This is a genomic window from Rhodococcus sp. WB9 (genome assembly GCF_007558985.1).
GTDB classification, from domain to species: Bacteria; Actinomycetota; Actinomycetes; order Mycobacteriales; family Mycobacteriaceae; genus Rhodococcus_F; species Rhodococcus_F opacus.
Genome location: NZ_CP041769.1, coordinates 5,781,424 through 5,839,094 on the forward strand (window position 1 = coordinate 5,781,424; position 57,671 = coordinate 5,839,094).

Annotated in this window: 46 protein-coding genes and 1 pseudogene (2 of these 47 only partly in view); 22 read left to right on the plus strand and 25 right to left on the minus strand. The window is 67.8% G+C overall.

Going from position 1 to position 57,671, the window contains the following annotated elements; all coding sequences use genetic code 11:
- Positions 1-2,354: the 3' portion of an arabinosyltransferase domain-containing protein gene (locus FND50_RS27010; protein WP_144289173.1), read on the plus strand. Its footprint begins 919 nt before the window's first position; the window shows 2,354 of its 3,273 coding nt (coding positions 920-3,273); its start codon lies off the left edge, out of view; its stop codon occupies positions 2,352-2,354.
- Positions 2,355-2,396: 42 nt separating this feature from the next.
- Here FND50_RS27010 and FND50_RS27015 read toward each other — a convergent pair whose 3' ends face one another.
- Both FND50_RS27015 and FND50_RS27020 read right to left on the minus strand, forming a co-directional pair.
- A complete protein-coding gene (locus tag FND50_RS27015) occupies positions 2,397-2,852 on the minus strand; it encodes a tellurite resistance TerB family protein (protein WP_005254018.1) in 456 nt (151 codons plus the stop codon).
- A gap of 111 nt (positions 2,853-2,963) precedes the next feature.
- Complete coding sequence (locus FND50_RS27020) at positions 2,964-3,707, minus strand: DUF429 domain-containing protein (protein WP_144287740.1); 744 nt, start codon at positions 3,705-3,707, stop codon at positions 2,964-2,966.
- Between the two features lie 146 nt (positions 3,708-3,853).
- On the opposite strand from FND50_RS27020, the gene FND50_RS27025 reads away from it, so the two are divergent.
- A complete protein-coding gene (locus tag FND50_RS27025) occupies positions 3,854-5,266 on the plus strand; it encodes a cytosine permease (protein WP_144287741.1) in 1,413 nt (470 codons plus the stop codon).
- Between the two features lie 165 nt (positions 5,267-5,431).
- The gene (locus tag FND50_RS27030; protein ID WP_144287742.1) at positions 5,432-5,839 is read left to right on the plus strand and encodes a VOC family protein; all 408 of its coding nucleotides are present in this window, start codon (positions 5,432-5,434) and stop codon (positions 5,837-5,839) included.
- On the opposite strand, the gene FND50_RS27035 is transcribed toward FND50_RS27030, so the two are convergent.
- The 5 genes from FND50_RS27035 to FND50_RS27055 are packed head-to-tail and all read right to left on the minus strand — an operon-like array spanning position 5,836 to position 10,142.
- On the minus strand, positions 5,836-6,990 hold the full coding sequence (locus FND50_RS27035) for a M20 family metallopeptidase (RefSeq protein ID WP_144287743.1): 1,155 nt from the start codon (positions 6,988-6,990) through the stop codon (positions 5,836-5,838). The genes FND50_RS27030 and FND50_RS27035 overlap by 4 nt on opposite strands.
- On the minus strand, positions 6,987-7,658 hold the full coding sequence (locus FND50_RS27040; RefSeq protein ID WP_144287744.1) for a DUF1028 domain-containing protein: 672 nt from the start codon (positions 7,656-7,658) through the stop codon (positions 6,987-6,989). Before FND50_RS27040 ends, FND50_RS27035 begins: the two co-directional genes overlap by 4 nt.
- A complete protein-coding gene (locus FND50_RS27045) occupies positions 7,655-8,068 on the minus strand; it encodes a RidA family protein (protein ID WP_144287745.1) in 414 nt (137 codons plus the stop codon). Before FND50_RS27045 ends, FND50_RS27040 begins: the two co-directional genes overlap by 4 nt.
- On the minus strand, positions 8,065-9,525 hold the full coding sequence (locus FND50_RS27050) for a 4-hydroxyphenylacetate 3-hydroxylase family protein (protein ID WP_144287746.1): 1,461 nt from the start codon (positions 9,523-9,525) through the stop codon (positions 8,065-8,067). The genes FND50_RS27045 and FND50_RS27050 overlap by 4 nt, the downstream gene beginning before the upstream one ends.
- Complete coding sequence (locus tag FND50_RS27055; RefSeq protein WP_144287747.1) at positions 9,522-10,142, minus strand: flavin reductase family protein; 621 nt, start codon at positions 10,140-10,142, stop codon at positions 9,522-9,524. Before FND50_RS27055 ends, FND50_RS27050 begins: the two co-directional genes overlap by 4 nt.
- A gap of 193 nt (positions 10,143-10,335) precedes the next feature.
- Between FND50_RS27055 and FND50_RS27060 the strand changes: the two genes are divergently transcribed.
- Positions 10,336-11,241 carry a dienelactone hydrolase family protein gene (locus tag FND50_RS27060; protein ID WP_144287748.1) on the plus strand — a complete coding sequence of 302 codons (906 nt, stop codon included), beginning with the start codon at positions 10,336-10,338 and terminating at the stop codon, positions 11,239-11,241.
- Here the strand turns inward: FND50_RS27060 and FND50_RS27065 are convergent.
- Complete coding sequence (locus FND50_RS27065) at positions 11,199-11,876, minus strand: YrhK family protein (protein ID WP_144287749.1); 678 nt, start codon at positions 11,874-11,876, stop codon at positions 11,199-11,201. The genes FND50_RS27060 and FND50_RS27065 overlap by 43 nt on opposite strands.
- A 119-nt stretch (positions 11,877-11,995) precedes the next feature.
- Here FND50_RS27065 and FND50_RS27070 point away from each other — a divergent pair, with 119 nt between their 5' ends.
- The gene (locus FND50_RS27070; protein WP_144287750.1) at positions 11,996-13,204 is read left to right on the plus strand and encodes an enhanced intracellular survival protein Eis; all 1,209 of its coding nucleotides are present in this window, start codon (positions 11,996-11,998) and stop codon (positions 13,202-13,204) included.
- Here FND50_RS27070 and FND50_RS27075 read toward each other — a convergent pair.
- Positions 13,201-14,127, minus strand: a complete 927-nt coding sequence (locus tag FND50_RS27075; protein ID WP_037226791.1) for a LysR family transcriptional regulator — start codon at positions 14,125-14,127, stop codon at positions 13,201-13,203. The two genes, FND50_RS27070 and FND50_RS27075, sit on opposite strands and share 4 nt — an antisense overlap.
- Positions 14,128-14,195: 68 nt before the next feature.
- Positions 14,196-15,737: an APC family permease gene (locus FND50_RS27080; RefSeq protein ID WP_144287751.1), complete on the minus strand. Its 1,542-nt coding sequence runs from the start codon at positions 15,735-15,737 to the stop codon at positions 14,196-14,198.
- Positions 15,738-15,967: 230 nt separating this feature from the next.
- Between FND50_RS27080 and FND50_RS27085 the strand changes: the two genes are divergently transcribed.
- Genes FND50_RS27085 through FND50_RS27095 form a run of 3 tightly spaced genes read left to right on the plus strand, consistent with a single transcriptional unit; the run spans position 15,968 to position 19,991 of the window.
- Positions 15,968-18,085 (plus strand): FAD-dependent oxidoreductase, encoded by a 2,118-nt coding sequence (locus FND50_RS27085; RefSeq protein WP_144287752.1) that lies wholly within the window; start codon positions 15,968-15,970, stop codon positions 18,083-18,085.
- Between the two features lie 8 nt (positions 18,086-18,093).
- A complete protein-coding gene (locus tag FND50_RS27090; RefSeq protein WP_144287753.1) occupies positions 18,094-18,459 on the plus strand; it encodes a cupin domain-containing protein in 366 nt (121 codons plus the stop codon).
- 35 nt (positions 18,460-18,494) lie between these two features.
- The gene (locus tag FND50_RS27095) at positions 18,495-19,991 is read left to right on the plus strand and encodes an aldehyde dehydrogenase (RefSeq protein ID WP_186301160.1); all 1,497 of its coding nucleotides are present in this window, start codon (positions 18,495-18,497) and stop codon (positions 19,989-19,991) included.
- Between the two features lie 153 nt (positions 19,992-20,144).
- On the opposite strand, the gene FND50_RS27105 is transcribed toward FND50_RS27095, so the two are convergent.
- Complete coding sequence (locus FND50_RS27105; RefSeq protein WP_260850739.1) at positions 20,145-21,293, minus strand: IS630 family transposase; 1,149 nt, start codon at positions 21,291-21,293, stop codon at positions 20,145-20,147.
- A gap of 592 nt (positions 21,294-21,885) precedes the next feature.
- Between FND50_RS27105 and FND50_RS27115 the strand changes: the two genes are divergently transcribed.
- The 4 genes from FND50_RS27115 (at position 21,886) to FND50_RS27130 (ending at position 25,388) form a co-directional block, all read left to right on the plus strand.
- On the plus strand, positions 21,886-22,359 hold the full coding sequence (locus FND50_RS27115) for a GNAT family N-acetyltransferase (protein WP_144287755.1): 474 nt from the start codon (positions 21,886-21,888) through the stop codon (positions 22,357-22,359).
- A 31-nt stretch (positions 22,360-22,390) separates the two neighbouring features.
- Positions 22,391-23,377 (plus strand): isopenicillin N synthase family oxygenase, encoded by a 987-nt coding sequence (locus tag FND50_RS27120; protein WP_144287756.1) that lies wholly within the window; start codon positions 22,391-22,393, stop codon positions 23,375-23,377.
- Between the two features lie 191 nt (positions 23,378-23,568).
- The gene (locus FND50_RS27125; RefSeq protein ID WP_005253997.1) at positions 23,569-24,948 is read left to right on the plus strand and encodes a dicarboxylate/amino acid:cation symporter; all 1,380 of its coding nucleotides are present in this window, start codon (positions 23,569-23,571) and stop codon (positions 24,946-24,948) included.
- 44 nt (positions 24,949-24,992) lie between these two features.
- On the plus strand, positions 24,993-25,388 hold the full coding sequence (locus FND50_RS27130) for a nitroreductase/quinone reductase family protein (protein WP_144287757.1): 396 nt from the start codon (positions 24,993-24,995) through the stop codon (positions 25,386-25,388).
- A gap of 57 nt (positions 25,389-25,445) precedes the next feature.
- Here the strand turns inward: FND50_RS27130 and FND50_RS27135 are convergent, their stop codons facing one another.
- Together FND50_RS27135 and FND50_RS27140 are read right to left on the minus strand one after the other, a co-directional pair.
- Positions 25,446-26,489: an IS3 family transposase gene (locus tag FND50_RS27135; RefSeq protein WP_144284433.1), complete on the minus strand. Its 1,044-nt coding sequence runs from the start codon at positions 26,487-26,489 to the stop codon at positions 25,446-25,448.
- On the minus strand, positions 26,462-26,920 hold the full coding sequence (locus tag FND50_RS27140) for a hypothetical protein (RefSeq protein WP_186301137.1): 459 nt from the start codon (positions 26,918-26,920) through the stop codon (positions 26,462-26,464). Before FND50_RS27140 ends, FND50_RS27135 begins: the two co-directional genes overlap by 28 nt.
- 397 nt (positions 26,921-27,317) lie before the next feature.
- Here FND50_RS27140 and FND50_RS27145 point away from each other — a divergent pair, with 397 nt between their 5' ends.
- The 3 genes from FND50_RS27145 to FND50_RS27155 are packed head-to-tail and all read left to right on the plus strand — an operon-like array spanning position 27,318 to position 35,060.
- Positions 27,318-32,810, plus strand: a complete 5,493-nt coding sequence (locus FND50_RS27145; RefSeq protein ID WP_144287758.1) for a glutamate synthase-related protein — start codon at positions 27,318-27,320, stop codon at positions 32,808-32,810.
- Complete coding sequence (locus FND50_RS27150) at positions 32,807-34,576, plus strand: sulfite reductase subunit alpha (protein WP_144287759.1); 1,770 nt, start codon at positions 32,807-32,809, stop codon at positions 34,574-34,576. Before FND50_RS27145 ends, FND50_RS27150 begins: the two co-directional genes overlap by 4 nt.
- 34 nt (positions 34,577-34,610) lie before the next feature.
- The gene (locus FND50_RS27155; RefSeq protein WP_005253993.1) at positions 34,611-35,060 is read left to right on the plus strand and encodes a flavodoxin domain-containing protein; all 450 of its coding nucleotides are present in this window, start codon (positions 34,611-34,613) and stop codon (positions 35,058-35,060) included.
- A gap of 4 nt (positions 35,061-35,064) precedes the next feature.
- On the opposite strand, the gene FND50_RS27160 is transcribed toward FND50_RS27155, so the two are convergent.
- From FND50_RS27160 to FND50_RS27170, 3 genes are read right to left on the minus strand one after another with little or no spacing between them, the layout of a single operon-like run.
- Positions 35,065-35,928, minus strand: coding sequence for a PaaX family transcriptional regulator C-terminal domain-containing protein (locus FND50_RS27160; RefSeq protein WP_144287760.1), 864 nt, complete (start codon positions 35,926-35,928; stop codon positions 35,065-35,067).
- Positions 35,912-37,147 (minus strand): kynureninase, encoded by a 1,236-nt coding sequence (kynU, locus tag FND50_RS27165; protein ID WP_144287761.1) that lies wholly within the window; start codon positions 37,145-37,147, stop codon positions 35,912-35,914. Before kynU ends, FND50_RS27160 begins: the two co-directional genes overlap by 17 nt.
- On the minus strand, positions 37,144-37,998 hold the full coding sequence (locus FND50_RS27170) for a tryptophan 2,3-dioxygenase (RefSeq protein WP_005252409.1): 855 nt from the start codon (positions 37,996-37,998) through the stop codon (positions 37,144-37,146). Before FND50_RS27170 ends, kynU begins: the two co-directional genes overlap by 4 nt.
- A gap of 105 nt (positions 37,999-38,103) precedes the next feature.
- Here FND50_RS27170 and FND50_RS27175 point away from each other — a divergent pair, with 105 nt between their 5' ends.
- Positions 38,104-39,279: a S9 family peptidase gene (locus tag FND50_RS27175; protein ID WP_144287762.1), complete on the plus strand. Its 1,176-nt coding sequence runs from the start codon at positions 38,104-38,106 to the stop codon at positions 39,277-39,279.
- Here the strand turns inward: FND50_RS27175 and FND50_RS27180 are convergent.
- The 6 genes from FND50_RS27180 to FND50_RS27205 form a co-directional block, all read right to left on the minus strand.
- Positions 39,188-40,810: a GMC family oxidoreductase gene (locus tag FND50_RS27180; RefSeq protein WP_120660562.1), complete on the minus strand. Its 1,623-nt coding sequence runs from the start codon at positions 40,808-40,810 to the stop codon at positions 39,188-39,190. The two genes, FND50_RS27175 and FND50_RS27180, sit on opposite strands and share 92 nt — an antisense overlap.
- A complete protein-coding gene (locus FND50_RS27185; protein WP_144287763.1) occupies positions 40,807-42,375 on the minus strand; it encodes an APC family permease in 1,569 nt (522 codons plus the stop codon). The genes FND50_RS27180 and FND50_RS27185 overlap by 4 nt, the downstream gene beginning before the upstream one ends.
- A 55-nt stretch (positions 42,376-42,430) precedes the next feature.
- Positions 42,431-43,951: an aldehyde dehydrogenase family protein gene (locus tag FND50_RS27190; RefSeq protein WP_144287764.1), complete on the minus strand. Its 1,521-nt coding sequence runs from the start codon at positions 43,949-43,951 to the stop codon at positions 42,431-42,433.
- A complete protein-coding gene (locus FND50_RS27195) occupies positions 43,948-45,594 on the minus strand; it encodes a BCCT family transporter (RefSeq protein WP_144287765.1) in 1,647 nt (548 codons plus the stop codon). Before FND50_RS27195 ends, FND50_RS27190 begins: the two co-directional genes overlap by 4 nt.
- Entirely contained in the window at positions 45,591-46,763 is a 1,173-nt protein-coding gene (locus FND50_RS27200) for an aromatic ring-hydroxylating dioxygenase subunit alpha (protein WP_007300410.1), read from the minus strand. The genes FND50_RS27195 and FND50_RS27200 overlap by 4 nt, the downstream gene beginning before the upstream one ends.
- A 382-nt stretch (positions 46,764-47,145) precedes the next feature.
- Entirely contained in the window at positions 47,146-47,958 is an 813-nt protein-coding gene (locus tag FND50_RS27205; RefSeq protein WP_144287766.1) for an IclR family transcriptional regulator, read from the minus strand.
- 198 nt (positions 47,959-48,156) lie between these two features.
- On the opposite strand from FND50_RS27205, the gene FND50_RS27210 reads away from it, so the two are divergent.
- Positions 48,157-48,501 carry a bifunctional 3-phenylpropionate/cinnamic acid dioxygenase ferredoxin subunit gene (locus FND50_RS27210; protein ID WP_144289175.1) on the plus strand — a complete coding sequence of 115 codons (345 nt, stop codon included), beginning with the start codon at positions 48,157-48,159 and terminating at the stop codon, positions 48,499-48,501.
- Complete coding sequence (locus FND50_RS27215) at positions 48,498-49,676, plus strand: NAD(P)/FAD-dependent oxidoreductase (RefSeq protein ID WP_144287767.1); 1,179 nt, start codon at positions 48,498-48,500, stop codon at positions 49,674-49,676. Before FND50_RS27210 ends, FND50_RS27215 begins: the two co-directional genes overlap by 4 nt.
- Before the next feature lie 8 nt (positions 49,677-49,684).
- Here the strand turns inward: FND50_RS27215 and FND50_RS27220 are convergent, their stop codons facing one another.
- Positions 49,685-50,485 carry an IclR family transcriptional regulator gene (locus FND50_RS27220; RefSeq protein ID WP_037203089.1) on the minus strand — a complete coding sequence of 267 codons (801 nt, stop codon included), beginning with the start codon at positions 50,483-50,485 and terminating at the stop codon, positions 49,685-49,687.
- Between the two features lie 339 nt (positions 50,486-50,824).
- On the opposite strand from FND50_RS27220, the gene FND50_RS27225 reads away from it, so the two are divergent.
- From FND50_RS27225 to purU, 4 genes are all read left to right on the plus strand, one after another.
- Positions 50,825-53,287, plus strand: coding sequence for an FAD-dependent oxidoreductase (locus tag FND50_RS27225; RefSeq protein WP_144287768.1), 2,463 nt, complete (start codon positions 50,825-50,827; stop codon positions 53,285-53,287).
- Positions 53,284-53,910, plus strand: coding sequence for a cyclodeaminase/cyclohydrolase family protein (locus tag FND50_RS27230; protein ID WP_144287769.1), 627 nt, complete (start codon positions 53,284-53,286; stop codon positions 53,908-53,910). The genes FND50_RS27225 and FND50_RS27230 overlap by 4 nt, the downstream gene beginning before the upstream one ends.
- The gene (locus FND50_RS27235) at positions 53,907-54,800 is read left to right on the plus strand and encodes a bifunctional 5,10-methylenetetrahydrofolate dehydrogenase/5,10-methenyltetrahydrofolate cyclohydrolase (protein WP_144287770.1); all 894 of its coding nucleotides are present in this window, start codon (positions 53,907-53,909) and stop codon (positions 54,798-54,800) included. The genes FND50_RS27230 and FND50_RS27235 overlap by 4 nt, the downstream gene beginning before the upstream one ends.
- A 128-nt stretch (positions 54,801-54,928) precedes the next feature.
- Entirely contained in the window at positions 54,929-55,777 is an 849-nt protein-coding gene (purU, locus tag FND50_RS27240) for a formyltetrahydrofolate deformylase (protein ID WP_005572856.1), read from the plus strand.
- A gap of 30 nt (positions 55,778-55,807) precedes the next feature.
- Here the strand turns inward: purU and FND50_RS27245 are convergent.
- Together FND50_RS27245 and FND50_RS27250 are read right to left on the minus strand one after the other, a co-directional pair.
- A pseudogene (locus tag FND50_RS27245) lies at positions 55,808-57,110 on the minus strand (ISL3 family transposase).
- Positions 57,111-57,270: 160 nt separating this feature from the next.
- Positions 57,271-57,671, minus strand: the 3' portion of a protein-coding gene (locus FND50_RS27250; RefSeq protein ID WP_144287771.1) for a GntR family transcriptional regulator. The gene runs 271 nt beyond the window's last position; the window shows 401 of its 672 coding nt (coding positions 272-672); the start codon falls outside the window, past its right edge — the gene reads right to left on this strand; its stop codon occupies positions 57,271-57,273.

Here is a 57,671-nt window from a genome sequence, read left to right on the forward strand (position 1 = left end):
TCCCGGAGGCGCCGTTCGGGTCTCCGTATTACGACGTCCTCGCGGTGCTGGCGAACATCACACCGGCGAGCCCGTTCGTGCGTCTGCCCGCGCTGCTCGCCGGCATCGTCGCCTGGCTGGTGATCAGCCGTGAAGTCGCACCGCGACTCGGCGCCGCGGTCCGGGGCAACCGGCTCGCGCTGTGGACCGGCGGACTGGTGTTCCTCGCGTTCTGGCTCCCGTACAACAACGGTCTGCGGCCCGAGCCGATCGTCGCGGTGGGCGTGCTGCTCACGTGGTGCTCGGTGGAACGTGCCGTCGCGACCCGGCGACTGCTGCCCGCCGCGGTGGCGATTCTGGTCGGTGCGGCCACGCTGACCGCGGGCCCGTCCGGGTTGATCTGTTTCGGCGCCCTGGTCGCGGGCGCCCGGCCGATCCTGCAGATCGTGATCGCGCGGGCCAAGACGGTCGGATACATCGCATTGCTGGCTCCGCTCGTCGCGTCGGGGACCGTGATCCTGGTGGCGGTGTTCGCCGACCAGACCCTCGCCGCCGTCATGGAGATGCAGCACGTTCACGCGATCGGCCCCAACGTCCCCTGGTTCGACGAATACCTCCGCTACCAGTACCTGCTGAACATCTCCGTCGACGGTTCACTGTCGCGCCGGTTCGGCGTGTTCGTGATGGTGCTGAGCCTGGCCGTGACGGTTTTCGTGATGCTCCGCAAGGGCGGCCGGATTCCCGGGACGGCGGCCGGACCGTCGCGGCGGCTCATCGGCATCACGCTCGCCGCGATGGGGTTGATGATGTTCACGCCCACCAAGTGGACGCATCACTTCGGCATCTACGCCGGCCTCGCGGGGTCGCTCGCCGTCCTGGCGTCCGTGGCGGTGAGCACCGCCGTGGTGCGCTCGCCGCGCAACCGCGCCCTGTTCGCGGCCGCCGTGCTGTTCCTGCTGGCGATGTGCTTCACCAGCACCAACGGGTGGTGGTACGTGTCCAGCTACAGCGTCCCATGGTGGGACAAGCCGGTGTCGATCGCCGGCCTCGGTGCCGGCACCATCCTGCTCGGCGCCACGCTGGTGATGCTGCTGATCGCGGCGTGGTGCTACTTCCGCGAGCCCTACACCCGGACCGAATCCGTGCGGCGACGCCGGTTGTGGGCGATTCCGCCGTTGACGGTGGCGGCCGCCGCGATGGTGCTGTTCGAGGTGCTGTCGATGGCGAAGGGCGCGGTCGCGCAGTACCCCGCGTTCTCCCTCGCCCGTTCCAACGTCGACGCCGTCACCGGCGCACCGTGCGGTCTCGCCAACGACGTCCTGCTCGAAACCGATCCGAACGCGTCGCTGCTGCAACCACTGTCCGGTGACGCCGCGACCGCCCTCGCGGGTACGGGCACCGTCGGCTTCACGCCGAACGGCGTCGCCGGCGACCTCAGTGCCGACGAGGAATCGTCGGATGCGGGCGTCGCCAACTCCGTCAAGACCGACAACACCGAGCAGACGGCGTCGAGCAACGCCGCGGGCACCGGCGGCGGCGCCGGCGCGGTGGGTGTCAACGGCAGCGCGGTGGCCCTGCCGTTCGGCCTCGACCCCGACCGCACGCCGGTCCTCGGCAGCGACGGCAGCGACGGCGACGCGTCACTGACCTCCGGCTGGTACCGGTTGCCGAACCCCGACACGGACGCCGGGGCGGGCGACATCGTCTCCATCGCCGCGGCGGGCCGCATCCACTCCGTCGACGCGGACGGCGTCGTCACCTACGGCCAGAACGTCGAGGTGGAGTACGGCACCACGCAACCGGACGGCACGGTCGGGGTGTCGGGACGCGTGACGCCGATCGACATCGGCCCGGCACCGTCGTGGCGCAATCTGCGCGTTCCGCTGGACTCCCTGCCTGACGATACGGATGTCATCCGTCTGGTGGCGTCGGATTCGGACAGCGACCCGCAGCAGTGGCTGGCGGTGACGCCGCCGCGTGTTCCGCGGACGCAGACACTGAACGATGTGATCGGATCCGATGCGCCCGTCATGATCGACTGGGCTGTGGGACTTGCCTTTCCGTGCCAGCGACCGTTCGACCACCGCGCGGGTGTCGCGGAGGCGCCCGAATACCGGATCCTCCCCGACCGTCCCGGCGCGATCATGACCAGCCTGTGGCAGGACCGGTACGGTGGAGGCCCGCTGGGCTGGATCGAGATGACCCGGGCCAGCCGCACCATACCGTCGTATCTGCGCGACGACTGGGACCGCGACTGGGGCGGGGTGGAGCAGTACTCGCCGCTCGACCCCGGCGCGAAGACCGCGGAGATCGACACCACCCGGATTCAGCGTTCGGGCTTGTGGCACCCGGCGCCGATCATCACGGCCTACTGAGCGTTGGTGACGCGCCCGCCGCCGGGCGCGTCACCGATCACGTCAGAGTTCGAATTCCGCCGGGGCGATGCCGACGGCGAAACACGCGTCGCGCACCACGTTTCGCTCGTGCTGGTCGAAGTTGCCGTCGGCGCCACCGATGACGATGCCGATCTGGATGACGGCACGTGCCTGATCCTGCTTGGACTTCAGCTTCGCGATGGTGGCGGTGGCCTCGATCTTGCCGAACTCGAAATCGGACTGCAGCTTGCTGCAGTACCAGTCGAACTTCTGGCTCAACTCGTCCGACGGGAACACACTCAGCGCCTCGTTGCTGGTGATCAGCGCCGCGGTCTTCTGACGCTCGGACGGGTCGATGGTCCCGTCCGCAGCGGCGATGAGGGCGCACATGGCCATGCTGGCGTTGGCGAACTCCTTGTTCTGGAACTGTGCCGTCTTGGTCTTGAGCTGGCCGTTCATCTCGAACGCCTTTGCCTTCAGCTGATCCCAGAAAGCCATTGGACTCCTTCTTCGTGTGCCCACGCACGGTGCGTGTGGTGTCCAATTTGCCAGGTTTCCCCGGGGGCGTCGCCGCGGTCGGTCTACCAGCGCAGTCGCAGGAATCCGCCGCTAGGGCCGCAACGCCTGCAGGCCTCCCGTCGGCACGTGGATCCATCCCTCCCGTTCGGCGATGGCGCGGTCGTCGCCCTCGGGTAGCGCTGTGCAGCCGACGGCCGCTGCCCGCGCGATGACGGCGGCCAGCACGGCGTCGAGGGCGTCGTCCGATTCGCGGCAGATCGTCTGGAATGCACCGAGATCCATCCAGTCCGCGGCCGCCAGGAGCGCGTCGACCAACTCCCCCAGCGTCACCCGGTTCTGTGCGCTCTTGTATCCGCGCGACACCAGCCCCCAGGTGCGCAGCGCGGCCGCCGGATACGCCTCCACCACGCGGCCGTCGACGCGACCGACGTCGACGCCGAGCCGGCCCAGGTCGGCGAGGATTCCGGCGCAACGCAACGCGACGTGCGCGATGAGATCCGCCGACACACTGAGCGGGGATATCCCCGTCGCCGCCTGCACCACGAGGTCGGTGCGCCGCTTGGTCAGCGGACGACGCCCCTCTCGGTTCGCGAGACCGCTGGTCGCGGACAGTCGGCCGACGTGGTGCTCGGACACCATGTGGACGAACGCGTCGGGCCAGCCGAACGGTGCATCGATACCGGTCCTGTCGCACGCCAGGACGGCCTCGGTGACGGCGTCGTTCCCGGCTCCCAGCCGGACGGACTCGACGCGGGCCGCACCGCCGGACCAGTCGATGACGGCCAAGGCGGTCTTCTTCGGTTCGGCCGCCAGGTCGACTCCCACGGTGCGCATCGACCCAGGCTAGCCCGACCTGCTGAATCAGAAGAAGTGATGCAACGCATCAGTTAGTTGTTCTGTACAGATTCACTGCCTCCGACCATTGTGGTCTGCACTACTCGACCTAGAAGTGGCGCACTTGCGCGCCGTTCGGAGGATTGATGCCCGACACCCACGTCGCCCCGATGCTGGAGAAGCACACGATCGGGTTCGTCCCGGAATCCGATCGCCACGGCAAGGTTCGTGATCTGTTCACGCTGTGGTTCGGCGGCAACCTCGCCCCGCTACCGATCGTGACCGGCGCCCTCGGCCCCAGCCTGTTCGGACTCTCGCTGTGGTGGAGCCTCGTCGCGTTCGTCGTCGGACATCTCGCCGGGGGCGCCCTGATGGCGTTGCATTCGGCGCAGGGACCGCAGATGGGGATCCCCCAGATGATCCAGCGCCGCGGACAGTTCGGCACGTTCGGGGCGCTCATCATCGTGGTGATCGCCGCCGTGATGTATCTCGGGTTCTTCTCGTCGAACATCGTCCTGGCCGGTCAGTCGATGCACGGGATCGTGAACGGCATACCCGTGGACGTGGGGATCGTGGCCGGGGCTCTCGGCTCCGCCGTCATCTGCGTCATCGGCTACCGGTTGATCCACATCCTCAACCGCATCGGAACCTGGGTTCTCGGAATCGGAATTCTGGTGGGCTTCTTCGCCATCCTCACCGGCGACCTGCCGTCGGACTTCCTCACCCGGGGCGATTTCAACTTCGCGGGCTGGCTGGCCACCGTGTCACTCGGCGCACTCTGGCAGATCGCGTTCGCGCCCTACGTCTCCGACTACTCGCGGTACCTCCCCAAGGACGTAGGTGTGCCGTCGACGTTCTGGGCGACCTACCTCGGCTGCACCCTCGGCTCGTTCCTCGCCTTCGCGTTCGGCGCTGTCGTCACGCTCGCCGCACCGGTCGGCATGGGCACCATGGACGGCGTCAAGGCGACGACGGGAAGCCTCGGCAGCATCATGTTGGTGCTGTTCCTGCTCAGCGTCATCAGCCACAACGCGCTGAACCTGTACGGCGCCGTCCTCGCCATCATTACGTCCGTCCAGACATTCCGCGCCCGCTGGATTCCGACCGCCCGCGCCCGGGTGATCCTCTCGACGATCATCCTCGTCGCGGCGTCCGTCGTCGCCATCGCGCTGTCGGCCGACTTCGTCTCGCACTTCGTCGATCTGGTGGTCGTGCTTCTCGTCGTGCTGGTGCCGTGGACGGCGATCAACCTCATCGACTTCTACATCATCCACAAGGGCGTCTACGACCGCGAGTCGATCTTCCGATTCGACGGCGGCATCTACGGCCGCTTCAACTGGACGGCCATGACCGCCTACCTGCTCGGCATCGTCGTCCAGATTCCGTTCATGGCCACGTCCCTCTACACGGGCCCGGTGTCCGCGTTCCTCGGCGGCGCCGACCTGTCCTGGGTGGCCGGACTGGTGGTGACCGGGCCCATCTACCTGCTCCTCGCGCGGCGCGGCTCGACCGGAGCGAAGACCGCCTCCGCCGCCACACCTGTGCCCGCCCGGCTGTAGTCCCCGAACACCGCACCGCCCGAGCCTGTTACAGGCTCGGGCGGCCTGCGTGGTGACCGCCCCCTGTCCGCTCGGGCAGGATTCACCGTTGTCCACCACCCGGCGGTGCCTGCTCGTTAGGGTCGAAAAAAGAGACCGTTCCGCCGGAGAAGAGAGTTGTCGCAGATGTCCAATTTCCCGGGCCTCACCCACGTCGCGATCACCGTGTCCGACCTACCGGCCAGCACCGCCTGGTACACCGCACTGTTCGGATCTGCCCCCGTCCTCGACGAGGACGAGGAATCGGGGACCTTCCACCACACGGTGTTCGCGCTCGACGGCGGCATGCTCTTCGGCCTGCACACACACCCCGACGGCGACGCTCCCGCACGATTCGACGAACGGCAGGTCGGACTCGACCACATCGCGTTCCAGTGTTCCCCCGACGCACTGCCCCGGTGGGTGGAGCGGCTCGATGCCCTCGGCATCGAGCACGGGGGCATCAAAACAGCGCACTACGGTTCGGGCATCTCGTTCCGTGACCCCGACAACATCGCGCTCGAATTCTTTGCCCCACCCGTGAGTACTTCTTAACGTCGGGCGGTTAACAAGTACTCACGGGCGGCGGAGCCGCAGGCGTCGAGCAGTGTCAGGGCGAGGGCCAGGGCGCCGTCGACGGCCGCCCGGTCTGCTGCGGGCGCGGCGCTGGCCGCGGCGAACTCGGCCTGATGGTTGACGGCGGGCGCCGAGTCGATTCCGATGTAGGGGTGGATCGCGGGAATCACCTGCGAGACGTTGCCCATGTCGGTGGAGGCCCGGTTCATCAGCGAGTCCGCGCCGGTGCGGAATACGCGGCCCAGCCCCGCGGCGTGCCGGACGTAGGACGCAAGCAGCACTTCGTCGGTGCGGAACTCCGAGTACGGTTCGCTTTCCGGGGCGATGGTCAGTTCACAGCCGGTTGCGACGGCGCCGGCCTCGAAGCAACGGGCCACCCGGGGCTCGATGCGGGCCAGCTCCTCCAGCGTCTCCGCGCGCACGTACCAGCGACCTTCGGTCCGCTGGGGAATGGCGTTGGGCGCCTCTCCCCCGCGCGTCATCATCCCGTGTACTCGCGTGCTCGACGGAAGCTGTTGGCGGAGCAGCCCGATGGCGACCTGCGCCACCGTGAACGCGTCGGCCGCGTTGACGCCCCGTTCCGGGTACGCGGCGGCGTGTGCCGCCTTGCCGTCGTACCGGATGTGGCTGTGAGACACCGCGTACGGTTCGGCCCGGGCGACGTCGACCGGGCCGGGGTGGGCCATGACGGCGGCGTGGACGCCCTCGAACGCACCGCGTTTGAGCATGTCGATCTTGCCGCCCCCGCCTTCCTCGGCGGGGGTGCCGAGCACCGACAGGGTGATGCCGAGGTCGTCGACCAGCGGGGCGAGGGCCAGCGCCGTCCCCACCGAGATGGCGGAGATGACATTGTGCCCGCATGCGTGTCCGAGCCCGGGGAGCGCGTCGTATTCCGCGCAGACCGCGAGGTGCAGCGGTCCGGAACCGACGTGCGCGCGGAACGCGGTAGGCAGACCGACGTACTGCTGCTCGACCGTGAAACCGGCGTCCGACAGCACCCCGGCCACCCGGGCGCACGAGCGTTCCTCCTCCCACGCGACCTCTGGGTGGGCGTGGAGGTCGTGCGACAGAGCCAGGATCCGGTCTTCCGCCCTCCTGGCTCCGTCACGAACCGCGGCGTCGGCGCTCACAGGTCCCCCGGCACGCCGTAGGACGGGGCGGCCGTCGGATCGACACCGCGCACCCGGTAGTCCCGCTTCTGCGGTTCCCACACCGTCCACAGCCGGCGCAGTTCGCCGACCGGATCATCGTGCCAGTCGACGCGCAGATCGGTGACGGGCCAGGGCACGTCCTCGACCACCTGGACTCCCGCCGAGTGCACGGGCCCCGCCTCCCCGCCCGCGGTGACGGCCGCGGTGAGTCCGTCGAGCAGTCTGCCCTCGAACGTCGGGGCGGTACTCGACACGTAGCCGAACAGCAGCGACCGGATGACGCCTTCGTCGCGGAGCATGTTGCCGGCGACGGCGGCGCCGTTGCCCTGCGCGCTGCTGTGGATGCCCAATGTCTGCGCGCCCGAGTGCACCGCGGTGCCGCCGTCCGAATCGACGATGACGACCTGGCGGTAGTCCGGGAATTTCTCCTGCGCGAGTGCGGTTTTCAGTGCGGTCTCCGCGTTCACACCCGAGGCGAGCGCGTCGAGGCCGAGCGGTCCCAGCTGCGGATTGGTCACGTTCTGGGAGGCGACGACACCGACCCCGGACCGCACGTGCAGGCAGCGTGCGGCCACCGCGGGGCTGGAGGAGCAGACGACCATCCCGAACGCGCCCCCGGAATCACGGGCGACGAGTGAGAACGTCATGAGCTGATCACTGCCGTCGCGTCGATCTCGACGAGCCATTCGGGCCGGGCGAGGGCGTCGACGACGATGCCGGTGGACACCGGGTGCACACCCTTCAGCCAGCGTCCGACCACTCGGTAGACGGTCTCGCGGTACCGGACGTCCACCAGGTAGATGGTGACCTTGACGACGTCCTCGAGGCGACTGCCCGATTCCTTCAGCAGCATCGCGATGTTCGCCATAGCCTTCTCGGCCTGGGCCTCGACGTCGCCGATTCCCACCGACTCCCGGGTGCCGAGGTCCTGCCCGATCTGCCCGCGGAGATACACGACTCCGCCGGCGACGACGGCCTGCGCGAGGTCGTTGTCGAGGTTCTGTTCCGGGTACGTGTCGCGGGTGTTGAACGGGCGGATGCGGGTGTGGGTGGTCATGCGGCACCTCCGTCGACGTGGTCCGACAGCCCCGCTGCAGCCTTGACCAGCCCGAGCGGACCGTCGAAGTCGAAGTTGCGGTACACGGCGGCGAGCTGCGCGAAGGGCGGCGACTGGGCGAAGAGCTGAAATGTCAGGCGATGTCCCGCGTAATCGCTGTTGAGCAGGTCGCGGGCGAACGCGAGGAGCTTGCGACGGTCGTCGGCCACCCAGTTGTCGTTGATGGAGTAGAACTTCTCCAGCCACGGTGCGACCTCGGGGTCGGCGAACGTGGCGGCGTCCGGGGTGATGCAGATCTGGCCGCCGCACAGCTCGCGGGCGATGTGCATCATCGCGGGCAGCTGGCTGAGCGCCATCACCCGGCCGGTGTAGAGCAGGGACTGGTTGGGCATGAGCAGGCCGCCGGGGCTGGGCTCGGCGAGCGAGATGGCCGCGGTGAGGTGGGCGTTGATCGTCTCCCGGTAGCAGGCGAGCTGGGCGAGCTTCTCCTGCACCGCCTGCTGCTTCTCGAGGCCGCTCTGCTTGACGTTCCACAGCGCGGATCCGATCATCAGATCGGCGAGGTGCAGGGTGCGTTGCACGAACGGGAACGCGCTGTAGCGGTGCAGGGTGGAGCGGATGAACGTGGCTGCCCGGGTGTGCCGGTAGAACAGGACGTCTTCCCAGGGAATCTCGACGTTGTCGAACACGACGAGGGACTCGACCTCGTCGACGCGGTTGGCGAGCGGGTAGTCGGCGGACGGCGCGCGGCCGGCGAACCCGTTGCGGGAAATGTACTTCAGCCCCGGCGCGCCCATGTCGAGCACGAATCCGACGGCGTAGTCGGACAGTTCGCTGTTGCCCCAGTTGGCGATGGTGGGTTTGGTGAACGCCTGGTTGGAGTAGGCGGCGGCGGTCTCGTATTTCGCGCCGCGCACGACGATGCCGTTGTCGGTCTCCTTCACGACGTGCAGGAGCATGTCGGGGTCCTGATCCTGCGGCGCCTTGGACCGGTCGCCCTTCGGGTCGGTGTTCGCCGACACGTGGAACGGGTCCTCCCGGACCGACCGGTCCAGGTGGCGGCGGATGTTCTCCGAGAAGCGCGGGTCCACCTCGTTGAGGACGTCCTGGCCGTCGAACAGCGACCACATCTCGCCGATGGTCTCGTCACCGACGCGGGTGACCACTCCGCGGGTGTCCTCGAGCACCAGGTCGACGGCGGCGCGCTTGTCGAGCCAGTCCTGCTGCGTGCGGGGAAGCTTGTTGGCGATGGCGTTGCGTTCGCCGGATTCGGGATCGACGTAGGTCATCGCGTCCTGCGTGGCCTCGTCGTGCGCGAGGTCGTAGATGCGGGCCCGCACGTCGACGATCGGCTTGAACATGGGATGGTTGGCCACGTCCTTGACGCGTTCCCCGTCGACCCAGACCTCACGGCCGTCCCTGATGGACTCCCTGTATTCGTCTCCGGTGCGGATCATTTCGTGCTCCTGGTCCTCGGCGCGGGGTGTGCGTCCGGGTAGTCGGGAAAGGTGGAAGGTTCGAATGCTGCAGGCTTGCTGTAGGTGTGGGAGGCGTACACGAGCGGTTCGCCGGGGTGCGCCTCCACGGCGGCGACGCGCCCGATGTAGACGCGGTGGGTGCCGGCCTCGATGACGTCGTGGACGGCGCAGTCGAACGACGCGATCGCGTCGTGGACGCGGGGTGAGCCGGATTCGGCCACGGTCCAGTGCCCGCAGGTGAAGTCCCACCGCTGCTTGCCGGGCCAGGGGCGGCCGGCGAAGGTGTCTGCGACGTGATCATGCTGGGTGGCAAGCACATTGACGCAGAAGACGCCGTTCTCGGAGATCGCGTCGTTGACCGGGCTTCGTCCGTGCAGGCAGACCAGCACCAGCGCCGGGTCGGCCGAGACGGAGCACATCGCGCTCACGGTCTGCGCGGCGCGCCCGCCGGGGCCGTCGGTCGCGACGACGGTGACTCCGGTGGCGACGGCGCCCATGGCCGCGACGAAGTTGACGGTCGAGCTGTCCGGCATCGGTGCGGCCACCGATGTTCGGGCCGTCGTTTCGACGGCTGCGTGACGGTCAGCGATCGGCATGACGGGCTCCTTTCTGTGTGCGGTGAGCGAGGAGTTCGTGCCGTTGTACCAATCTTGAGGTGCCCGGTGAAATCTGTACAACACAGATAAGTGGCACACTGCATAAGGAAAAGTGATGAAGTGGAAATCGATGCCGATCACGGCTTCCACCAGGGATAATCCCCTACATCAGCCGATGCGGACGGGGACGATCATGACGCCACTGCAACGCTATATCGCCGAAGAGATCGCGATCGACCATGCTGACGGGTTGCTGTCCCGCCGCGAGGCGTTGCGAAGACTCGGACTCATCGGTCTCGGCGTGGCGGCGGCGTCCTCGTTGCTCGCCGCGTGTTCCACCGACAGCGACGAGTCGCCGACCTCGGCGCCGGTGACACCCGGCGGAGCGACGCCCCCGCCACCGGGAGCGGCCGAGGCCGTCGGGACCGAAGCCGTGACGTTCCCCGGCCCGGACGGCCGGGTCCTGCAGGGTGCGTGGGCCGCCGCGGCCTCGCCCCGCGGATCGGTTCTCGTCATCCACGAGAACAAGGGCCTGACCGACCACATCCGTTCGGTGGCGGGCCGATTCGCGGGTGCCGGCTACTCCGCGCTCGCCCTCGACCTGCTCTCGGAAGAGGGCGGGACCGCGACGTTCACCGATCAGGCGCAGGCGACCGCCGCGCTGGCCACCGTGCCGCCTGCGCGCTTCGTCGCCGACATGAAGGCCGGTATCGACGAACTCGGGCGTCGGGTGCCGGACGAGAAGATCGCGGCGGTCGGGTTCTGTTTCGGCGGCGGGATGGTGTGGCAACTCCTCGCGTCCGGCGAGCCGCGGCTGGCGGCGGCGGTCCCCTTCTACGGTCCCCTCCCCGATGGCGCCGACTTCTCCGGGTCGAAGGCCGCGGTCCTCGCCATCTACGCGGAATTGGACGCCCGGGTGAACGCGTCCCGCGACGCCGCGGCCGCCGCACTCGCGAAGGCGCGGCTACCGCACGAGATCGTGACGGTTCCGGGTGCCGATCACGCGTTCTTCAACGACACCGGGCCCCGCTACAACGCGACCGCGGCAGCCGAGGCCTACGAACGTGTCCTCGCCTGGTTCGGCGAATACCTAGGGTGAGGCGGGCGCATCAGCAGTGCGGCCACGAGGAAGCAGACCGCGCCCACGAACGTGCCCAGATCGGCGATCGTTGCGTTCTTCAGCGCGTCGGTGCGAGGCACGATGTACGCGCCGACCGCGGACACCCCGAACGCCACCGACCCGATCATGTTCAGCCACGTACTGCGCCAGTTGCGGGCATGCGGATCCCACAGCTTGTCGGTTTCGGTGGTGGCCACCACCGCCAGACCGCTGGCGACGAGGAACGCCGTCGACCCGAAGAGGTCGGGACGCCACCCCCACACCCGGTCCTGTTCGACGGTAAGGCTCTGGATCAGCACGACCCCGGTACTCACGTTGAACAGCAGGGTGCCGACGAACTGGATCAGCGCCGCCCACCAGTCGTAGCGTTCGACCGTCGCGGATTCCTCCCCGGGCACCGGCCTCCCACTGAGCCGCAATTGGATGAATCCGGCGGTGGTGAAGAAGAGCGACCCGACGAAGTAGGTGATGTTGTCGATCTCGGGGCCCACCGCCTGCCCGTACACCCGCGTGGCCGCCAGCCCGAACAGGAAGGAGCCGATCACGAATCCCCAGGACTCGCGGCGCAGCCGGAGCGTTCGGCGCGGCGCGGACGAGGTGTGGTCGCTCGACACCGTGACGTCACCCCCTCACGGGTCGGCAAGGTTTCAGACTCTCCGAAAGCGCGCACCGGGTCAAGGTCGGACGCCGAAATTCGGCTGCGAGTCCACGTGGGGTGTGCCAGTGTCGGGGAATGACGACGACCACCGCCGGCATCACGATCAGAACGGCGACCGAACAGGACTGGCCGAAGATCACCCTGCTCAACGAGATCTGCTTCGTGACACCGCAGACCGAGGAGTTCACCGCCCACTGGAGGCAACTCGTCAGCGGCGCGCCGCCGATCATCGCGGTCGACGAGGACGCGGTGGTCGGCGCCACCATGGACATCCCCATGACCGTCACCGTTCCCGGTGGCGAGGGCGTTCCCGCGGCGGGCGTCACCGCGGTGACGGTCGCCCCCACCCATCGCCGCCGCGGCCTCCTGCGCGCGCTCTACACCGAACATCACGCCCGCATCCGGACGTCGGGTGTCCCGCTGTCGCTGCTCACGGCCAGTGAGGGCGGGATCTACGGGCGCTTCGGGTACGGACCCGCGACCGTCGAGACCACGTCGAGCATCGACCGCCGGTTCGCCGTGCCGCACCCTAGGGCACCGGACCCGGGCGGTGTGCGGATGGTCCATCCCGCGGAGGCCCGGGTCGCGTTCACCGACGTCTACGACCGCTGGCAGCGGGTGACCCCGGGGGCGCAGGTCCGGCCAGCGATCGTGTGGAATCGGATCTTCGCCGACCGCGAAAGCGAACGTTGCGGCGGCACAAGCCTGTTCGGGCTGGTGCACGACGACGGCTACGTGCTCTACCGTCGCGTGTCCGGCGACAACGGAACCGTCGCCCGGGTGGAGGAGATCCGCACGGTCACGCGCGACGCGCATGCCGCGCTGTGGCGGGCGCTGCTCGGCCTGGACCTCGTGCGCCGCATCGAAGCGCACCTCACCCCCGAGGACCCACTGCCGTATCTGCTGACCGACGGCCGGCTGGTGCGGACCACCTCGCGCCACGACGAGCTGTGGGTCCGGATCATGGACGTGCCCGCCGCACTCGAGGCCCGCAGGTACCGAACAGACCTCGACGTCGTGATCCAGGTCGACGACGGGTTCCTGGACGCAGGCGGGCGGTTCGCGCTGACCGTGCGGGACGGCACCGCGATGTGCATCCCGACCGACTCGACCCCTCAGGTGGTGCTCGACCTGGACGTGCTGGGCAGCCTGTACCTCGGCGCCCACCGGGCACGCACGTTCGCGGCCGCGAACCGGCTGCAGGCTGCGGACCCCGACGTCCTCGACCGTGTCGACCACGCCTTCGGCGCCGACCGCGACGCCCAGATGGGGTGGCCGTTCTAGCGGCCCGAACCCGCCTGTTTCGCGAACACGGCGCGCGCCCGTTCGGCGACGGCCCGGGCCCGCGCCGTGCTCCGCACACCCTTCAGCCGGGCGAGCACCACGGGCAGGCCGGGAACGTCGTCGGCGATGGGCAGCGTCGCGACCCGTCCGCCGTCATACGTCCGGCCCTCGGCGGGCCGCTGATTGAGGATCGAGAAGCCGTGGCCCCGGGCGACGAGTCCGCGCACCGTTTCGTAGCTCGCCGACCGGTACCGGACCACCGGCGTGACCCCCGCCGCCGACAGCATCGCCAGGAAGTAGTCGCGGCTGCTCGGCAGGTCCAGCAACACCATGGGTTCGCCTTCGAGGTCGGCGAGGGTGATCGCATCGTGGCCGGCCAGCCGGTGGTCCGGCGGGAGGATGACGTGCGGTCGGGCGACCCCGAGCGTCTCCGTCTCCATGTCTTCGCCCAGCGCGAGGTCGTAGGTGAGGGCCAGTTCCGCGGTGCCGTTCCGCAGCGCCGCCCGCACCGCCTCCGCCTGCGTCTCGACGACCTCGACCTCCAGATCGGGATGCTGGTCGCGCAGGTCCGAGATCAGCGTCGGGAGGATGAACGGGGTGAGGGTGACGAAGCAGGCCAGGCGCACCGTTCCCCGGACGTTGTCCTCGTGGCCGCGCGCCGCGTCGAGAACCTCACCGAGGTGGGCGAGGACGCTGCGGGTGTCGCGGAGCATCTCCTCCCCCGCCGCGGTGAGGACCAGCCCGCGGGATCGTTGCCGGATGAACAGCTGGGTGCCGATCTGGTGCTCGAGCTGGGAGATCGCGGACGAGACCGCCGACTGTGCGACCATCAGTTCGTCGGCGGCCTTCGTCATGCTGGAGAAGTTCGCGGCCTCGACGAAATACCTGAGCTGGGTGAACGTCACGTCGGGTCGTCGTTGCATGCGCTCTCCTCGGGATCTGAGGCCACCAGGATTGCAGGTCTCCGACCGGGGAGCCACCCGCGACACCGTCAGCGGATGTCTGCCTTCACGAGGTCGGGGTCATGCTCCGATCCGGGACCGTCCTCCCGGGCGGGGCGCGGGCCGCTCGCGGACCGCACGGACTTGCCGCGCACGTATCCGACGGCGCCGAGGAGCGCGAGCACGGCCAGCGTTCCGAGGGTGAACAGTTCGAACGTCCCCTGGCTCACTCCCCAGATCTCCTCGAAGTCGTAGTCCAGGCCGACCACCGATTCCAGGGTTCCGGGGAAGACGGCCACCCAGGAGCCGAGCAGCACCCATGCGAAGCAGAGGATGCCGAGCACGCGGAAGCCCGCGTTTGCGGTGGGAACCCGGAAGGGCCGCACGACGTCCGGGAATCGTGTGCGCAGGCGGACCGCCGAGGGGATGACGATCAGGTAGCTGAGCAGGAACGTCGAGATCGAGATGGTGAGCACGACCGCGAAGATGGAACCGCCGGAGCCGGTGATCTGCATGGCCGCGATCATGAAGACGGTGGCGACGAGTCCGGACAGGAAGTTGACTCGCATCGGCGTTCCGAGACGCGGGTGGAAGCGGCCGAAGAACCCGCCGAAGAACGCGCCGTCGGCCGCGGCCATGGCCTGCATGCGGTCGCTGATGATCATCCACGCCGCGCCCTGGGTCATGAGGATGACCGCGAAGATCACCCCGGTCACGGTGAGCATGGCGGGTGCGGCGGGACCGTAGACGCTGTACACGGTCGCGACCGCCTCGAGAAGTCCTCCGACACCGGTGATGTCGTCTGCGGGGACGACGAGCAGGATGGCGAAGATCGGCAGCAGGTAGGACGCGGCGGCGATGGCGCAGGCGCGGGCGATCGAGATCGGGACGTCGCGGGCGGGGTTCTTCATCTCCCCGGCGGCGCTGTTTCCGGATTCGAACCCGAGGTAGGAGAACAGCAGCAGCGGCGTCACGCCGAGGAGCCCGGTCAGGGTGGGGCTGAAGTCGCCCGCCGAGATGCCGGCGAAACCGTTCTTCGCGGCGTAGATGCCGGTGGTGACGAGGAAGAACAGCAGGAAGACGATCTTGAGGAACGCGCCGACCGTCGGAATCCATTTGCCGCGAGCCAGACTCACGACCGCCGCGAGCACCGTCAGCCAGACGAAGACCAGTTTGAACAGGTAGTCCGTCGCCGACCCTTCCTCGAATGCAGAGACGTAGTGATTCCAGGTCTCCGCGGCGATGAACGCCATGGACCCACCGACCCACACGGGCTGCGTCACCCACGTCAGCAGCGACGCGAGGGCGGCGAGGGGCCGGCCGAACGCTCTCCGGACCCACACGTACACACCGCCCTCGCCGGTGAACGTGCTGCCGATCTCGGCGAAGATCAGGCCGTACGGCAGCAGGAAGAACACCGCGAGAACCAGTGCCCAGGTGAACGTCTCCGCGCCGAAGGTGGAGACCTGACCGAGAACCTCGACCGACACCACCGCCGCGACGATGAGGAAGACGATGTCGAAACGGCCGAGTGACTTCTTCAGATGTTGCGTCTGTTCGTCCGCCAGGGCGGTGGGGGTGTTGTCGCTCATCGATCATGCCTCTCACGTCGCAGTGATGCCGGTCACTACTCTCGTCCGCACCCAGTAAATCTGTACAGCACAAAGATCCGGGGTACTGCATCAGTTCTCCAGATGCCGACGCCGCCACGGTGACATCTGAAAAACTGATGCAGTGGCACGAAAAGATCCTGTTGACTGTTGTGGTCGCGCGGACCGACGATTCTGGCACTGCACGAACCGAACAGCGTGAGGAACCCACCGTGCGTGATCCGCGATACGACATCCTTCTCGAACCGGTCGAGATCGGACCGGTCACCGCCCGCAACAGATTCTTCCAAGTCCCGCACTGCAACGGCATGGGCTACCGCGACCCCTCCGGGGAGGCGTACATGCGGCGTGTCAAGGCCGAGGGCGGCTGGGCCGTCGTCTGCACCGAGCAGGTCGAGATCCACCCCACCTCGGACATCGGCCCGTTCATCGAACTGCGCCTGTGGGACGACCAGGACCTGCCCGCCCTGACCCGGATCTCCGAGAAGATTCACGAGGGCGGCTCCCTCGCAGGCATCGAGCTCGCCCACAACGGCCTGAACAGTCCCAACCTGATCAGCCGCGAGACTCCGCTCGGCCCGCAGAATCTGCCCGTCGTCTCCTGGAACTACGACCCCGTCCAGGCCAGGGCGATGACCAAGTCGGACATCGCCGACCTCCGGCACTGGCACAAGGAGGCGGTGCGCCGGTCGCTGAAGGCCGAATACGACATCGTCTACGTGTACGCCGGGCACGCGATCGGCGGCCTGCACCACTTCCTGTCCCGCCGGTACAACAACCGGACGGACGAGTACGGCGGCAGCCTGACCAACCGGGTTCGCCTGCTCCGCGAGATCCTCGAGGATTCACGCGAGGTCGCCGACGGGAAGGCCGCCGTGGCGTGCCGCATCTCGGTCGACGAACTCCTCGGCGACGAGGGCATCACCCGCAGCGAGATCGAGGACGTAATCGGCCTGCTCGGCGAGACCCCCGATCTGTGGGACTTCGTGCTGGGCAGCTGGGAGGACGACTCCGTCACGTCGCGGTTCGGTCCCGAGGCGGAGCAGGAACCATACGTACGCGGTCTGAAGCAGCTCACCACGAAACCCGTCGTCGGCGTCGGCCGCTTCACCTCGCCCGACACGATGCTGCATCAGGTCAAGAGCGGAATCCTCGACTTCATCGGCGCGGCCCGCCCCTCGATCGCCGACCCGTACCTTCCCCGCAAGATCGAGGAGGGGAACCTCGAGGACATCCGGGAGTGCATCGGCTGCAACATCTGCGTGTCCGGCGACTTCACGATGTCCCCGATCCGCTGCACCCAGAACCCGACGATGGGCGAGGAGTTCCGCCGCGGCTGGCACCCGGAGCGAATCAAGGTGCGCTCGACCGATTCGAACGTCCTCGTGGTCGGCGCCGGCCCCGCCGGACTCGAGGCGGCCCGCGCGCTCGGGCAACGCGGCTACCACGTCAGCCTCGCCGAGGCGAGCAGGCAACTCGGCGGCCGTGTGACCCGCGAGTCCAAGCTGCCCGGACTGTCCGCGTGGATCCGCGTGGTCGACTACCGCGAACAGCAACTCCGCAAGCTCCCCGACGTGGACGTGTTCATGGAGAGCGAGATGACCGCCGACGACGTCATCGAGAACGACTTCCACCACGTGGTCGTCGCGACGGGCTCGCACTGGCGCCGCGACGGCGTCGGCCGGTGGCACACCCACGCCGTCCCCGTCGACGAGCACGCCGACGTCCTGACCCCCGACGACGTGATGGCGGGGCTCCGCCCCCGGGGCAACAAGGTCGTGCTCTTCGACGACGACCACTACTACCTCGGTGCGGTCGTCGCCGAACTCCTCGCGAAGGAGGGATTCGACGTCACCCTGATCACCCCGGCCGCGCACGTGTCGCAGTGGACGACGAACACCATGGAAGTGGTCCGAATCCGCAAGCGAATCATCAAGGCCGGTGTGCACGTTCAGGTGAACCGCGCCGTCACCGCGGTCACCCCCCAGGGCGTCCGCACCGTGTGCGCGTTCACCGGCGACGAGCAGTTCGTCGACGCGGACAGCGTCGTCCTCGTCACCGCCCGACTCCCGCACGACGGGTTGTTCCACGAACTGAAGTCCCGCGAATCCGAATGGGCCGGCGCCGACCTGCGCAGTGTCCGCGGCATCGGCGACGCCTGGGCGCCGTCCACCATCGCGGCGGCGGTCTGGTCCGGGCACCGGTACGCCGAGGAACTGGACGAACCATCCGCCCCGGGTCCGGTCGCCTTCCGACGCGAAGTCACCGGACTGTCCATCGAACCCGTCGAGAAATTCTCCGTCGCCCCGCTCGCCACCGCACAGAACTGAGGAACACCATGACCGCAGTGCACCCGATCCCGACCGACGCCCGGAACATCGCGGCGATGACACCCAGCGCCTACGTCACCGCGGACACGCTCCAGGCAGGCGATCCGAAGGAACACGAAATGGTCCACCTGAGCAGCGGGGACGAGAAGTTCACCGTCGGCTCGTGGCGTGCGGAGCCGTATCGCGAGTACATCGAGTCGTACCCGGGCGACGAATACACCCGGGTGCTGGAGGGTTCGGTGACGTTGACAGCGGACGACGGCGTCGCACACACCTTCGGACCCGGCGACGCGTTCACCCTGACCAAGGGGTGGCGCGGCGAGTACCGCGTCGACGAGCCCCTTCTCAAACAGTTCGCCATCTATGTTCCCTGATCGCACACCACCACTTTCGAGCCCGAGGGATGACGATGCCTGATCCGACCACACTCGCCGACTGGACCCGGCTCGCCGCGACGATCACGCCGCGCCGGGAGCTCTTCATCGACGGCGCGTTCCGTCCCGCCAAGTCCGATGAGACGTTCGACTCGATCAACCCGGCCACCGGTGAGCTGCTGGCCCGGGTGGCGGCCGCGGACGCCCCGGACGTCGATGCCGCGGTGCGGTCTGCGCGCGAGGCGTTCGACTCGGGCGTCTGGTCGCGGAGCCCGGCGTCCCACCGCAAGCGGGTCCTGCTCCGGCTCGCCGAGCTGATCCTCGAACACCGGCACGAGCTCGCCCTGCTCGACTCCCTCGACATGGGCAAGCTCGTGGTCGAGGCGCTGACCGTCGACGTCACCTCGGCCGCAGAGCTTTTCCGGTTCTACGCCGAGGCCCTCGACAAGATCGGCGGGGAGATCGCGCCCACCGATCCCGGGAGTCTCGCGCTCGTCTCCCGTGAACCCCTCGGGGTCGTCGGGGCGGTGGTCCCGTGGAACTTCCCCCTCGACCTCGCGGTGTGGAAGCTGGCGCCGGCCCTCGCGGCCGGCAACAGTGTCGTCCTCAAACCCGCCGAGCAGGCTCCGCTGTCGGTGCTGCGGCTGGCCGAGCTCGCCGCCGAGGCGGGGCTGCCCGATGGCGTCCTGGGTGTCGTCCCGGGGCTCGGCGCCACCGCCGGGGCGGCGCTGGGTCTGCATCCCGACGTCGACGTCGTCGCCTTCACCGGCTCGACCGAGACCGGGAAGCGGTTCCTCCGGTATGCGGCGGACTCGAATCTGAAGCAGGTCTGGCTCGAATGCGGAGGCAAGAGCCCCAACCTGGTCTTCGCGGACGCCGACCTCGACGAAGCGGTGGAGAAAGCCGTCTTCGGTGCGTTCTACAACCAGGGTGCGGTGTGCTCGGCCAACTCCCGGTTGCTGGTCGAGGAGTCGGTGGCCGAACAGGTGACCGAGGCCCTCGTCCGCCGGGCGTCGTCGATCCGCCCCGGCAATCCGCTCGATCCCGCCTCCACGCTGGGCGCGATCGTCGACGAGAACCACGCTCGCACCGTGGCGGGGTTCATCGACCGCGCCCGGTCCGACGGCCGGGTGTTGCTGGGCGGCAACAGGACCACCGTCGACGGACGCGGATCCTTCGTCGAACCGACGATCTTCGCGGACGTCGCACCCACCGCCGAGGTGGTGACCCAGGAGGTGTTCGGACCCGTCCTCACCGTCCAGACGTTCACCGACGAGGCCGACGCCGTCCGGATGGGCAACGACAGCATCTACGGGCTGGCCGCCTCGGTGTGGACCGAGAACCTGAACCGGGCGCACCGCGTCTCCGCGGCACTGCGGGCGGGAACCGTCTCCGTCAACACCGTCGACGCCATCAGCGCGCAGACCCCGTTCGGCGGGTTCAAACAGTCCGGGTTCGGCCGTGACCTCTCCCTGCACGCGTTGGACAAGTACACCGGACTGAAGACGACGTGGATTCGGCTACGACAGTGAGCGTCACGACACCGGGTTGAGCTCCCGACCTCGCCGGGCGAATGTACCCGTCGGCGCTGCCGAGGCGCCCGAAGGTACATTCGCCCCGAAACGTGGCACCCCACGTGGGCACGTCGAGCCGCTAAGTGGTTCCGCCCATAAGTTCGTTGGGGGTCATGCGGCACGGGCTTGAGCGGCTGTTTTGTCGGGCTGATCATGGTCGCGTTCGTGGCGGTCGAGCCTGGCGAGCAGATCGGCGAGGTCGCCGGTGGTGAACTTCCATTTGAACGGTCGGGCTGCCCGGTTGTAGTGGGTCTCGAAGGCCGCCAATCGTGCGGCGACTTCGTCGGTATCAGTAAAGTCGTTGGGCGAGACAATCTTTCGTTGAACTATGGAGAAGAAGATCTCGACTTGGTTCAACCACGACGCGTGCACCGGTGTATGGACCATGATCGCGTTGGGAAACTGTTCGGCAAGCCGGTCGATCGCCGCTTGCCCCCGGTGTGACGAGCCGTTGTCCACAATCCAGAACACTCGCTCCGCCGACGCGTAGGGCGCTTGGGTCATGACCTGCTCGACGAGACGGGCGAACGGAACGATGCCGGTGGTGTCCTCGCAGCGACCGAAGACATTCGCGTGGTGCACATCGTAAGCAGCGAGGTAGGCGACGGCGCCGCGCCGCTTGTAGGTGTGGTTGACCCGCATCGTCCGGGAGCGGCCGGGTGGAAGTGGGGGGTGACAGCGGCAGCGGGCCTGAATGGACGTCTTCTCGTCAGAGGAGATCACATAATCGTGCTCGCCCAAAGGTTCCCCATCCCACACCCGGGCATACAGGTCGAGCACACGGCTAGCTTTGGCGGCGAAGTTCGGATCGGAGATGAAGATCCACGACTGATGCTGCCAGGGCTTGAGGGCGTCTTGGGAGAGCCACCTGCGAATCGTGGCCTGCGAGATCGACGCACAGATCCCGTCGGTGACGGCGTGGCGGGCCAGTTCCGGACACGACCAACGGGCCAACGGCACCCCACACTCCTTCGGGGGTGTGCAGGCCATCGCCTTGACCCGCGTGACCTGCACCGGGGTGAACTTCGGTGGCCGACCCGACCGTTTCGCGTCTCCCAACGACGCCACGCCCGGCGCGGCGTTCCAACGGCCCCGCCACTTGCGGACGGTCTCCACACTCACGCGTAACGCCCGGGCGATCGCGGCACTTGGGCACCGATCCGCAGCCCACAAAACGATGGTGGCGCGCAGCACAAGACGCTGTTCGGTGCGCCCGGCTCGAAGCAAACGATTCAGCTCGCGGCGCTGGGATCCGGTCACCCTGACCGGATCCGCACTGATCAAAGGCAATGCTCATACCCCAAACCGAAGTTCCCAATAGTCACTTCAGTCTCGAGTTTCACCCGGCGGACTGGCTCGCGACGCGCCGGTCGGGCAGGATCAGTGATCATGGCCACGCCTCCTCAGTCCACGAAGACGTCGCTGCAACAGCGCCTGTCCCAACGCGCACGCGAACGCTGGCCACAGCTGACCGGTGTCGGAGTTCGGTTCCGTGGCCAGTTCGCCTATGTCACCGGTGAACTCGTCGACGGCGATACCCAGCCATTGATGCGACTACGCTACGGCGGTCCGCCTCCCAATGGGGCTTCGCGGCCTACCTTGCGAGCAAGGACGGATACGAGGACTCCTTCCTGCCCAACGGCCACACCGCCGGACTCCCAGAAGACGCCCTCGACACCGTCTGCGGTCTCTACCTCAACGACCCGACGGCCTGGACCTGAACCCCCAACGAACTTATGGGCGGAACCACTAAGCTGGCGCCATGTCTGCCCTCGTCCCTTCGGAACCCGAACCTCGATTACGTTGTGTCACAGCACTTCATGGCGATACTTCTACGATTTCGCCGATCACCGTGCGCCGGCTCGATGCGAGGGACTGGGGGTCGGTGCTCCGGATCTATTCGGAGGGCATCGTCGGCGGGCTGGCCACTTTCGATACCGAGACCCCGACGCAGTCGGAACTGGACCCGCGCTGGCTGGACGGCCACCGGTGGGTGGCCGAGGTGGACGGGACGGTCGCCGGGTGGGCGGCCCTGTCCCCCGTGTCCTCGCGGCGCTGCTTCCGCGGGGTGGCCGAGAACTCGGTGTACACGGCCCGGGAGTTCCGCGGCGCGGGCGTCGGCACCGCGCTGATGCGGCGGCTCATCGACGAGGCGGACTTCTCAGGCATCTGGACGCTCCAGGCGTCGGTGCTGGCCGTGAACACCGGGTCCATCGCACTGCACCACGCGGTCGGCTACCGGACGGTCGGGGTGCGGCAACGCCTCGCGCAGATCGACGGCGTCTGGCACGACAGCGTGCTGCTCGAGCGCCGCCGGGACACCTGACATTGCGACCACCCGGGGATACCGTGGAGGAATGCTCCCCGTCATCGATTTCGCCGAACTGGACACACCGGCCGGGCGGGAACGGCTGCGGGAGATCACCCATCACGTGGGGTTCTTCTACCTCGACGGGCACGGCGTGGACCGGGAGCTGCTCGATCGGGTATTCACCGTCGCCCGGGAGTTCTTCGCCCTGCCCGACGACTCCAAGCAGTCGATCGCGATGCTGAACAGCCCCCACTTCCGTGGCTACAACCGGGTGGGCGGTGAACTGACCAACGGCGAGACCGACTGGCGGGAACAGATCGACATCGGCCCCGAACGGCAACCGATCCCCGGCGCCGACGGCTACCTGAGACTGCAGGGTCCCAATCAATGGCCCGCGGACCTCCCCGACCTCGAGAAGACGATCGAGGCCCTGGACGCCGCGCTCACCGACGTCGGGATGCGGCTCCTGCGGCACTGGGCCGCGTCACTCGACGCCGATCCGGCGATCTTCGACGACGCCTTCGCGCACGCCCCCGCCACGCTGATCAAGGTCGTCCGCTACCCGGAACGGCCGAGCGCCGACCACACGGGCGAGCAGGGCGTCGGCGCCCACAAGGATTCGGGTGTACTGACGTTGCTGCTCCTCGAACCCGGCTCGTCGGGACTCCAGGTCGAGACCGAGGACGGCAACTGGATCGACGCACCGGCCCGCGCCGGCTCGTTCGTGGTCAACATCGGCGAACTGCTCGAGGTCGCGACCGGCGGGTACCTCAGGGCCACCCGGCACCGGGTGCTCACCCCGGCCGGTGCGCCCGAGCGACTGTCGGTGCCGTACTTCCTCAATCCCGCTCTCGACGCCACGGTCCCGACCATCGAGCTGCCGCCGCACCTGGCCGAACGTGCCCGCGGCATCGAACTCGACCCGGCGAATCCGCTCTATCGCACGTACGGCGAGAACGCGTGGAAGAGCCGCACCCGCGCGCACCCCGACGTCTACGCCCGCTGGTATCCCGGCGAGGCGGAACCGGAGTAAACGCGCGCCGCCGCCGGGAGTATTGTTCCCGCAGTGTTGTTCCTGACCTCTCGGCGCTACGTCGACCTCCGCCTGCAGGCGAGCGCAATCTGTCCGCGCTCGCGCTGACGCACGTCTCCACTCAGGACTCTCTCTCGCCGTATCCGCCCCACCGGGCGACGTTCCACGGCCCCCATGCGAAAGGCACACCCATGCCCAGTCCCGCGCTGTCCACGCGCGCCGAGACCACCTCTCGACGCCGGCTACCCCAGTGGGCCACCTCGTTCGGCCCCCAGATCGTCACCGGACTCGTCGTCGGCGTCATCCTCGGACTCGTCGCCCGCGCCATGCCCGTCGCCGCCGACGGCAACGAGAACTGGCTCGTCGGAACCGTCCACACCATCGGCTCCAGCTACGTGAAACTGCTTACCGTCGCGGTGATCCCGTTGGTGTTCACGGCCATCGTCAGTTCGATCGCCAACCTGCGTGAGGTGGCCAACGCCGCGCGCCTCGCCGTGCAGACGCTGCTGTGGTTCGCGATCACCGCGTTCATCGCCGTCGTCATCGGAATCGTCATCGGACTCGTCACCCAGCCCGGATCGCACACGACCGTCACCGGCGCCGGCAAGGAACCGGCCACGACCGGGTCGTGGTGGGCGTTCGTCACCGGCCTCGTGCCCAGCAACTTCCTCGGCCTGAACGCCAAGACCACCCTCACCGAGGGCGCCGCCAGCACGTCGCTGAGTTTCAACGTGCTGCAGCTGCTCGTCGTCGCGGCCGCGATCGGCATCGCCGCACTGAAGGTCGGGGCCAAGGCCGAACCGTTCCTGCAGTTCAACGCGTCACTTCTCGCGATCGTGCAGAAGGTGCTGTGGTGGATCATCCGCCTCGCACCGATCGGGACCGCCGCGCTGATCGCGAACGCCGTCGCCACCTACGGCTGGGACGCCATCGGCTCGCTCGGCTGGTTCACCGCCGCCGTCTACATCGGCCTGGCCGTCGTGTTCCTCGTCGTCTACCCCGTCCTGATCCGCGCGCACGGACTGTCGGTGCGCGCCTTCTACTCCGGCGTCTGGCCCGCGACGCAGCTCGGCTTCGTGTCCCGTTCGTCGATCGGCACCCTGCCCCTCACTGAGCGGGTCACCGAACGCAATCTCGGTGTCCCCCGCGAGTACGCGTCGTTCGCGGTGCCGCTCGGGTCGACCACCAAGATGGACGGCTGCGCTGCCATCTATCCCGCGATCGCCGCGATCTTCGTCGCCGAGTTCTACGGTGTGCCTTTGTCGTTCACCGACTACCTGCTGATCATCGTCGTCTCCGTGATCGGATCCGCGGCCACCGCGGGCACCACCGGCGCGACGGTCATGCTCACGCTCACGCTGTCGACGCTGGGACTGCCCCTCGCCGGGGTGGGCCTGCTGCTCGCCGTCGAACCGATCGTCGACATGGGCCGCACCGCGGTCAACGTCACCGGCCAGGCTCTCGTCCCGACGATCGTCGCGAAGCGGGAAGGCATCCTCGACGAAGCCCGCTACAACGCCGAACGGACCGGCGACCCGTTCCAGGACGACGAACCGGTCGCAGCGAAGTAGCGAAACGCTCGACGAGAGCCTTCCCCACGTGGAAGGCTCTCGTCATGGCCGACCTCGACGCGATCAAACGACGGATCGTCATGCAATTCCAGCGGCACGTCGCCAACCCGCTCTCCACGCGACTGTCGAGCCAGACGCTCCTCGAGACCACCGGCCGCGTCAGCGGACAGCCCCGCGTCACGCCCATCGGTGGCCGGCGACAGGGCACCGAATTCTGGCTGGTGTCCGAGTTCGGTGAGCGGTCGAACTACATCCGCAACATCCGCGCGAACAATGCCGTTCGCCTGCGGATCCACGGCAAGTGGCATACGGGCACCGCGACGCTGCTGCCCGACGACGACGCCCGCGCCCGGCTGGCGCAGCTTCCCCGGATGAACAGCGTCGCCGTCCGGGCCGTCGGCACCGACCTGCTGACCGTCCGCATCGATCTCACCGACTGAGGTCAGGCCCCGCACACGCCCACGGAATAGTCATCCGCGCCCGCAATTTGGAAGTTGTCAACCTGTCTGAGACAGGTCGTGGTTGATATTGATTCCTGTCAATTGGGGTAGTTCCGGCGCTCGGGGGCGGCGACGGAACCGTTCGGGATATTCGGTCCAGATCCGGTCGAGCCGGTCCTGACGGTGCAAACGGGTCTCGGTGGCGGTGCCGAAGAACACCGCCGCCGGTGTGTGCCGACTCAGACCGCTGTGCCGGTGCTCGGTGGCATACCGGTGCAGGAACTGCTCGGTCCACTGCCGGGCGTGGTCGATGCTGTCGAACCGGTCCGGGCAGCTCAGGTCGTACTTGAGTGTTTTGAACAGCGATTCGGAGAACGGGTTGTCGTCACTGACCCGCGGCCGCGAATACGACGCGGACACCCCCGCCGACTCGAGGGCATCGAGGAGCCCGGTCGAGCGCATCGATGCCCCGTTATCGGCATGCAACACCAGCGGCGCTCCGAACTTCTCGAACGCGGCAGCGAACATCAGCACCGCCAGCTGTGTCGTTTCGGCGTACTCGATCCGCCACGCCACCGGGTAACGGGAGAAGACGTCGATCGCCAGATACAGCAAGTACCGGTCCTGCTTACGCGGCCCTTGAAGCATCGTGATGTCCCAAGACCACAACTGACCCACTTGCGCGGCCGCCACGACCGGCTTCGGTCTCGCAGTGCTTCCGCCGCGGCGGGTGCGCCGGCGATCCCCGGTCAGATTCTGCGACCGGGCGACCCGGTCGAACGTCCGCTCCGAGCAGGCCACCAAGCCCGCATCAAACGAACGCCAATATGTTTGCACCACAGACCGATCCGCGTTCTCCTCGGCGAGCAGCAGGTCGATGATCACCCGCCGCTCGGTCGCCGACAACGCCGCCGGTTGCCGGCGATCGATGTGCGGGATCGGCTCCTCGACCGGTCGGTAGTGCTGGTAATTGTGGGCCAGCCGGTAGTAACTCGACCGGGCCAGACCAAGCAGGGCACTCGCCCGGGCGACAGGCATACCGGCCTGCCCGTGGAGGGCGGTGACCGTGTCGATCAGGACAGACTTCTGCGTTCGAGCCACTGCGCGTACTCGCTCGCGCTCATCAGGGCCGGCGGGATCTCCGTCGTATCTTCCGTCGAGCGCTCGGTGATCCCCTGCAAGAGCTCGAATGCTTTTCCCAGAATCTGCTGCGCGGCCTCGGCCTGGACCACTTTCTCCTTGAGCCGTTCGTTCTCCGCGCGGAGCTTGGCCACCTCCGCCCGTTCACGACTGTTCATCCGACGGCTCCTCGACTTCTCCGCTGCGGTCACCATTGATGCAGTGAATTCTCCCCGATTGCGGGCCTTGAGCCACGCCTGGACTGTGGAACGGTCGAGGTTGTTCTCCCGCATCAGCCGAGCTTTGGCTCCTCGCTCCAGGCACTCGTCCCAGCGCCGCAGGAACTCGATCCGGTAGGCCACCGGATAAGAGCGTCTGCCGGTGGGGGTTCGTCCGACCTCTGCCTCGATCACGTCATGCTCCAGCTTCCCCGCGTTCGTAGTCGGGTGTCTCACGACCATCCTGACAACGAACGAAAAGCGTCGGCATCTGACCAATGTCCGTGCATCTACGAGCGGGGCCCAGCGGCCTGGCCAGGTGTGATGTTCGCAACTCGGCGTTCGGCTGCACGCCCGGCGCGGATTTGCTACCGCTCGGCGGCTGCGGATCGAGCAGCTTGCAGTAGGGACTTAGCCTCGGCTAATCTGCGATTTCGCGCGGACCTGCGAAAGTTCCGCACCTCAGACAACGACGTCTGCCTCACCGGCGTATCGGTTCGGGGCCGGTTCTCTGCCGTGATCCTCTCGCCGACGCCACCCGTGCGCCCAGCACGGCCCCACAATTCGGCGAGTATCGCGAGGAGACAGTCGGTTGAACACGAGTGCCACCGAGTCCGGCCTGTACGACAGGACGCTCGACAAGAGCAGCTGCGGCGTGGGCTTCATCACCCGCAAGGACGGCATTCAGACCCATGACGTCCTCACCCGGGGCCATGAGGCCCTGTGTGCTGTTCCTCACCGTGGTGGCATGTCGGCCGAGGGTATCGGCGACGGCGCCGGTGTCTGCGTCGACCTGTCGGTGCCGTTCTTCCGCGCCCTGACCGGTCAGGACGATCTCGAGGCCGGCCGGTTCGGTGTCGGCAACTTCTTCCTGCCCACCGACGTGGCGTTCCACGGCGACGCGGAGGCCGTCATCGAGCGGGCTCTCGCCGATCAGGGTTTCCGGGTGCTGCTCGAGCGCGACGTGCCCGTCGACGCGACCGTGCTCCGGCCCGCCGCGATCCGGCACCAGCTGCCGATCCGGCAGTGGGTATTCACCGCACCCGACGCGTGCGCCGACGAGACCCAGTTCGACCGTCGCATCCACGACGCCCTGCTCGCGATCGAGGCCGTCGCGTACACCCAGCCGGATCTGGCCGGGCTGTACCCGCTGTCGCTCAGCGCCCGCACCCAGGTGCTCAAGGGCCGCCTCAACTCGAACGAGGTGATGCCCTACTTCCAGGACCTGGTGGACCCGGCCCACGCCGTGCACACCCTGTACTTCCACACCCGGTTCTCGACGAATACCGACCCGCACCCGACGATGGCGCAGCCGTTCCGTCTGATGGCGCACAACGGCGAGCTCAACACGGACAAGAAGAACCGCCTGTCCGAGACGGCGCTCGCTCGTGCCCGTAACCGGGAGATCGTCCGCCCGCACGGCCAGTCCGACAGTTGCCGCCTCGACCAGACGCTGCAGAGCCGGGTCGTGGAGGACGGTCTCGACCTGGTGACCGCGGTGGTGTCGATGATGCCGCCGGCGTGGGAGAACGACTCCGCCCTGTCGCCCGAGGTCCGGGCGATGCTCGAGTACTTCTCGCTGTACGAGGAGAAGAACGACGGCCCGGCGGCGCTGATCTTCGGTGACGGCACCGTCGTCGGCGCCCGCCTCGACCGGCTCGGACTGCGTCCGCTGCGCTCGGTGGAGACGGACGAGTACCTGTGCGTCACGTCCGAGGCCGGGCAGATCGACTTCGACCCCGACACCGTCCTGCATCGCGGACGCATCGAGGCCGGCGGCATGCTGTACTTCGACCACCGCGAGGGCCGCTCGTACTCGACCGACGAGGCACTCGAGCTGCTCGCCTCCCGGAACGACTACCCGACGCTCGTCGAAGAGGCTCGCCGGACCATCGAGGCGCTGCCCGAGGTCGAGGCCGAGCCGGGACCGTTGCGCTACAACGGCGACCTCGAGCGCACCCAGCGCTACGTCGCGTACTCGCACAACCAGGAAAGCTTCAAGTTCATGATGGACCCGATGCTCGCGTCGGGTCAGGAGAAGATCTCCGCGATGGGCTACGGCAACGCCATCAACGCGCTCTCCGATCAGGAAGGCGGGGTGGCCAAGTACTTCTCGCAGCGTTTCGCTCAGGTCACGAACCCTTCGCTCGACAGCATCCGTGAGGCCGACGGCATGACGCTGCGCGTCGCGCTGGGCGCCAAGCCGAACAGCGGGGCGCGGTCGGCGCCGCAGATCGTGGTGCCGTCGCCGATTCTCACCCACATGGACATGCTGCGGATCCGCAAGCAGTCCGAGACGCCGGTGCAGCGTTTCCCGATGCTGTACACCCCCGTCCACGGTGACTCCGCCGCCAACGCTGCCGCACTCGAGGCCGCGGTCGACGGTCTCTGCGACGAGGTGGAGGCGTTCGCCCGCGAGCAGGGCGGCATCGCGATCGTCACCGACCGTCACGTGGCCACCGACCGCGCCGCGCTGCCGATGATCATGGCGATCTCCGCTGTCAACCAGCGGCTGATCGAGGAGGGCCTGCGCCTGCGGGTGTCCGTCGTCGCCGAGAGCGGTCAGATCTCGTCGTCGCACCACGTGGCCGCTGCCCTCGGTTTCGGCGCCGCCGCGATCTACCCGCTCGCCGTCCGTCTGCGGGCCGAGGAGAAGTTCGCCGACGAGGCGGACGTGGCGTTCAAGCGGTTCGCGAAGGCCGCCGAGAAGTCGCTGATGAAGACGATGGGCCGGGTCGGCCTGTGCACCGCCGAAAGCTACATCGGCGGCGAGTTCTTCGAACCCAACTACCTCGACACCGACGACCGGGTCCTGCGCCGCTACTTCGCGAACGTGAAGACGCCGGTGGGTGGTGTCGGGTTCACCGTCATCGCGCAGGCCGTCGCGGACTGGCACCAGCGCGCCCTGACAGTCACCGGGGAGAAGGACGTCCCGCTGCTCGGCCTGTTCAAGGAGCGCGCGGAGGGCGCGGGTCACTCGTACGGCACGGCGGCCGTGCGCGGCTTCGTCGACCTCACCGAGGAGCCCATCTCGTTCGACACGGCGGGCACGCAGGATCACACGGAATCGCTGCGACTGCTGCCGCTGAACCGGCTCGAGGACGCGTTCGGTCTCGACGACGACGCCTACCGCAACGCCGGCTTCCAGAAGCTGACCCCCGAGGCGATCGACCGCTTCGAGATCACCCCCGGCTACCGCGCCTTCGCGCGGACGATGGCGGAGGAGCGCACCCGTCGTCCCGCAGCCTTGCGGGACGTGCTTGATCTGCCTGCCGACGTCACGTTCCTCACCACGGCAGCCGAGTTCCGCAAGCAGATGGGCCGCTTCTCCCGCAAGGGCAACAACAGCTTCGCGGTGCGCGGACTCGAATCCGAGGCCATCGGCGAGGACCGGTTCCGGCTCCGGCTCACCGGCCCCCACGCGGGCGAGGCCCGTGTGCTGGCGGCGCTCGGCGAATCGCTGGCGATGCGGTTCGGCGACGACCTCCTCGAGCACAGCGTGGACGGCGACGCTCTTGTCGTGCGCACGTCCGGTGAGGCGCTGCGATGTCTGTCGCTGCTGCGCACCGCTCCGGCGAGCCTGCCGATCGAGAAGGTGCAGAAGGCCAGCGACATCACCCCGTTCCTCACGTCCGGCGCCATGAGCCACGGCGCGTTGAACTCCAACGCGCACGAGGCCGTCGCGCACGGCACCAACATGGCCGGCGGCATGTCGAACAGCGGTGAGGGCGGCGAGCACATCTCCCGCTACGGCACCATCCGCGGTTCCAAGATCAAGCAGTTCGCGTCCGGCCGCTTCGGTGTGTGGGCCGGGTACCTGGCCGACCCGATGCTCGAGGAACTCGAGATCAAGATCGCGCAGGGCGCCAAGCCCGGCGAGGGCGGGCAGCTGCCCGCACCCAAGGTGACCGTCGAGATCGCGGCCGCGCGTGGCGGCACCCCCGGCGTCGAACTCGTCTCTCCCCCACCGCATCACGACACGTACTCCATCGAGGACCTCGCGCAACTGATCCACGACTGCAAGGCGGCGCGGGTCCGCGTCATCGTCAAGCTCGTGTCCTCGGAGGGCATCGGCACCATCGCGGTGGGTGTCGCGAAGGCCGGCGCCGACGTCATCAACGTGGCGGGCAACACCGGCGGCACCGGTGCCGCCGCGGTGACCAGCCTCAAGTACGCCGGACGTTCGGCGGAGATCGGTGTCGCCGAGGTCCATCAGGCGTTGTGCGCCAACGGGTTGCGGCAGAAGGTGCTGCTCCGTTGCTCCGGCGCGCACCAGACGGCGAGCGACGTGGTGAAGTCGGCGCTGCTCGGCGCCGACAGCTTCGAGTTCGGCACCACCGCGCTGATGATGCTCAAGTGCGTCATGGCCAAGAACTGCAACGTCAAGTGCCCAGCCGGTCTGACCACCAATCCCGAGCTGTTCGACGGTGATCCGCGGGCGATGGCGCAGTACCTGCTGAACATCGCGCACGAGACCCGCGAGGTGCTGGCCGAGCTGGGAATGTCCTCGCTGCGCGAGGCCCGGGGCCGCTCGGATCTGCTGCAGCTCCTCGACCACCCGTCGAGCGTCGGCCAGCTCGACCTGCGCGCGATGCTCGCCGTGGTCGAGGAAGTGACCATCGGTGACCCGGTGTACCTGGAGAAGGACTACACCCTCGACGACGGCTGGCTCGTGCAGCTGCGCGCCGCGCTGATCGAGCAGGGCGAGGCCACGATCGAGCTCGGCGACGGGGTGCACCTGAGCAACCGCAACAAGAGCGTCGGCGCCCAGCTGGCGGTCGATATCGAGCGGATGCTGAACCACGAGCTCACCGATGTCGAGCTGCCCGCCGTGCTCCGCGACGAGCGCGGCCGCGGCTACCTGCGCGAGGGCAGCGTCCGGATCGCCACGTCCGGGTCCGCGGGCCTGTCGTACGGTGCGTTCTGCAACGACGGCATGACCCTCGTCCACACCGGCACCGCCAACGACGGCGTCGGCAAGGGCGCCAACGGCGGCAGCATCGTCGTGCGCTCGCCCGGTGGCGGCTCCGATCTGCACGGCGGCAACGTGCTGATCGGCAACTTCGCACTGTTCGGCGCCACCGGTGGGCGCACGTTCGTCGAAGGCCAGGCGGGTGACCGTTTCGCCGTCCGCAATTCGGGTGCCGCCGCGGTGGTCGAGGGCGTCGGCGACTTCGCCTGCGAGTACATGACCAACGGCGCCGTCCTCAACCTCGGCGGCTTCGGAAAGGGCGTCGGCAACGGCATGAGCGGTGGCTTCGTCTACCAGTACGACCCCGAGGGCAAGCTGCCCGGCAAGGCCAGCGCGGACTCGATCCTGCTCGGCTCCATCACCGGCGACGACGAGCACGCGGCGCTGCACCGTCAGGCCGTGCACATGCTGCTCGGATGGCACCTCGAGGCCACCGGATCCGCCAAAGCGGCCTGGTTGCTCGAGAACTGGGAGACCGAACAGCACCACTTCGTGTACGGCATGCCGCGCGCGCTGCTGCAGTACCAGGACAGCGACGAGATCCTGAACGCCAAGCCCCGCAAGGACCTGGCCGACGAACTCGCCGCCGCGCTGGTCGCGCACCAGGTGCGCAAGTTCAAGCTGGACTACCGGGACGGTCACGCGGTGCTGGACGGCGCCGTGCCCGGCTACGGCGACGCCGACACCGAGGCCATGTTCGCGCTGCTGAACAACTACACCGTGCTGAACGCGGCGCAGGAGATGGCGCTGTCCAAGCTGCCGGGTGTCGCGGATCCGTCCGATCCGGCGGTCGACAAGGCCGTCCGCAACCTGCTGCTCACCGAGGACTTCTTCCTCATGCAGCGGTTGCAGCGGTACGCGCGGGAAGCGTTGAAGGACTACAGCGACGAGGACCTGGCCGTGATGGTGGCGGCCAAGCGTCTCGCCGACTACAAGGATGCGCTGCGCCGCCGCAACGTGCGGTCCATCGACGCCCCCGGCACGTACGGCTGGATCCTGCACCAGGATGCGAAGAACGTCGACAAGATCGGCCGGCTGCCCGGTTTCGAGGAGCTGTTCGCGCAGCACGCTCTCCCCGATCTGATCCCCACGAGAGACGTGGTCCCCTCATGAAGATGCCCTACATCCCCCAGGACGCCCCGTTCAGCGAGGACCAGCGCGTCTGGCTCACCGGCTTCCTCGCCGGCATGAGCTCGCGCCTGGTCGTCGGCGGCTCCGACGCGCCCGCCGCGGCGGGCGGTGGGCAGTTGCCCGCCATGCACGTGCTGTACGGCAGCCAGACCGGGAACGCCGAGGGTGTTGCGGAGGACGCAGCGGCCGCGGCACGTTCACAGGGCTTCGCGCCGGTCGTGAGCGCCCTCGACGACGTCGACACGGAGGCCCTCCCCGCCATGCACCGCGTCCTCGTCGTCACCTCCACCTACGGTGAGGGTGAGATGCCGGACAACGCCGAGCTGTTCTGGCAGGCACTGTCCGCGGAGACCGCGCCACGACTGGAGAACACCGACTTCGCCGTGCTCGCGCTCGGCGACACCGGCTACGACGGGTACTGCCAGGCCGGCAAGATGATCGACACCCGGCTCGAGCAGCTCGGTGCCCGTCGCGTCACTCCGCGCGTCGACTGCGACGTCGACTACGAGGACACGGCCGCCGCGTGGGTCGCCGACACCCTCCCCCTGTTAGCGGCCGTCGAGGGCATTCGCGGCGAGTCCCCCGGCGCCGACGTCGCCGAGCCCGAGACGAAGCCGGCCCGCAAGCGGTCGCAGTGGAACCGCAAGAACCCCTACGCGTCCACGCTCTCCGTGAACCGTCGACTGTCGAGCGACATGTCCGCGAAGGAGATCCGGCACTACGAGTTCGCGCTCGCCGACAGCGGTCTCGAGTACGAGGCCGGTGACGCGCTCGGTGTGATGCCGATCAACGATCCCGCGCTCGTCGACGCTCTGGTGTCCCGGCTGGGCATCCCGGCGGATGCCGCTGTCACCGGCAAGGAGCGGCCGTTCAGCGATCTCCTGCTGCACGGCTACGAGATCTCTACGCCGAGCCACGAATTCATCGACGAGATCGAGAAGCGGGCGGGCGACGAAGAACTGAGCCACGTGCTGCGGCACGGCGACAAGGAAGCCCTCGACGCCTGGTTGTGGGGCAAGGACGTGCTCGACCTGCTGCTCCTCGAACCGTCGGTGACCCTGACCGCGGACGAGTTCGTCGGGCTGCTGAAGCCGTTGCAGCACAGGGCGTATTCCATCTCGTCCAGCCCGCTCGCCAACCCCGGCAGCGTGCACCTGACCGTCGCCAGCGTCCGCCACAGCTCGGCCGGACGCGACCGCGGCGGCGTGTGCTCCACGTTCCTCGCCGATCGGATCGCCGACGGCGGCAGCGGCGGGATCTTCGTGTCGAAGAACAAGTCGTTCCGCGTCCCCGCGAACGACGACGCACCTATGATCATGGTCGGCCCCGGCACCGGCATCGCGCCGTTCCGCGCGTTCCTGCAGGAACGGCAGGCGCGGGGCGCGTCGGGACGCAACTGGCTGTTCTTCGGCGACCAGCACCGCGCGTCGGACTACATCTACGAGGACGAGATCGCCGCGATGAGCGACAGCGGTCTCCTCACCCGCCTCGACCTCGCCTTCTCCCGCGACCAGGCGGAGAAGATCTACGTGCAGAACCGGATGGTCGAGAACGGCGCGGAGTTGTTCGCCTGGCTCGAGGACGGCGGCCACTTCTACGTCTGCGGCGACGCCACGCGGATGGCGAAGGATGTCGACCGGGCCCTGCACGAGGTCATCGCCACCCATGGCACCCTTTCCCCCGAGCAGGCCGCCGACTACGTGACCACGCTCAAGAAGGAAAAGCGCTACCTGCGCGACGTGTACTGACCACGTCGGCAGCAACCCACGAGGAGCAAGAACAATGGCAGTGGTGATTCTGTACGGCAGCGAGGGCGGAACCTCCGAACTGGTGGCCGACAACATCGCCGACGTGCTCGGCGACTACGGCGACACGTCCCTGTACGACATGATGGAATTCGACGCGGGCGACCTCGACCCCGAGAACTTCCACGTCATCGTGTGCTCCACCTACGGTGAGGGCGAGTTGCCCACCGGCGCGGAGCCCTTCTTCGAGGGCCTCGAGGAGGACGAACCCGACCTCACCGGGATGCAGTTCGCGCTGTTCGGCCTCGGCGACAAGGTGTACGAGGAGACCTACAACCGTGGCGGCGAGATCATCGCGGAGAAGCTCGTCTCCCTCGGCGCGGTCCAGGTCGGCGAACACGGCAGGCATGACGGGTCCAGCTCGATCCGCCCGAAGGATCAGGCCGAGGAGTGGGCCAAGAACATCGGCGAGGAATTCCTCGGATAGCACCTCACACGGGTAGCCGCGACTGCACGCTCCGCACCCAGTCGCGGCTCCCGTCGAGGTAGCGGTCCCGCGCCGACGCGAACAGGCGGACGCTGTCGGCGCCGGGCCAGTCCCCGGGCAGCATGCCGGCAGGCAGGCCCGGGTCGATGTACGGGATGATGCGCCATTCGTCGAGCAACGGGACGAAGCGGACGAACGCGTCGCGCGGCGACACCTCCTCTGCGGCTGACAGAGCGACCCGGTGGCGGTCCAGGAAGTCGCGGTGCCGCGCGGCGATGCCGTCCAGGTCCCACCACCGCGTCGCCGCGTCCCCCATCGAATCGGGGACGAACACCGACGTGGACACGAACGTGGTCACGTACTCGGAGAGGCCCAGCGCGGCGACGATGTCGTCGACCTCGCGGGCGAGGTATTCGGGGGCGATCCACAGGCCGGGCGACACGGTTCCGCAACCGATCCAGCCGAGCCGTCTGCGCAACTGGTGCCGCACCGCCCGTTGGGATTCGGGGATGGTGAACGAGATCAGCCGCCAGGGATCGGTGTCCGCCATCTGACGGAAGCCGAAGATCCGCGGATCGCCGCGTCTGAACATCGCCTCGGCCTGCTCGGTCACCTCGTATCCGCTCCGCCCGTCGCGGGTCAGCGGCCGCAGCACCCCCTTCTTCTTGAGCCGGGCCACCGCGATGCGCGTCGATTCGGACGGGATACCGACGGCGTGCATCAGTTCCACGAAGTCGGCGATCGCCACCCACCCGCCGAGGTCGCGCACATACGCGCCGAGGACGGTGCGGATCAGGGACGTCGCGCTGCCGGGCCGCGAATCGAAGTCGTCGAGGATCGCACTCGCCGGTTCAGTCGGTGAGTTCATCACGGATCGCGAGTATCCCGGTGCACACCTCACCGAAGCTCGTGCTCAGCGGGCTCAGGCCGAGCCGCAGGCCCTGCGGGGCCCGGAAGTCGGGGATGACACCCTTCGTCCACAGTCGCTCGACGACCGCCTCGAACCGCGGGTGGTCGATGATGACGTGACCACCCCGCTCGGCGGAATCCTCCGGCGATCCGATCTCCACGCCCAGCGGAACCAGTAACTCGCGCACGAGGTCGAGTGCGTACTCGGTGAGCGCGATCGACTTGGCGCGCACGGCCTCCATGCCGACGTCGTCGAGGAGTGCGAGGGTGTCCTGCAGCGCGATCATGCCGAGGACCGACGGCGTTCCGCTGATCACGCGCCGGATGCCGGGCGCCGGTCGGTAGCCCTGCTCCATCGCGAACGGGTTGTCGCGGCCCATCCAGCCCCAGATCGGCTGCACGAAGTCCTGCTGATGGTCTGCACGAACGTAGGCGAACGCCGGTGAGCCCGGCCCGCCGTTCAGATACTTGTACGTGCACCCGACCGCCAGATCGACACCCCACGTGTCGAGTTCGAGGGGAACCGAGCCGACGGAGTGGCACAGGTCGAGCAGCAGGAGCGCACCGGCCTCGTGTGTCACGCGAGCGGCGCCGGCGGCGTCGACCAGGTAACCCGAGCGGTAGGCGACGTGGCTGAGCACGACGAGCGCGGTGTGTTCGGAGACCACGGACTTCAGGTCGTCGACGGTGACGCCGCCCCGGGTATCGGACTCGATCCACCGGAGCGTGAGCCCGAGTTCTCCGGCGACGGACTCGAGCACGTAGCGGTCCGTCGGAAAGTTGTCGCGGTCCACGACGATCTCGGTGCGGTCCGGGCGCAACGCGAGCGCACCGCGTGCCAGCTTGTACAGCAGGACCGTCGTCGAGTCGCCGATGGTGGTCTGTCCGGCGGCCGCGCCGAGCGCCACCCTCGCGAGGGTGTCACCGATTGTGATCGGCAGGTCGTACCACTCCTCGTCCCACCCGCGGATGAGCCGGCCGCCCCACGACTGGGTGACGAAGGCGGTGACCTGCTCGGCGCTCGCCTTGGTGGGCCGTCCGAGCGAGTTGCCGTCGAGGTAGGCGGGCACCGAGGGGTCGTCGGCGCCGATGAACAGGTCGCGATACGGACGCAGCGGGTCCGCGGCGTCGAGTTCGGCGGCGCGGGCGGCCGGCACATCGGTCGAGGTAGTCATCATCGTCCGATCTCGGTGCGCACGGCCAGCAGTTCCGGGAAGAACGTCAGGTCCAGTGCCTTCTGCAGGAAACCCACTCCGCTGGATCCTCCCGTTCCGGATTTCATCCCGATGGTCCGCAGCACCGTGCGCATGTGGCGGAAGCGCCACAGCTGAAAGTTCTCTTCGAGGTCGACGAACTCCTCGAAGGCCTCGTAGACGGCCCAGTGTTCGTCGTGGTTCTCGTAGACGAACTTGATCAGGGGCAGCAGGTCTTCGTTCAGCGTGTAGGCGGTGGTCACGTCACGGTCCAGTGCGGAGGCCGGCACGTCGTACCCGAGCCGCGACAGGCACTGCCAGAACGCGTCGTACAGGCTCGGCTCGGTGAGGAGCCGTTCGAGCAGATCGTGGGCGGCGGGATCGGCGTCGAACACCGTCAGCATTCCGGCGTTCTTGTTGCCGAGCACGAACTCGACGGCGCGGTACTGGTACGACTGGAACCCGGACGAATTGCCGAGGAACTGGCGGAACTCCGAGTACTCGGTGGGGGTCAGGGTGGCCAGGACCGACCACTGTTCGGTCAGCGTCTTCTGGATGTGCTTGACGCGCGCCACGCACTTGAGCGCCCGGCCGATCTCGTCCTCGTCGAAAGCGGCTCGGGCGGCGAGTGTTTCGTGCAGGACGAGCTTCAGCCAGAGTTCGGTGGTCTGGTGCTGGATGATGAACAGCAGTTCGTCGTGATGTTCCGGACGGCTCACGGGTTTCTGCGCGCTGAGCAGGGTGTCGAGGTCGAGGTACGACCCGTAGCTCATCCGCTCGCTGAAGTCGGTGACGATGTCTTTCTCGATGGCTCTGGTGTTGGCCTGCACGCCCATGGCCGTCCTCACTGCTGGTGTTCGAGTACCGGGCTCCCGACCTTCATATTACATAATCATGGCGACCGCTATACAGATGTCATTGGCGAAAAGTACGGTGGGCTCGTGACCGAACCAGCGTGCAGAGTCGACATCGTCTTCGCCCCCGGCGTGGTGGCACACCGCGGAACCGCGGAGGAACTCGTGGGCCGGGCGCTGGATGCACGCAGCCTGACCGGTGAGTTGACGTTCGCCGCGGACACCGCCGGGCTGGAGCGGGCCGTGCGGTCGGCGGCGCGGCGAGGCGAGTTCGTCGTCGTGCCCGGCGCCGGGGCATCCTTCACCGCCCCGGCCGGCGGGGCGATCCGCGTCGATTTCGGAGAGTGCGAGGCCGACCGCTCGGCGGGCGCCCGGGTCCACATCCGGGGGCGGGGACTCGACGGACTCCGCTACGCCGTCGACAGCTGGTACCACCACCGCTTCCACCCCGGGCGGATCGTCCGGTACGGCGACCACCCCGATCAGCGAGTGGAACTGCGGATCCCCGATGGCGACGGCCCCTTCCCCGTCGTCGTGCTGATCCACGGCGGATTCTGGCGTCCTCGTTGGGAGTCCGACCTGATGGACGCGCTGGCAGTCGACCTGACGGCCCGCGGGTACGTCACCTGGAACGTCGAGTACCGGCGGGGCGGGGAGAACCGTTGGGCCACAATTGCGTCCGATGTCGCCGACGCCGTGCAGGCCGTCGCGACCGTCCCGTCGGCGGACCCGGAGCGTCTCGTGATCCTCGGCCACTCGGCCGGTGCTCAGCTCGCGCTCCGCGCCGCCGCCGACGCCACTGCCGAGGAGGCAGCGGTTCGTCCGGCACTGGCCGTCAGCCTCGCCGGGGTGCTGAATCTGCGACTCGCCGGCGAACGCCACCTCGGTGAGGGCGCGGTGGCGGACGCCGTCGGCAGCGACTGGGCCGGCGACCGTGCGACGTACGAACGGTCGTCGCCGATCGCTCGACTGCCGCTGGGCATCCCTCAGCTGGTGGTGTGCGCCGTCGACGACGAGCCGGACATGCTGGAGATGAGCAGGGAGTACCACGAAGCCGCCGCGGCGACCCCCGACGACGTCGTCCGGATCGAGGGGCCCGGCGATCACTTCACCGTCGTCGATCCGGAGAGCGAGATCTGGCGAAGGACCGCCGAGGCGATCGACGCCCGGATCAGACCTCGGACAACGCCGACTCCGCCGCCCGCAGCCCGGCCCCGGCCCGGCCGCGGAGCAGATCCGCGCACCTCTCGGCCATCGTCATGACCGTGATGTTCGGGTTGACGTGCGGCAGTTTCGGCATCGCCGACGCATCGACCACTCGCAGTCCTCGAACCCCCTTGACCCGCAGTTCCGGGTCGAGCACCGCCATCGGATCGTCGACACCGCCCATACGTGCCGTGCCCGCGGGGTGATACACCGTGTTGTGGGTCTTGTGGATGTAGTCGAGGATCTCGGCGTCGGTCACCGCATCGGGTCCCGGCGCCAGTTCGCGGGCAATCCACCCGCGTAGCGCCTTCTGCTCGGCGATCTTCCGGGCCAGCTTCACCCCGGACAGCATCACCCGGTCGTCGTGGCCCTCGCTGTCGGTGAAGTACCGTGGATCGACCTTCGCGCGATCGCGGAAGTCCCGCGACCGCAGCCGGACCGTTCCGCGGGAGCGGCCCTGAGTGACGTTGGGTGTCAGGCAGAATCCGTTGTCGGTGGTCGGGTAACCCCACCGCAGGGTGTTCATGTCGAACGGGACGCTGCCGTAGTGCATCATCAGGTCGGGATGGTTCAGGCCCTCCCGGGTGGTCGCGAACAGGCCGATCTCCCACCACTGCGTCGATTCGGTGACCATCGGCTGGGACGCCTCCCAGAACACCAGCCCCTCGACGTGATCGTCGAGGTTCGAGCCGACACCGGGCGAGTCGACGCGCACAGGAATCCCGAACTCCGCGAGATGCTCCGCCGGACCGATACCCGACAGCATCAGCAACTTCGGGGTGTCGATGGCCCCCGCCGTCACCACCACCTCCCGTCGCGCCGACACCGTGTCGTAGCCGGTGAGGTCGGGACGCTGGTACCGGACGCCCGTCGCCGTCTGCTGTTCGTCGAACAGGATCTCGCTCACCCAGCAGCCTGTCCGAACCTCGAGATTGGGCCGGGTTCCGAGGATCGGGTGCAGGTAGGCGTGCGACGACGACATCCGGGTGCCGTCCTCGGACGCGTTGATCTGGAACCACCCGGCGCCGTTGAGCACCGTTCCGCCGCGGTTGAACGCGACGGTCGGCAGTCCTACGGCGGCGGCGGCGTCGAGAACCGCTCGGCCGCACGGGTCGTTCGGCGGGACGTCCCGCAGCCGCACCGGCCCGCTGCGGCCGTGGCCGTCGCCGGGGGCGTCGTTGCTTTCCAGCCGGCTGACGTACGGGAGGATGTCACGCGCACCCCAGCCCGACGCCCCCATCGCCTCCCAGTCGTCCAGTGCCTCGGCGGGCGGCCAGAATGCGATACACGAGTTGTGGGACGAGCAGCCGCCGAGAACCTTGGCCCGGGCGTGCCGCATGAAGCTGTTGCCCTTCTCCTGCGGCTCGACGGGGTAGTCCCAGTCGTACCCGGAGTCGAGAAGATGCATCCACTGGGACAGCTCGAGGATCGCGCGGTCCCCGACGTCGGACGGGCCCGCCTCGAGCAGGCACACCGTCACCGACGGGTCTTCGCTGAGACGCGCCGCGAGAGCGCATCCCGCGCTGCCGCCGCCCGCGATCACGTAGTCGAATTCCCCTGCAGTGCTCTTCGATTCGCCGTCGGTCATCGGACGAGCTCCTTGTCGTTCGGTTCGGATTCCGGCGCGGGCGTTACCACCGCCGCGCAGTGTGACGTCAACGTTCCGATGTGGCGCCGGCCGGTGGTGAGGTACCACAGCAGGCCGAACCCGAGGATGACGCCGATGTAGACGAAGGCGCCCCAGGTGTTGTACCAAGGTTCGCCGTACACGGCCTCCCGCGGCCAGGCGAGGTTGAGGGCCATCCCGATTCCCCACACGAGCGCGACGATGTTGACGGGTAGTCCCCATCTGCCCATCGTGAAGTAGCCGCCCTCCTTCAGGTCCCGCGGCGGCCACTCACCCCGCAGCCTCTTCTTCAGCATCGGTCCGGTCACCATCAGGTAGGCCAGGTAGATCATGATGATCGCGATGGAGGTCAGCACGGTGAAGATGTGCGGCTGGCCGATGTTGACCACCAGGATCAGCGTGGCCACCACCCCGATCGTCACCGCGGGCACGACGGGTGTCCGCGTTCTCGGGTGCACGCGGGCGAGCCGCTCGCCGAACGGGAGTGCGTTGTCGCGGGCCATGGCGAAGGTCAGCCGGATGGCGGCGGTATGCACCGCCAGCGAGCAGACGGTCACCGCGATCACGATGCACACCAGGAAGATCGTGCCCAGCGGCCCCCACATCACCTGCTCGACGATGTACTGCAGGCTGCCGTCCGACGCGCCGATCTTCGGATCGTCGAGGTCGGGTGCCGCCATCACGGCGAACACGAGGATCGCGCCGCCGATCACGAACGACGCGAGGATTGCGCGGAAGATCGCCTTGGGGGCGGTGCGGCGGGGTTCGACCGTCTCCTCGCCCAGCGAACTCGCGGTGTCGAAGCCGTACATCACGTAGCCCGACGCGAGCGTCGCCACCAGGAACGCGCCGAGGTATCCACCGCTTTCGCCTGCGCCGTACCCGTGGGTGGAGAAGAACACCTGCGGGCCGCGGGTCATGTTGGCGGCGAGGATGATCGCGATCAGCACCGCCGCGATGATTTCGATGAACACACCGGCACTGTTGATCATCGCCATGAGACGGACACCGAGCGCATTGACGACGGTGGTGAAGCCGATCATCACGGTCCCGAGAATGACGGCGTTGGTGGCGAAGTCGTGTTCTCCGGTCCCGTCACCGACGATCTGGAAGCCGCTCCACAGCCGCGGCAGGTTGAGCTGCAACGCCAGCACAACCGCCGACAGGGTGACGATCGACGCGGTGAGCATCAGCCATCCCGCGGACCACCCCACTATTCTGCTGCCGAGCGTCTTCGCCCAGTTGTACACGGAGCCGGCGATCGGATACTTGGCGGCCAGCTCCATGAAGCACAGTGCCACGGCGAGCTGGCCGACGAACACCAGTGGCCATGACCACAGGTAGGCGGGGCCTGCGGTGCCGAATCCGAAGTAGAACAACTGGAAGGTGCCGGTCAGAATGGAAATGTAGCTGACGCCCGCGGCGAAGCTCGCGAACTTGCCGATACTGCGATCGAGGGACTCCTTGTAGCCGAAATCCTCGAGTCCACTGTCGTGATCGCCGGTCGTATTGTCGGTACTGGTCATTCGATCACTTCCTGAGAAGTTGAGTGGGCCTGCTCGCGCGCCCTGCCGGGGCACGTCAGGTCGCGGTGAACCAACCCGCGGCAGGCGAGGTCGTGTTGTTCCAGATGTGTTTGACTTCCTGGTATTCGGAGAGCCCGGCGGGTCCGAGTTCGCGGCCGTTGCCGGACTTCTTGAATCCGCCCCATTCCGCCGCCGCCGTGTAGTAGCCGAAGTCGTTGAGCCACACGGTCCCGTGGCGCAGGCGGCGCACCACCCGCTCGCCGCGGGCGGCGTCGGACGTCCGGACGCCGGCGGCGAGACCGTACTCGGTGTCGTTGCCGAGCCGGATCGCGTCCGCCTCGGTGGTGAATCTCTCGACCGTGAGAATCGGCCCGAACGTTTCCTCCTGCACGATGCGCATCGAGCGGTCGCAGTGGTCGAAGATCGTGGGCAGGTAGTAGCTGCCGCCGTCGAGCGCGGGATCGGTGGGCCGGGAGCCTCCCGTCCGGAGCGTCGCCCCTTCGGAGATACCCAGCGCCACATAGGCTTCGATCTTGTCCCGCTGCGCCACTGACACGAGCGGTCCGGTCTCACTGCCGGGATCGAGCCCCGGGCCGACGCGGATGGCCTCGGCCCGCGCGACGAGTGCGGCGACGAAGTCGTCGGCGATCGACTCCTCGACGATCAGCCGCGTCCCGGCCGAGCACACCTGGCCCGAATGCAGGAAGACGCCGGTGAGCACCTGGTCGACCGACGACTCCCACTCGGCGTCCGCGAACACGATGTGCGGGTTCTTCCCGCCGAGTTCCACGGCGACCTTCGTGACGTGCTTGGCCGCGGTTTCCAGAATGGTGGTGCCGGTCGCGAGTCCACCGGTGAACGAGATGAAGTCGACGTCACCGGTATCGGTCAGCGCGGGGCCGAGGTCGGCGCCGCTGCCCTGCACGAGGTTGACGACACCGGCGGGCACACCCGCCTCCTCGATCAGCCGGGCGAACGCGATCGTGCTCAGCGGCGTGACCTCACTGGGCTTGAGCACCATCGTGCAGCCGGCGGCCAGCGCGGGTGCCACCTTCCAGGAGATCTGGAGCAGCGGGTAGTTCCAGGGTGCGATGAGGACGCACACCCCGATCGGTTCGCGAACGACCCGGGAGACGACCGCGGGGTCACCCACGTCGACCACTCGGTCGCTGGAGACGAGGGCGAGCCGGGCGTAGTACCGGAATACCGAGACGACGTCGTCGATGTCGATTCGGCTCTCCACCAAAGTCTTACCGGTGTCCAGCGTCTCGATCCGCGCCAATTCCTCCTTGTCGCGCTCGAGGAGATCTGCAATGCGCGACAGGAGCGACGATCGCACGGCGACCGCCGTCTCCGGCCAGTCCCCGGCATCGAAGGTCGCCCGGGCCGCCAGCACGGCTCGCCCGGCGTCTTCGGGTGACGCCTCGTCGACCGTGGCGATCACGTTCCCGCTTGCCGGGTCGATGCAGTCGCGGGTGCGCCCCGACGTCGCCGCGACCCACTCCCCCGCGATGAAATTCACCTTCCCGAACAACCTCGGGACGTCGAGATCCGCGGATAGTGCCGACATCTTCATACTGTGTCCGAAACCCTCTCGTGTGCAGACTTTTTCGATGTACCGGCGATGAGCGGATCACGGGAGACGTCCCGATACAGCGAGAAGCACAATCCGATCATCACCAGAAGGAACGGCGCCGCCGCGATGATCGTCATCGTCTGCAGCCCCTGAAGGGCGTCCGAGCCGCCGGTCCAGAGGATGAGTGCCGCGGTGCCCCCGGTGAGGGTTCCCCAGAAGATGACGACCCACGTGCTCGGTTCTCGTGCACCCCGCTGCGACAGCGTGCCCATCACCAGCGACGCGGCGTCCGCGCCGGACACGAAGAAGATCGCGACCAGCACCATGACCAGCACGGTGGCGAATCCGGTCAGCGGCAGATGGTCGAGCATCCCGAACAACTGGCCTTCGGTCGACGAGCGCGCCGCCAGGTCGACTCCGTCCTGCTGCTGTCCGATGCCGGCGCCGCCGAACACCGCGAACCACACGAGGCTGACCGAGGTGGGAATGACGATCACGCCGATCACGAACTGCCGGATGGTGCGGCCGCGGCTGATCCGGGCGAGGAACATTCCGACGAACGGAGTCCACGACACCCACCACGCCCAGTAGAAGATCGTCCACGACGACAACCAGGACGCCGTGTCGTCGCCGGCACTCGCGGCCGTCCGTCCCGACATGGTGGCGAGCTGCGCCGCATAGTCCGCGATCGCGGTGGGGAGCAGATTGAGGATGAGGACGGTCGGACCGAGCACGAACACGAACAGCGCGAGAATCACCGCCAGCACCATGTTGATGTTGGACAGCCAGTGGATGCCCCGCGCGACTCCCGACACCGCCGAACCGACGAACGCGAATGTCAGCAGCCCGACGAGGGCAACGAGCGCAAACGTGCCGACGTTGTCCATCCAGCCGATGATCTCGAGGCCGGAACCGATCTGCAGTGCGCCGAGCCCGAGCGACGCGGCGGTGCCGAACATCGTCGCGATGATCGCGAGGATGTCGATGACCTTCCCCACGGCGCCTTCCGAGCGGCGGCCGAGGAGAGGGAAGAACGCGGCGCTGATGAGTTGCTTGCGGCCGCGCCGGTAGGAGCCGTACGCAATCGACAACCCGACCACCGCGTAGATCGCCCACGGATGCAGCCCCCAGTGGAACATCGTCGTGGCCATCGCCGACCCCACCGAGCCGTCCGTTCCCGGCGGCGGGCTCACCAGATGGGCGAGCGGTTCGGCGACGCCGTAGAACATCAATCCGATTCCCATGCCGGCGCTGAACATCATCGCGATCCAGCTCACCGTGCGGAACTCCGGTTTCTCACCGTCGCGGCCGAGCGGAATCCGGCCGTACCGGGAGAACGCGAGGAACAGTGAGAAGACGACGAACGCCGACGACGCGGCGATGAACAGCCAACCGAGGTCGGCCACCAGCCAGTCCAGCGCCGCGGTCGACACGACCGAGAGGTTCTCCGGTGCCAGCAGTCCCCACAGGATGAGTCCGACACCGAGCGCCGCGGCCGTGCCGAACACCACCTTGTCGACGCTCCGCCGCCCCTCGCCGCCGGACGGCGCCGCCGGCTCCTGCTCCTGGTGCCGGGGTTGCGGATCGACATCGTTCACCCTGGGAGGGTCGGTCACCCTCGGTTGCTCGCCGGCGTAGGTCATCGGGGATCCCCGCTCAGCCTTTCGAGTAGCCAGTCGTGGAATTCGCCGATGTGGTGTTCCGCGGGCACCAGCACACCCCCGTTCCGGTACGCCTTCGACGCCATCGTGGGCTGGGTCCGCTCACAGGCGTCGAAGTCCTGCTGGTTGACCCGGTGGAACAGCTCCACCGAACGGGAGACGTCGCGACCCGAGGCGGTGACCTCCGGGGAGTACAGCCAGTCGCATTCGACGATGGTGCGATCCGCGGACACGGGGTACATGCGGTGGAAGATGACGTGGTCGGGCACGAGGTTGACGAAGACCTGCGGCCGGATCGTGATGGCGTAGTACTTGCGGTCCTGGTCGGGACTGATGCCGGACAACGAGTCGAATCCGCCGCTTCCGTCGATGGTGAATCCCTCGACGTCGTCACCGAAGGCGGCACCGTGCCCCACGAAGTACTGTGCGGCAAGGCCGTCCGCGAACTCCGGAAGTACCTCGGTGAGCTCCGGGTGGATGGTCGCGCAGTGGTAGCACTCCATGAAGTTCTCGATGATCAGCTTCCAGTTGGCCGCGACGTCGTAGACGATCCGGCGGCCGAGTTCCAGGGTTCCGATCTGGTACCGGTCGATGGCCGCCGGATCACCGAGTCGTTCGGTGACGGCGCCGACGACCTCGTCCTCGAACGACGGCGGTTCGTCGGCCAGGCACACCCACGCGTAGCCGAGCCATTCGCGAAGCGCGACCGGCACCAGTCCGTACCGCACCCGGTCGATGTCGGCTCCGGTCTCGTCCCGCAGCGCGGCCATGTTGGGGGCCGCCACCAGTTTGCCGTCGAGTCCGTACGTCCACGCGTGGTAGGGACACTGAAGGTTTCTGCGGATCTGCCCTTCGTCCTCGGTACACAACATGGCGCCGCGGTGCCGGCAGATGTTGAGGAAGGCGCGCAGTTCCCCGTCCCGGCCGCGGACGAGGAGCACGCTCTCCCGGCCCACCGTTACCTTCCGGAAGGCTCCGGGGTCGGCGAGATCGGCGGCGCGGACGGCGCAGAACCACATCGCCTCGAACAGGTTCTCCTGTTCGTCCGTGAAGATGTCGGCGTCGGTGTAGTACCGGCCACCGAGGGTGGGGATCAGTGCCGGTGCGGGCGCGGAGGCGGGAGCGGGGGCTTGGACGTCCGGAGCGGACATAGATGTCACCGTTTCTTTCATTGCCGGGAAAGATGCGTGTCGGTCGAGCTGTGACCTGATGTCTGTGTGCGTAGGGAGCGCAGATCGCAAGGGGCGTCGTTGCCGAGTGTGACGACATGTGTGCCCGATCCGCGGCGACCGTTCGAACAGCGGGCAGCCGTTCCTGCCGAGTCATCGCGGCGTCAGCATTGTTGCGTCATCAGCAACGCTATGCGATTTACACAACTTAGACTGTGGCCCGCGGACGTGTCAAACATCACATTCGGCACTTCTTTCGCGGACGCGACATGACCGAAACACCGCGTTAACCGCGGACGGCCGAAACCCGGGCAAACGGGACTATCCGTTCGTCCCACCTTGAGGGAGAAGCACTTCCGGGCTTTCAGTCACCCGTTCCGACGGATTGCTGCGCTTCGATCCGCGCGACCGCGTCGGCGAGTTCGAGCGCCACGGCCTCGAACCGCTCGGGTGCGAGGCGGTACTCCGGCCCGGATACACAGATCGACGCGACGATCCGGTTGGTGACCTTGCTCCGCACCGGCACGGCGATGGAATTGAGCCCCGCTTCGAGCTCCTCGGCCGTGGACGCCCACCCGCGCGACCGCACGTGCTCGAGTTCGACGTCGAACTCCCGGAAGTCGGTGATCGTGTTGGGGGTGAGCGGACTCAAGTGCGGCCCCAGCCGACTCCGGAGCTGGCCGGACGTCAATTCCGAGACCAGGACCTTGCCGGTCGCGGTCGCGTGCGCAGGAGTCACCTGACCCACCCACGTGCGCAGCGCGACGTGGCGATCACTGCGGGCCTCGAGCACGTTGAGGGTCGCCGCACCGTCCAGCACGGCGAGGTTGACCGTCTCCCCGAAGGCGTCGGCCAGGCGGTCGCACTCCGGCTGCGCAACCTCGACGAGCCCGCTCTGCGCGACCGTGGCCTCGGCCAATCGCACCACCGCGAATCCGAGCTGATACTTGCCGCGGACACCCGCTTCCTCCACGAATCCTCGTTGCTGCAGCGATGCGATCAGGCGTGACACGGTCGATTTGTGCACGCCGAGCCGCACGGCGATCTCCGAGGCGCCGACACGGCCTTCTGCCGCGACGATCTCGAGTACGTCGATGGCGCGTTCCACCGCGTGCACGGTCTTCGCCTTTCCTTCCGTTCCCTGGGCCGCGGGCGCCGTTGCCTCGGATTCACTCATGCCCCGAGGTTATGCCCACCGACTTCGGGAACGCAGTTTTTACACGCGAATGCTTGACACCGTGGGGCAGCACCGGAGAGCATTGTGTTGCACAGCTTGCAAGTCGTCGCGCATAGCGCAACAACCGCTCCACAACTTGTCCTTCCTCCCCAACGCTTTCGGAGGTATCGAGTGATTCTCGATAACGATTCCCCAGTTGTGATCCACCCCGGCGCCACGGCCTTCCCCGTGTGCGAACTCGTGACACTGCCCGTGGGCGAAGTCGTCACGGTGACCCCGCCGGGCATGGCTGCCATTTCCGTCTTCCACACCTCCGACGGTCTGTATGCCATCGACGACACCTGCACCCATCAGGACGCCTCCCTCGCCGACGGCTGGGTCGAAGGCTGCACCGTCGAGTGCCCGCTCCATGAAGCGTGCTTCGACCTCCGCACCGGAGTGCCGTCGGGTCCGCCGGCCAAGATCGCAGTCCGCACACACGATGTGTCGATCGTCGACGGCACCGTGCTGCTTCATCTCGAAGAGAAGGGCGACGCCCGATGAACACTGTCCCGAATTCCATTGTGGTACTGGGTGCTTCCCTCGCCGGATTGTCGGCGGTCCGCGCACTGCGCGAGAAGGGATACGCAGGCCGCCTCGTCGTGGCCGGGAGCGAGCAGTCCCTGCCCTACGACCGGCCGCCCCTGTCCAAGGAATTTCTCACCGGCGACCTGACCGACGAGGACCTCCTGTTGATGAACAGCGACGACGACACACTCGACGTCGAATGGCGCATGAACCGAACGGCCACCGGTCTGGTTCGCTCCCCCGACGGGATCCACCGCGTCACGTTCGACGACGGGTCCCACTTCGACGCCGATGCCGTCGTCGTAGCGACGGGCGCGCGCGCCCGGACCCTGCCCGGACACTCCCGTCTCGCCGGCGTGCACACGCTCAGGTCGGTCGACGACGCACGCGCACTGCGTGATTCGCTGTCACGTGCGCAGAACCTCGTCATCGTGGGAGCCGGTTTCATCGGAGCGGAGGTGGCCTCCAGCGCGGCCGGCATGAGCATGAACGTCACCGTCGTCGAGGCCTCGCCCACGCCCCTCGCCGGCCCGCTCGGCATCGAACTCGGGGCGATCTGCGCAGGACAGCATGCCGCGCACGGCGTCCGGCTCCTCACCGGGGCAGTCGTCTCCGCACTGCTCGGTGACGACGCGGTCGAAGCCGTCCAACTGAGTGACGGAACGATCCTCCCCGCGGACGCCGTGGTGGTCGGAATCGGGGCCGTCCCCAACGTCGAATGGGCAAGCGATTCGGAACTGATGATCGAAGACGGTTTCCTCACCGACTCGTCGTGCCGCACGAACGTGCCCGGCGTGTACGCGATCGGCGACTGCGCACGGACTTTCGACGACGCCCACCAGGTGCACCACCGAAGCGAGCACTGGAGCAACGCGGTCGCCCAGGCCGCCACCGTCGCCGACACGATCATGGCCACACCGTCCGGGCCCGCCGCGATCCCGTACTTCTGGTCCCACCAGTACGGCAAGATGCTGCAGTTCGCCGGGACGAGACACAGCACCGACGAAGTCCGGTTCGTCGACGGCGACCCCGGAACCGGTACGTTCGTGGCCACCTACGACCGGGACGGCGACACCGTCGGCGTCTTCGCGATGAACAGTCCCCGGCTGTTCACCCGGTACAAGAAGCAACTCGCCAGGTCGCGGGCCTGATGCCGGCGCTACGTGACGGCATAGCCCAATCGGCTGCTGATCTGCTGGGACGTGTCGAGTGCGGCGCGGGCGACGTCCTCGAACCGTTCCGGCAGCAGCCGGTAGGCGGGGCCGGACACACTCAGAGCAGCAATCATTTTCGACGTGTAGTCCCGGATCGGAACGGACACCGCGTTCAGCCCGAGTTCGAGTTCCTCCTCGGATTCCGCCCACCCCCGCTCGCGAATGGTTTTCAACGATTCCACGAGCACAGGCACATCGGTGAGAGTTTTCTCCGTGAGAGCAATCGGAGTTTCTCCCACCCGCTCCGCGAGTTCGTTGTCGGACAATTCCGTCAGCAACAATTTTCCACTCGCCGTCGCATGTGCCGGGCTGCTCTGACCCACCCAGGTATTGGTACCGACGCCGGACGGACCGTCCGCTTTGACGATGCTCACCGATCGATTGCCGTCGAGTATCGACACATTGACGCTCTCTCCGACAGTTTCCGCCAGTTCGGCGCACAATTCCTGACTCTGCCGCACCAGATCGCCGTCCGGCGACGCGGTGCGGGCCAGCCGGACGATGGAATTGCCGAGCTGGAATTTTCCCCGGTTCTTCAATTGGGCGACGTAACCTCGCGAATCCAGAACGGCAACGAGGCGCGACGCGGTCGACTTGTGGACACCCAGCTCGTCGGCGATTTCCGTGACGCCGGCGGTACCGAGCCTGGCCAGGATTTCGAGTACCGCCAGAGCGCGGTCCACTGACTGCACAGCGCCGGACGGCCGGCTCCGATCTCCATTCGAGTTATCGTCCAATTCAGTCATCGCGACTTCAGGATAGGCGACATCACCGTGCGACGGTTACCTCCATCCACACCCGGTTCCGCGTCATCACCGTCGCGCACGGTGCATATTTCCGCGGTCGATCGCGGAATTGTTGCGATTTCCTCAACCAATCATCGTGGAATTACCTGTAATTCGGGGTTGACCCCCTTACTCTTCCCGACCTAATGTGTTGATATATCAGTTGTCGATATCGGGTTGGGTCAGTCCGCTCCGTTTCGCAATTCACAGTTCTTCCCGGCGCCGTTCGAGCCCACACCGAACACCGAATCTCCCGCTACCTCGCCACACACAGGCACCCACCCAACCAGGAGGACCATTATGGGGTCACCGCGCGTAGTGATCATCGGAGCCGGCATCGTCGGCGCGAACCTGGCCGACGAGCTCACCGCTCGCGGCTGGGATCGGATCACGGTTCTCGACCAGGGACCGTTGCCGCTCACCGGAGGCTCCACGTCACACGCACCGGGCCTGGTGTTCCAGACGAACGCGTCCAAGACGATGACCGAATTCGCCCGGTACACGGTGGAGAAATTCGTCGGGCTCGACGTGGACGGCGAATGGTGCTTCAACCAGCTCGGCGGGCTCGAGGTGGCCACCACCCCCGAGCGTCTCGCCGATCTGCACCGCAAGCAGGGCTGGGCCACCTCCTGGGGCATCGAGGGGGCCGTCCTCGACCCGGCCGAGTGCGCGAAGCTGCACCCGCTGCTGGACGAGAAGCGGGTTCTCGGCGGGCTGTACGTGGAGACGGACGGCCTCGCGAAGGCGTCCCGTGTCGTCGTCGCGCTGGCCCGGCGCGCCGAGGCCCGCGGTGCCGTGTTCCAGGGTTCGACGAAGGTGATCGGCATCGAACAGAGCGGCGGCAGGGTGACCGGCGTCGCCACCGCCGACGGGGTGATCCCCGCCGACATCGTGGTGTCCTGCGCGGGCTTCTGGGGTCCCGACATCGGCGCGATGGTGGGCATGGACGTCCCGCTGCTCCCCCTGGCGCACCAGTACGCGAAGACCGAGCAGATTCCCGAACTCGTCGGACGGAACACCGAACTCGCCGAGGCGGGCTTCCCGATCCTGCGCCACCAGGACCAGGATCTCTACTTCCGTGAGCACGTCGACCGCCTCGGCATCGGCACGTACGCTCACCGCCCGATGCCGGTGAACCTGCGCGACCTGGACGCGAGCGACGACGTGTCCGCGTCCGACATGCCGTCGATGCTGCCGTTCACGGAAGAAGACTTCGCGCCGTCGTGGGAGCAGAGCAAGTTGCTGCTGCCGTGCCTCGAATCCGCGAAACTGGAGGCCGGTTTCAACGGGGTCTTCTCGTTCACCCCGGACGGCGGACCGCTCATCGGCGAGTCCCCGGATGTCGCCGGGTTCTGGATCGCCGAGGCAGTGTGGGTGACACACTCCGCCGGTGTCGGCCGGGCGGTCGCGCAACTGCTCGTCGACGGCCGCTCCGAGGTCGAACTGCACGGCTGCGACGTGCACCGCTTCGAGGAGATCCAGCTCGCACCCGACTACGTCAGCGAGACGTCGCAGCAGAACTTCGTCGAGATCTACGACGTGCTGCACCCGCTGCAGCCCAAGGAGTCTCCCCGCGACCTGCGGGTCAGCCCCTTCCACGCTCGCCAGAAGGAACTCGGCGCCGTGTTCCTGGAGAGCTCCGGCTGGGAGCGCCCGCACTGGTTCGAGTCCAACGCCCATCTGGTGCAGGACCTTCCGGCCGAATGGCAGCCGCCGGCCCGGGAACCGTGGGCGGCGATGTTCCACTCCCCCATCGCCGCGGCCGAGGCCTGGCGTACCCGCACGTCGGTGGCGATGTACGACATGACACCGCTGAAGCGGCTCGAGATCAGCGGTCCCGGCGCGCTGGCCCTGCTGGACCGGCTGACGACCGGCAAGATGGACAAGTCCGTCGGTTCCGTCACGTACACGCTCGCGCTCGACGAGACCGGTGGCGTCCGCAGCGACCTCACCGTCACGCGACTGTCCGACACCGTCTTCCAGGTCGGCGCCAACGGCAACCTCGATCTCGACTACTTCCGCCGCCAATCTCCGGACGACGGCAGTGTGCAGATCCGGGACATCACCGGCGGCACGTGCGGGATCGGGTTGTGGGGTCCGCGAGCCCGGGATCTGGTGCAGGCGCTGAGCTCCGACGACTTCACGAACGAGAACTTCAAGTACTTCCGCGCGAAGCAGGTCCGCATCGGCGGTGTTCCCGTCACGGCGATGCGTCTGTCGTACGTCGGCGAACTCGGCTGGGAGCTGTACACGTCCGCCGACAACGGTCTGCGACTGTGGGATCTGCTGTGGGCGGAGGGGCAGAAGTACGACGTCATCGCCGCGGGCCGCGCCGCGTTCAACAGCCTGCGGATGGAGAAGGGTTACCGCTCGTGGGGCAGTGACATGACCACCGAGCACAACCCCTACGAGGCCGGTCTCGGTTTCGCGGTCCGACTGCAGAAGGGCGACTTCCGTGGGCGTGACGCGCTCGACGGCGTCTCCGACGAGACGGTGGAGCGGCGCCTGGCGTGCCTCATGATCGACGACCGCACGTCGGTGGTCCTCGGCCACGAGCCGGTGTTCGTCGACGGACAGCCCGCCGGGTACGTCACGAGCGCCGCGTTCGGTCACACGGTGGGGGCGCCGATCGCCTACGCCTGGCTTCCCGCGAACGCGACCGTCGACACCGCGGTGGAGATCGAGTACTTCGGACGCCGCATCCCGGCAACGGTCGTGGCCGAGCCGCTCGTCGACCCCGAGATGAAGAAGATCCGGTCATGACCCTCCGAGACGACACGATCGCCGGATTCCTGGACTCGCTCGCCGCTCGGACTCCCGCGCCCGGCGGCGGCGCGACCGGCGCGCTCCACCTCGGCCAGGCAGCCGCGCTGGTCTCGATGGTCGCCCGCTACACCACCGGCAAGAGGTACGCCGACCACGGGATGCTCGTCGAACGCATCTGCGCCTCAGCAGATGCGTTCCGCGAGAAGGCACTGCAGTTCGCCGAGGACGACATGGCGGCTTTCACGGCCGTCATCGACGCCTACCGCCTCCCCCAGGACACGGACGACGAAACGGGTGCCCGCACGTCGGCGATCGCGACCGCCCTCGCCGGCGCCGCCGCGGTCCCCGCCGAGGTGGTGGTCGCGGCAGGCGACGTCGTCGCACTCGCCGACATCCTGCTGCCGGTGGCGAACCGCACCGTCGTCAGCGACGTCGCGGCCGCCGCCGAGGCTGCCCGCGCAGCCGCCACCACCGCCCGGGTCAACATCGAGGTGAACCTGCCGGGTATCACCGATCCGGATACCCGCCGGGCCCTCACCGAGTGCCTGTCCGGCGTCGACGCGATCGTCGAGCGTGCCGACGCAGTCACGACACGAGTACGAAAGCAGCTGAGTTCATGACCAGAAGCCTCGGTGGCGCCGATCTCGCCACCTCCATCCGCGACGACGCGTCCGTCGCCGCCGCAGCCCTCGCCGAAATCGGGGTCCGGCCCAAGCTGGCGGTCGTGCAGGCCACCGACGACGAATCGACCGCCTGGTACGTGCGTTCCATCGCATCTGCCGCGAAACGCACCGGAATCCTCTGCGACATCGTCGATCTCGGTGCCGCGGCCTCGACCGAGCAGATCCGCAGCACGCTCGTCGAACTCGGCCACGACCCGGACGTCCACGGAATCATCCTGCAGACACCCCTGCCGGACGGAACCGACCTCGACTCCCTCCGGGAGGCGATCAACCCCGCCAAGGACGTCGACGGCGCGAACCCGGTCAGCCTCGGCCGCCTCGTCGCGCGTTTGCCCGCGTTCGCGCCCGCTACCGCACAGGCCGTGATCGCCCTCCTCGATCACCACGGAATCTCCCCGCACGGCAGGACGGCCGCGGTGGTCGGCAGATCGACGGTCGTCGGAAGTCCCGTCGCGCATCTGCTCGTGCAGCGCAACGCGACGGTGACCGTCTGCCACCGGCACACCACCGACCTCGCCGCCGGCACCCGTGACGCCGACATCCTCGTCGTCGCCGTCGGCATTCCCGGACTGATCACCGCCGACCACGTCGCCGACGGCGCCGTCGTCATCGATGTCGGGACCACCGCGACCGCGGACGGCCGACTGCTCGGTGACGTCGACGCCGCGGCCGTCGACGGCCGGGCGGGCGCGCTGACCCCGGTACCCGGCGGGGTGGGACCGGTGACCACGGCGTTGCTGCTCAATCACACGGTCGACGCCGCCGCGACCCAGTACGCCCAGACTAGATCGGACTCCCTGCTCGCCGGGTTCCGTAGCAGCGTCTGACTCCGTCTCCACCCCTTGACCCGCTCGTCCAGCCTGAAATAGCATGGGCCCATTCTGATATATCAGTTCGCTCGGACTGACACCTCAAGTAGTGACACCATAACCAGTCCGGCATCGAGGAGACCCACATGACCCAGACCTTCACCCTGACGCTCAGCTGCGCTCAGCGTCCCGGGATCGTTCACGCAGTCAGCTCCTTTCTCTTCGAGCAGAACTGCGATATCGCCGAGCATCAGCAGTTCGACGACACCCGGAGCGACGCGTTCTTCCTCCGCACGTCGTTCGTGTCGGCGGAAGATGTCGACATCGAGCGCCTCACGGCGGAATTCGGGAGCGTCGCCGCGAAATTCGGCATGACGTTCAACTTCAACGGCAGCGACCTGCCCCGGGTGATCGTGATGGTCTCCAAGATGGGTCACTGCCTCAACGACCTCATCTTCCGCTGGCGAGCAGGCAACCTCGGCGCCGAACTCGTCGCCGTCGTCTCCAATCACGAGGTGCTGCGACCGATGGCCGAGGCCGCCGGGCTGCCGTTCGTCCACGTCCCGGTCACACCGACCACCAAGCCGCAGGCCGAGGCCCGGCTGCTCGAACTCGTCGAGGAGTTCGACGCGGATCTCGTGGTCCTCGCTCGGTACATGCAGGTGCTGTCGGACGACGCGTGCCGCGCGCTACGCGGACGGGCCATCAACATCCACCACTCGTTCCTGCCCGGTTTCAAGGGCGCCAAGCCCTACCACCAGGCGTTCGATCGCGGCGTCAAGCAGGTAGGGGCCACCGCCCACTACGTGACACCCGATCTGGACGAGGGCCCCATCATCGAGCAGGAAGTCATCCGCATCGACCACTCCTTCGACCCGGCGCGACTCGCCACGGTCGGGCAGGACGCCGAAGCCCTCGCGCTGTCGCGGGCTGTGCGCTGGCACTGCGAGAACCGCGTCCTGCTGCACGGTCATCGGACGGTCGTCTTCAGCTAGGCGCTTCGCGCCCGTGCGCCTTTTTGGGCTCTACTGACTCATTCGTGGGTGGGTTCGGCCGGGTAGTTGTGGTCGAGCGCCCCCGAGGCTGAGCATCGCGAGTGCGATGACGGCCTCGGGGGTGTGGAACCCGAATCCGCGTCGGGTGATGAGGCGGATTTTGGTGTTGACCGATTCGATGCGCCCGTTGGACAGGCCGTGTTCGATGGCGGCGAGGATGGCGGGTTTGTGGGCGCGGATGCTTTTCTGCAACGCGACAAAGGCCGGGATCCGGGACCGTCTCGCCCAGCCGATCCATCGATCGAGTTCGGTGGCGGCGTTCTCGGCCGGGAGTTGGAAGATCAACCGCAAGGTTTCCTTGAGTAGGTAGGCGCGGTGCAGCACCGGGTCGTGCAGTTCGATCCACCGCAGCGTCGCCTGCTGCCCGGTGGTGAGGGTGTCCGGGTTCTTCAGCAACGCCCACCGGCTGCGTTTCACCGTTTGAGCTGGTCCGCCCTTCGGGCGGCGGCGTGGTTTCCAGCCGCCGCCGCGGGAGGCGTTCTCGGTGGCCCGGGCCCGGTTCCACGCGGCCCGGCGGACCGCGTCGAGGGCTTCGGTGGCCCAGGCGACCACGTGGAACGGGTCCGCGCAGCGGATCGCATCCGGGCAGTACCGGGCCACCACCGATCCGATCCACCCGGCCGCGTCCGAGGTGACGTGGGTGATTTTCGCGCAGCGTTCGGGCCCGAGCCGGTCGAAGAACCCGGACAGGGTGGCCGCGTCGCGGCCGGGGGGCGGCCCACACCAGCCGGCCGGAGTCGTGGTCGACGACGACCGTCAGATACTTGTGGCCCTTCTTGTAGGAGATCTCGTCGATCCCGATCCGACGCAGCCCGGCCAGCGGGTCCCGGGCGGGTGCGGTGTCGGCCCACACCCGGTCCACGATCGCCCCGACCGTGCGCCAGGCGGTGCGCGTCACCTCGCAGGTCGCGGCCTTCGAGGTGTGCGTGGCCAGCCACGCCACCGTCTGGTCGAACGCGTGGGTGTGCCCGGCGCGGTGCCGGGCCCAGGGCACAGCGGCCACCGTGACCCCGTGTTCGCGGCAGGACACCCGTGGGGCGTCGGCCTCGATAAAGGTGCGGACCAGGCCGCAGTCCGGGCCGCGCCATCGCCGCCGCCCGGTGCCGCCGTCGTAGCCGGGGCTACGCCGACCGCACAGCCCGCACCGGGACCGGGCCCGGGCCTGCGGCCGGACCGCGACGATCACCGCCACGGCCGTGGCATCGAAATCAACGTGCTCGATCACCGTCTTTTCGACACCCAACACCTGACGCCATATCCTGGCTTCGCGCACGCCGTTCTCCCACACATGTAGCCGACTGACCCTAGACAAGCCAGAACGCTACTGGGACAACGGCGTGCGCCCTTACAATGCCCAGCTACCACCCACGATCACAGCAGTAGAGCCCCTTTTTGGTAGCTCCCGCTACCAGAAAGGCGCACGGGCCGGAGGCCTACAGCAGGTCGCGGATGGCCTTCTCGAAACCGGCGACGTGGGCGAGGGTGAGGGACGAGGCAGCGCTCTCGTCGCCGTCGACGATGGCCCGGAGCAGGGACACATGCTCGCGGACGTGGCTGGCGACGTCGGGCAGCCGGTCGAGGAAGAGGCACCAGATGCGGGTGGCATGCGCGTCGAGGCTGACGAGGATGTCCTCGAGGTGAGGGTTCCCGGACGCACGGTAGATCTCGCGGTGGACGCGCACGTCCTTACGCAGGACTTCGCGCGGATCTTCGCTGTCGTCTATCTCGGCGATCTCGTCGGCGAGCGCGGTCAGCCGGGCTCGCGCGTCCGGGGACGCCGTCCGGGCCGCCCGGGCCGCCGCGGTGGGTTCGAGTTGCTTGCGGATCTCGGAGA

Bases quoted from the DNA above. Each gene is read 5' to 3' on its own strand.
- FND50_RS27205 (WP_144287766.1), bottom strand. From the start codon at position 47,958: ATGAGTGAATCCGAGGCAACGGCGCCCGCGGCCCAGGGAACGGAAGGA.
- FND50_RS27120 (WP_144287756.1), top strand. From the start codon at position 22,391: ATGCTCCCCGTCATCGATTTCGCCGAACTGGACACACCGGCCGGGCGG.
- FND50_RS27060 (WP_144287748.1), top strand. From the start codon at position 10,336: ATGACGCCACTGCAACGCTATATCGCCGAAGAGATCGCGATCGACCAT.
- FND50_RS27230 (WP_144287769.1), top strand. From the start codon at position 53,284: ATGACCCTCCGAGACGACACGATCGCCGGATTCCTGGACTCGCTCGCC.
- FND50_RS27155 (WP_005253993.1), top strand. From the start codon at position 34,611: ATGGCAGTGGTGATTCTGTACGGCAGCGAGGGCGGAACCTCCGAACTG.
- FND50_RS27150 (WP_144287759.1), top strand. From the start codon at position 32,807: ATGAAGATGCCCTACATCCCCCAGGACGCCCCGTTCAGCGAGGACCAG.
- FND50_RS27215 (WP_144287767.1), top strand. From the start codon at position 48,498: ATGAACACTGTCCCGAATTCCATTGTGGTACTGGGTGCTTCCCTCGCC.
- FND50_RS27040 (WP_144287744.1), bottom strand. From the start codon at position 7,658: ATGACGTTCTCACTCGTCGCCCGTGATTCCGGGGGCGCGTTCGGGATG.
- FND50_RS27045 (WP_144287745.1), bottom strand. From the start codon at position 8,068: ATGACCACCCACACCCGCATCCGCCCGTTCAACACCCGCGACACGTAC.
- FND50_RS27015 (WP_005254018.1), bottom strand. From the start codon at position 2,852: ATGGCTTTCTGGGATCAGCTGAAGGCAAAGGCGTTCGAGATGAACGGC.
- kynU (WP_144287761.1), bottom strand. From the start codon at position 37,147: ATGATGACTACCTCGACCGATGTGCCGGCCGCCCGCGCCGCCGAACTC.
- FND50_RS27080 (WP_144287751.1), bottom strand. From the start codon at position 15,737: ATGAGCGACAACACCCCCACCGCCCTGGCGGACGAACAGACGCAACAT.
- FND50_RS27070 (WP_144287750.1), top strand. From the start codon at position 11,996: ATGACGACGACCACCGCCGGCATCACGATCAGAACGGCGACCGAACAG.
- FND50_RS27185 (WP_144287763.1), bottom strand. From the start codon at position 42,375: ATGACCAGTACCGACAATACGACCGGCGATCACGACAGTGGACTCGAG.
- FND50_RS27020 (WP_144287740.1), bottom strand. From the start codon at position 3,707: ATGCGCACCGTGGGAGTCGACCTGGCGGCCGAACCGAAGAAGACCGCC.
- FND50_RS27125 (WP_005253997.1), top strand. From the start codon at position 23,569: ATGCCCAGTCCCGCGCTGTCCACGCGCGCCGAGACCACCTCTCGACGC.
- FND50_RS27190 (WP_144287764.1), bottom strand. From the start codon at position 43,951: ATGAAGATGTCGGCACTATCCGCGGATCTCGACGTCCCGAGGTTGTTC.
- FND50_RS27130 (WP_144287757.1), top strand. From the start codon at position 24,993: ATGGCCGACCTCGACGCGATCAAACGACGGATCGTCATGCAATTCCAG.
- FND50_RS27195 (WP_144287765.1), bottom strand. From the start codon at position 45,594: ATGACCTACGCCGGCGAGCAACCGAGGGTGACCGACCCTCCCAGGGTG.
- FND50_RS27160 (WP_144287760.1), bottom strand. From the start codon at position 35,928: ATGAACTCACCGACTGAACCGGCGAGTGCGATCCTCGACGACTTCGAT.
- FND50_RS27030 (WP_144287742.1), top strand. From the start codon at position 5,432: ATGTCCAATTTCCCGGGCCTCACCCACGTCGCGATCACCGTGTCCGAC.
- FND50_RS27225 (WP_144287768.1), top strand. From the start codon at position 50,825: ATGGGGTCACCGCGCGTAGTGATCATCGGAGCCGGCATCGTCGGCGCG.
- FND50_RS27055 (WP_144287747.1), bottom strand. From the start codon at position 10,142: ATGCCGATCGCTGACCGTCACGCAGCCGTCGAAACGACGGCCCGAACA.
- FND50_RS27090 (WP_144287753.1), top strand. From the start codon at position 18,094: ATGACCGCAGTGCACCCGATCCCGACCGACGCCCGGAACATCGCGGCG.
- FND50_RS27095 (WP_186301160.1), top strand. From the start codon at position 18,495: ATGCCTGATCCGACCACACTCGCCGACTGGACCCGGCTCGCCGCGACG.
- purU (WP_005572856.1), top strand. From the start codon at position 54,929: ATGACCCAGACCTTCACCCTGACGCTCAGCTGCGCTCAGCGTCCCGGG.
- FND50_RS27050 (WP_144287746.1), bottom strand. From the start codon at position 9,525: ATGATCCGCACCGGAGACGAATACAGGGAGTCCATCAGGGACGGCCGT.
- FND50_RS27235 (WP_144287770.1), top strand. From the start codon at position 53,907: ATGACCAGAAGCCTCGGTGGCGCCGATCTCGCCACCTCCATCCGCGAC.
- FND50_RS27075 (WP_037226791.1), bottom strand. From the start codon at position 14,127: ATGCAACGACGACCCGACGTGACGTTCACCCAGCTCAGGTATTTCGTC.
- FND50_RS27170 (WP_005252409.1), bottom strand. From the start codon at position 37,998: ATGGGCGTGCAGGCCAACACCAGAGCCATCGAGAAAGACATCGTCACC.
- FND50_RS27200 (WP_007300410.1), bottom strand. From the start codon at position 46,763: ATGTCCGCTCCGGACGTCCAAGCCCCCGCTCCCGCCTCCGCGCCCGCA.
- FND50_RS27025 (WP_144287741.1), top strand. From the start codon at position 3,854: ATGCCCGACACCCACGTCGCCCCGATGCTGGAGAAGCACACGATCGGG.
- FND50_RS27220 (WP_037203089.1), bottom strand. From the start codon at position 50,485: ATGACTGAATTGGACGATAACTCGAATGGAGATCGGAGCCGGCCGTCC.
- FND50_RS27180 (WP_120660562.1), bottom strand. From the start codon at position 40,810: ATGACCGACGGCGAATCGAAGAGCACTGCAGGGGAATTCGACTACGTG.